The sequence below is a fragment of the Polynucleobacter sp. P1-05-14 genome (genome assembly GCF_018881675.1).
Taxonomy (GTDB): Bacteria; Pseudomonadota; Gammaproteobacteria; order Burkholderiales; family Burkholderiaceae; genus Polynucleobacter.
In genome coordinates this window covers 1-51,669 of sequence record NZ_JACVPV010000003.1, presented here as the reverse complement: position 1 = coordinate 51,669, position 51,669 = coordinate 1, and the positions used below count along the sequence as shown (strand labels likewise).

Annotated in this window: 50 protein-coding genes, 1 pseudogene and 1 riboswitch; of the genes and pseudogenes, 14 read left to right on the top strand and 37 right to left on the bottom strand. The window is 44.1% G+C overall.

Annotated elements, in window-relative coordinates:
* Window positions 1–208 precede the first annotated feature (208 nt).
* Genes ICN37_RS02710 through ICN37_RS02680 form a run of 7 tightly spaced genes read right to left on the bottom strand, consistent with a single transcriptional unit; the run spans window position 209 to window position 4,883 of the window.
* Entirely contained in the window at window positions 209–907 is a 699-nt protein-coding gene (locus ICN37_RS02710; protein ID WP_216154637.1) for a glutathione S-transferase N-terminal domain-containing protein, read from the bottom strand.
* A gap of 9 nt (window positions 908–916) precedes the next feature.
* On the bottom strand, window positions 917–1,600 hold the full coding sequence (locus ICN37_RS02705) for a glutathione S-transferase family protein (protein WP_216154635.1): 684 nt from the start codon (window positions 1,598–1,600) through the stop codon (window positions 917–919).
* 21 nt (window positions 1,601–1,621) lie between these two features.
* Complete coding sequence (locus tag ICN37_RS02700; RefSeq protein ID WP_216154633.1) at window positions 1,622–2,305, bottom strand: haloacid dehalogenase type II; 684 nt, start codon at window positions 2,303–2,305, stop codon at window positions 1,622–1,624.
* A 22-nt stretch (window positions 2,306–2,327) separates the two neighbouring features.
* Entirely contained in the window at window positions 2,328–2,996 is a 669-nt protein-coding gene (locus ICN37_RS02695) for an SDR family NAD(P)-dependent oxidoreductase (RefSeq protein ID WP_216154631.1), read from the bottom strand.
* 39 nt (window positions 2,997–3,035) lie between these two features.
* Window positions 3,036–3,653 (bottom strand): flavin reductase family protein, encoded by a 618-nt coding sequence (locus ICN37_RS02690; RefSeq protein WP_216154629.1) that lies wholly within the window; start codon window positions 3,651–3,653, stop codon window positions 3,036–3,038.
* Window positions 3,654–3,662: 9 nt separating this feature from the next.
* Window positions 3,663–4,301 (bottom strand): glutathione S-transferase family protein, encoded by a 639-nt coding sequence (locus ICN37_RS02685; protein ID WP_216154627.1) that lies wholly within the window; start codon window positions 4,299–4,301, stop codon window positions 3,663–3,665.
* Window positions 4,302–4,346: 45 nt separating this feature from the next.
* On the bottom strand, window positions 4,347–4,883 hold the full coding sequence (locus ICN37_RS02680) for a carboxymuconolactone decarboxylase family protein (RefSeq protein ID WP_216154624.1): 537 nt from the start codon (window positions 4,881–4,883) through the stop codon (window positions 4,347–4,349).
* A 108-nt stretch (window positions 4,884–4,991) separates the two neighbouring features.
* Here ICN37_RS02680 and ICN37_RS02675 point away from each other — a divergent pair, with 108 nt between their 5' ends.
* Together ICN37_RS02675 and ICN37_RS02670 are read left to right on the top strand one after the other, a co-directional pair.
* Window positions 4,992–5,834 carry an AraC family transcriptional regulator gene (locus tag ICN37_RS02675; RefSeq protein ID WP_216154622.1) on the top strand — a complete coding sequence of 281 codons (843 nt, stop codon included), beginning with the start codon at window positions 4,992–4,994 and terminating at the stop codon, window positions 5,832–5,834.
* A gap of 42 nt (window positions 5,835–5,876) precedes the next feature.
* Window positions 5,877–6,620, top strand: coding sequence for a GNAT family N-acetyltransferase (locus ICN37_RS02670; protein WP_216154620.1), 744 nt, complete (start codon window positions 5,877–5,879; stop codon window positions 6,618–6,620).
* Between the two features lie 892 nt (window positions 6,621–7,512).
* Here ICN37_RS02670 and ICN37_RS02665 read toward each other — a convergent pair.
* From ICN37_RS02665 to ICN37_RS02655, 3 genes are all read right to left on the bottom strand, one after another.
* Window positions 7,513–8,772, bottom strand: a complete 1,260-nt coding sequence (locus ICN37_RS02665) for a D-amino acid dehydrogenase (protein ID WP_215320783.1) — start codon at window positions 8,770–8,772, stop codon at window positions 7,513–7,515.
* Between the two features lie 149 nt (window positions 8,773–8,921).
* Window positions 8,922–9,010: riboswitch (glycine riboswitch) on the bottom strand.
* Between the two features lie 29 nt (window positions 9,011–9,039).
* Window positions 9,040–10,209, bottom strand: a complete 1,170-nt coding sequence (locus ICN37_RS02660) for a M20 aminoacylase family protein (RefSeq protein WP_215320786.1) — start codon at window positions 10,207–10,209, stop codon at window positions 9,040–9,042.
* Window positions 10,210–10,221: 12 nt separating this feature from the next.
* Window positions 10,222–11,208, bottom strand: a complete 987-nt coding sequence (locus ICN37_RS02655) for a tripartite tricarboxylate transporter substrate binding protein (protein WP_215320788.1) — start codon at window positions 11,206–11,208, stop codon at window positions 10,222–10,224.
* A gap of 112 nt (window positions 11,209–11,320) precedes the next feature.
* On the opposite strand from ICN37_RS02655, the gene ICN37_RS02650 reads away from it, so the two are divergent.
* On the top strand, window positions 11,321–12,232 hold the full coding sequence (locus ICN37_RS02650) for a LysR family transcriptional regulator (RefSeq protein WP_215320790.1): 912 nt from the start codon (window positions 11,321–11,323) through the stop codon (window positions 12,230–12,232).
* A 51-nt stretch (window positions 12,233–12,283) separates the two neighbouring features.
* Here the strand turns inward: ICN37_RS02650 and ICN37_RS02645 are convergent, their stop codons facing one another.
* The 15 genes from ICN37_RS02645 to ICN37_RS02575 form a co-directional block, all read right to left on the bottom strand.
* A complete protein-coding gene (locus ICN37_RS02645; protein ID WP_216154618.1) occupies window positions 12,284–13,525 on the bottom strand; it encodes a porin in 1,242 nt (413 codons plus the stop codon).
* A gap of 180 nt (window positions 13,526–13,705) precedes the next feature.
* Window positions 13,706–14,692 carry a tripartite tricarboxylate transporter substrate binding protein gene (locus ICN37_RS02640; RefSeq protein WP_216154641.1) on the bottom strand — a complete coding sequence of 329 codons (987 nt, stop codon included), beginning with the start codon at window positions 14,690–14,692 and terminating at the stop codon, window positions 13,706–13,708.
* Window positions 14,682–15,992 (bottom strand): aromatic acid/H+ symport family MFS transporter, encoded by a 1,311-nt coding sequence (locus ICN37_RS02635; RefSeq protein ID WP_215320794.1) that lies wholly within the window; start codon window positions 15,990–15,992, stop codon window positions 14,682–14,684. The genes ICN37_RS02640 and ICN37_RS02635 overlap by 11 nt, the downstream gene beginning before the upstream one ends.
* A 2-nt stretch (window positions 15,993–15,994) precedes the next feature.
* Window positions 15,995–16,798 (bottom strand): 3-oxoadipate enol-lactonase, encoded by an 804-nt coding sequence (gene pcaD / locus ICN37_RS02630; RefSeq protein WP_215320796.1) that lies wholly within the window; start codon window positions 16,796–16,798, stop codon window positions 15,995–15,997.
* Window positions 16,799–16,806: 8 nt separating this feature from the next.
* Window positions 16,807–18,015, bottom strand: coding sequence for a 3-oxoadipyl-CoA thiolase (pcaF, locus tag ICN37_RS02625; protein ID WP_215320798.1), 1,209 nt, complete (start codon window positions 18,013–18,015; stop codon window positions 16,807–16,809).
* Window positions 18,015–18,662, bottom strand: coding sequence for a 3-oxoacid CoA-transferase subunit B (locus tag ICN37_RS02620; RefSeq protein WP_215320799.1), 648 nt, complete (start codon window positions 18,660–18,662; stop codon window positions 18,015–18,017). The genes pcaF and ICN37_RS02620 overlap by 1 nt, the downstream gene beginning before the upstream one ends.
* A 2-nt stretch (window positions 18,663–18,664) precedes the next feature.
* Window positions 18,665–19,333, bottom strand: a complete 669-nt coding sequence (locus ICN37_RS02615) for a 3-oxoacid CoA-transferase subunit A (protein WP_216154616.1) — start codon at window positions 19,331–19,333, stop codon at window positions 18,665–18,667.
* Window positions 19,326–20,525 carry a benzoate/H(+) symporter BenE family transporter gene (locus ICN37_RS02610; protein WP_216154614.1) on the bottom strand — a complete coding sequence of 400 codons (1,200 nt, stop codon included), beginning with the start codon at window positions 20,523–20,525 and terminating at the stop codon, window positions 19,326–19,328. The genes ICN37_RS02615 and ICN37_RS02610 overlap by 8 nt, the downstream gene beginning before the upstream one ends.
* Window positions 20,525–21,310, bottom strand: a complete 786-nt coding sequence (locus ICN37_RS02605; RefSeq protein WP_215298572.1) for a 1,6-dihydroxycyclohexa-2,4-diene-1-carboxylate dehydrogenase — start codon at window positions 21,308–21,310, stop codon at window positions 20,525–20,527. Before ICN37_RS02605 ends, ICN37_RS02610 begins: the two co-directional genes overlap by 1 nt.
* A complete protein-coding gene (benC, locus tag ICN37_RS02600) occupies window positions 21,310–22,332 on the bottom strand; it encodes a benzoate 1,2-dioxygenase electron transfer component BenC (protein ID WP_215320805.1) in 1,023 nt (340 codons plus the stop codon). Before benC ends, ICN37_RS02605 begins: the two co-directional genes overlap by 1 nt.
* A gap of 17 nt (window positions 22,333–22,349) precedes the next feature.
* A complete protein-coding gene (gene benB, locus ICN37_RS02595; RefSeq protein ID WP_071466649.1) occupies window positions 22,350–22,841 on the bottom strand; it encodes a benzoate 1,2-dioxygenase small subunit in 492 nt (163 codons plus the stop codon).
* A complete protein-coding gene (gene benA / locus ICN37_RS02590; protein WP_216154612.1) occupies window positions 22,838–24,208 on the bottom strand; it encodes a benzoate 1,2-dioxygenase large subunit in 1,371 nt (456 codons plus the stop codon). The genes benB and benA overlap by 4 nt, the downstream gene beginning before the upstream one ends.
* 44 nt (window positions 24,209–24,252) lie before the next feature.
* On the bottom strand, window positions 24,253–25,173 hold the full coding sequence (catA, locus tag ICN37_RS02585; protein ID WP_216154610.1) for a catechol 1,2-dioxygenase: 921 nt from the start codon (window positions 25,171–25,173) through the stop codon (window positions 24,253–24,255).
* A gap of 66 nt (window positions 25,174–25,239) precedes the next feature.
* Window positions 25,240–25,530, bottom strand: a complete 291-nt coding sequence (catC, locus tag ICN37_RS02580; protein WP_215320811.1) for a muconolactone Delta-isomerase — start codon at window positions 25,528–25,530, stop codon at window positions 25,240–25,242.
* A gap of 12 nt (window positions 25,531–25,542) precedes the next feature.
* A complete protein-coding gene (locus ICN37_RS02575; RefSeq protein WP_216154608.1) occupies window positions 25,543–26,688 on the bottom strand; it encodes a muconate/chloromuconate family cycloisomerase in 1,146 nt (381 codons plus the stop codon).
* 100 nt (window positions 26,689–26,788) lie between these two features.
* Here ICN37_RS02575 and ICN37_RS02570 point away from each other — a divergent pair, with 100 nt between their 5' ends.
* The 3 genes from ICN37_RS02570 (at window position 26,789) to ICN37_RS02560 (ending at window position 29,162) form a co-directional block, all read left to right on the top strand.
* On the top strand, window positions 26,789–27,703 hold the full coding sequence (locus ICN37_RS02570) for a LysR family transcriptional regulator (protein WP_216154606.1): 915 nt from the start codon (window positions 26,789–26,791) through the stop codon (window positions 27,701–27,703).
* A 270-nt stretch (window positions 27,704–27,973) separates the two neighbouring features.
* Complete coding sequence (locus ICN37_RS02565; protein ID WP_216154604.1) at window positions 27,974–28,387, top strand: hypothetical protein; 414 nt, start codon at window positions 27,974–27,976, stop codon at window positions 28,385–28,387.
* A gap of 118 nt (window positions 28,388–28,505) precedes the next feature.
* Window positions 28,506–29,162 carry a putative quorum-sensing-regulated virulence factor gene (locus tag ICN37_RS02560; RefSeq protein ID WP_216154602.1) on the top strand — a complete coding sequence of 219 codons (657 nt, stop codon included), beginning with the start codon at window positions 28,506–28,508 and terminating at the stop codon, window positions 29,160–29,162.
* Window positions 29,163–29,421: 259 nt separating this feature from the next.
* Here the strand turns inward: ICN37_RS02560 and ICN37_RS02555 are convergent, their stop codons facing one another.
* On the bottom strand, window positions 29,422–30,138 hold the full coding sequence (locus ICN37_RS02555; RefSeq protein WP_216154639.1) for an IclR family transcriptional regulator: 717 nt from the start codon (window positions 30,136–30,138) through the stop codon (window positions 29,422–29,424).
* A gap of 177 nt (window positions 30,139–30,315) precedes the next feature.
* Here ICN37_RS02555 and ICN37_RS02550 point away from each other — a divergent pair, with 177 nt between their 5' ends.
* The 6 genes from ICN37_RS02550 to ICN37_RS02525 are packed head-to-tail and all read left to right on the top strand — an operon-like array spanning window position 30,316 to window position 35,876.
* Window positions 30,316–31,284, top strand: coding sequence for a tripartite tricarboxylate transporter substrate binding protein (locus ICN37_RS02550; RefSeq protein WP_216154600.1), 969 nt, complete (start codon window positions 30,316–30,318; stop codon window positions 31,282–31,284).
* A gap of 35 nt (window positions 31,285–31,319) precedes the next feature.
* Window positions 31,320–32,003: an RraA family protein gene (locus ICN37_RS02545; RefSeq protein ID WP_216154598.1), complete on the top strand. Its 684-nt coding sequence runs from the start codon at window positions 31,320–31,322 to the stop codon at window positions 32,001–32,003.
* Window positions 32,000–32,935 (top strand): NAD(P)-dependent oxidoreductase, encoded by a 936-nt coding sequence (locus ICN37_RS02540; RefSeq protein ID WP_216154596.1) that lies wholly within the window; start codon window positions 32,000–32,002, stop codon window positions 32,933–32,935. The genes ICN37_RS02545 and ICN37_RS02540 overlap by 4 nt, the downstream gene beginning before the upstream one ends.
* Before the next feature lie 18 nt (window positions 32,936–32,953).
* A complete protein-coding gene (locus ICN37_RS02535; protein ID WP_216154594.1) occupies window positions 32,954–33,937 on the top strand; it encodes a tripartite tricarboxylate transporter substrate binding protein in 984 nt (327 codons plus the stop codon).
* 20 nt (window positions 33,938–33,957) lie between these two features.
* Complete coding sequence (locus ICN37_RS02530; protein WP_216154592.1) at window positions 33,958–34,932, top strand: amidohydrolase family protein; 975 nt, start codon at window positions 33,958–33,960, stop codon at window positions 34,930–34,932.
* Between the two features lie 26 nt (window positions 34,933–34,958).
* A complete protein-coding gene (locus tag ICN37_RS02525; RefSeq protein ID WP_216154590.1) occupies window positions 34,959–35,876 on the top strand; it encodes an SMP-30/gluconolactonase/LRE family protein in 918 nt (305 codons plus the stop codon).
* 232 nt (window positions 35,877–36,108) lie between these two features.
* Here the strand turns inward: ICN37_RS02525 and ICN37_RS02520 are convergent, their stop codons facing one another.
* The 6 genes from ICN37_RS02520 to rpsU form a co-directional block, all read right to left on the bottom strand.
* A complete protein-coding gene (locus ICN37_RS02520; RefSeq protein WP_216154588.1) occupies window positions 36,109–37,455 on the bottom strand; it encodes a hypothetical protein in 1,347 nt (448 codons plus the stop codon).
* A 165-nt stretch (window positions 37,456–37,620) separates the two neighbouring features.
* Complete coding sequence (locus tag ICN37_RS02515) at window positions 37,621–38,895, bottom strand: hypothetical protein (protein ID WP_216154586.1); 1,275 nt, start codon at window positions 38,893–38,895, stop codon at window positions 37,621–37,623.
* 580 nt (window positions 38,896–39,475) lie between these two features.
* Entirely contained in the window at window positions 39,476–42,055 is a 2,580-nt protein-coding gene (gene rpoD / locus ICN37_RS02510; protein WP_216154584.1) for an RNA polymerase sigma factor RpoD, read from the bottom strand.
* A 234-nt stretch (window positions 42,056–42,289) separates the two neighbouring features.
* Window positions 42,290–44,266, bottom strand: a complete 1,977-nt coding sequence (gene dnaG / locus ICN37_RS02505; RefSeq protein ID WP_216154582.1) for a DNA primase — start codon at window positions 44,264–44,266, stop codon at window positions 42,290–42,292.
* Window positions 44,267–44,315: 49 nt separating this feature from the next.
* Window positions 44,316–44,762, bottom strand: coding sequence for a GatB/YqeY domain-containing protein (locus ICN37_RS02500; protein ID WP_215320821.1), 447 nt, complete (start codon window positions 44,760–44,762; stop codon window positions 44,316–44,318).
* Window positions 44,763–44,890: 128 nt separating this feature from the next.
* Window positions 44,891–45,103, bottom strand: a complete 213-nt coding sequence (gene rpsU / locus ICN37_RS02495; RefSeq protein WP_011903537.1) for a 30S ribosomal protein S21 — start codon at window positions 45,101–45,103, stop codon at window positions 44,891–44,893.
* Window positions 45,104–45,180: 77 nt separating this feature from the next.
* Between rpsU and tsaD the strand changes: the two genes are divergently transcribed.
* Complete coding sequence (tsaD, locus tag ICN37_RS02490; RefSeq protein WP_216154580.1) at window positions 45,181–46,254, top strand: tRNA (adenosine(37)-N6)-threonylcarbamoyltransferase complex transferase subunit TsaD; 1,074 nt, start codon at window positions 45,181–45,183, stop codon at window positions 46,252–46,254.
* A 12-nt stretch (window positions 46,255–46,266) separates the two neighbouring features.
* Here tsaD and folE2 read toward each other — a convergent pair whose 3' ends face one another.
* Genes folE2 through xseB form a run of 4 tightly spaced genes read right to left on the bottom strand, consistent with a single transcriptional unit; the run spans window position 46,267 to window position 50,205 of the window.
* Complete coding sequence (gene folE2 / locus ICN37_RS02485) at window positions 46,267–47,094, bottom strand: GTP cyclohydrolase FolE2 (protein ID WP_216154578.1); 828 nt, start codon at window positions 47,092–47,094, stop codon at window positions 46,267–46,269.
* Window positions 47,095–47,119: 25 nt separating this feature from the next.
* Window positions 47,120–49,021, bottom strand: coding sequence for a 1-deoxy-D-xylulose-5-phosphate synthase (dxs, locus tag ICN37_RS02480; protein WP_216154576.1), 1,902 nt, complete (start codon window positions 49,019–49,021; stop codon window positions 47,120–47,122).
* Between the two features lie 53 nt (window positions 49,022–49,074).
* On the bottom strand, window positions 49,075–49,971 hold the full coding sequence (locus ICN37_RS02475; protein ID WP_216154574.1) for a polyprenyl synthetase family protein: 897 nt from the start codon (window positions 49,969–49,971) through the stop codon (window positions 49,075–49,077).
* Window positions 49,972–50,205: an exodeoxyribonuclease VII small subunit gene (gene xseB, locus ICN37_RS02470; RefSeq protein WP_216154572.1), complete on the bottom strand. Its 234-nt coding sequence runs from the start codon at window positions 50,203–50,205 to the stop codon at window positions 49,972–49,974.
* A 162-nt stretch (window positions 50,206–50,367) separates the two neighbouring features.
* On the opposite strand from xseB, the gene ICN37_RS02465 reads away from it, so the two are divergent.
* Window positions 50,368–51,474, top strand: a complete 1,107-nt coding sequence (locus ICN37_RS02465) for an SRPBCC family protein (protein WP_216154570.1) — start codon at window positions 50,368–50,370, stop codon at window positions 51,472–51,474.
* 39 nt (window positions 51,475–51,513) lie between these two features.
* Here ICN37_RS02465 and ICN37_RS11660 read toward each other — a convergent pair.
* A pseudogene (locus ICN37_RS11660) lies at window positions 51,514–51,669 on the bottom strand (IS30 family transposase); the annotation flags it as partial.

Below are 51,669 nucleotides of genomic sequence, written 5' to 3'. Positions count from 1 at the left end.
ACCGATAAGGAGCTTAGAATGATCCAAGACCGTTTAAACAACCGACCTAGAAAACGATTAGGGTTTAAAACCCCCAATGAAGTATTTATGCAGTCCTTAAACCGTGTTGCACTTCGTGTTTGAATCTACGTATGCAGGATGATGAGGCATCTGTATAAATGCCTCATAGTTTTTTTCTAGAAAGTCATACAAGTACATGCAAGCGCCTTCAATTCACCGTCTTTGCATCTTGACCAAATAACAACTTCTTAGCCTCTTCGCTGACTGTAGGGGCCGTATTGATCGTATTTGCTATCTCATAAGCCTTGAGGGTTGCTGGCCTGTAGCGTATTCTTTCAAACCAAGAATAGAGAAATGGAAACTCTTTAATGTTTTGTTGTTGACGAACATGGGGAACCACCCATGGGTAGGATGCCATATCCGCGATGGAATAGTCGCCGGCAATATATTCTCTGCCATCTGATAGTTGCTTGTTAAGAACTCCATACAAACGAGATGTTTCTTTGACATAGCGATCCATAGCGTATTGAATCTTCTCAGGAGCATATTGAACGAAGTGATGATTCTGTCCTGCCATCGGACCCAAACCACCCATTTGCCAAAAGAGCCATTGAAGAGCTAAGTTACGACCCCTTAGATCCTGTGGAATAAATTGCTTGAGCTTATCTGCCAAATACAAAAGAATAGCGCCTGATTCAAATATGGCAATAGGGGCGCCACCATCGACTGGATCCTTATCTACGATTGCTGGAATACGATTGTTGGGAGCAATCGCTAAAAAACTGGGCTCAAACTGCTCACCCTTACTAATGTTGACTGGAAAAATCTCATAAGGCAGATTTGCCTCTTCCAAAAACATCGTAATCTTATGCCCATTAGGCGTAGTCCAGTAATAAAGATCAATCATGTCTTTGCCTTATTTCTTGAGTCGTTCATTACTTGGAAATAGATTCTTTCGGGAATCTTCGTCTACTTCAGTTTTAAAAGCATGTTTAGTCTTAATCGCCTCCACAGCCTGAGCACTTGGCTTAGTATTGATTTCATCTAACAGACGCTTAACACTAGGCAACTTTTCCCATGCCCCCTCTCCAAGCACGAAAGGAATGACTCTAGCCCAGCCCCATACAGACATATCTACAATGCCGTATTCACTGAGCATATAGGGCTGTTTGGATAGACGTTCTTCAATTAACAACCAGTGGCGCCATGCTTCAAAATCATAACGATTAACGGCATATTCTTTTGGCTCTGGAGCAAAGTGTTTGAAGTGAACGGCCTGTCCACAATAAGGGCCAATACCAGTCGCAACAAACATGAGCCACGAGTAAAGCTCGGCATGTGCCTGTGGCGTATTTGCTGGCATGAACTTGCCAATCTTCTCGCCTAAGTAGAGCATGATGGCATTGCTATCAAATACCTTAATATCGCCATCGACTAAAGCAGGCGTCTTTCCATTAGGATTGATTGCTCTAAATTCTGGTTTGTGCTGATCGCCCTTGCGAGTATCAGTCACAATAATTTCGTAAGGCGTATAGGTCTCTTCTAAATATAAAGCCACTTTTGCTGGATTGGGTGATGGGTGATAGTAGAGCTTAAGCATTTTTTATTCCTAGCTTTCTGATTAAATGACTTCTAAAACTTTAGTTAGTGAAGCGCCTTCATAGCTTGGCTTCTCGCCAATCTCTTCAAATGGATGCCCGAGTCGATTTACCCAAAAGACATCGAAGCCATACCACTTGGCCGCTAGAGCATCCCATGCGTTACTAGATACAAACAGAATTTCTTCTTTCTTGACGGGAAATGCTTTTAACAAAAGCCCATAGGCCTGAGGGTCAGTCTTAAATAAACGCACATCTTCAATCGTCACCACCTTATCTAGGTAAGGCTTTAAACCGTTGCTCTCCACTACAGTAGCGAGCATCTCTCTACTGCCGTTAGATAGGATGGCCGTTGATAAACCTTGTTCTTTAATGGTTTTGAGAACATTCAAACTATCCTCAAAACCAGTCAGTTTTGCGTACTGATCCATCAGTCGATTCTCATATTCTGCTGTGAGATTTAGACTCATTCGCTTACAGACATAGCGCAAAGAACGAATTGTCAGCTCCCAAAATGGCAGATAGTGTTTACTGCCCTTGGGGTTGGGATCGCACATAGTGACAAGGCGGATGTACTCGATTTGACGATCGCGCCACATTAAGGCAAAGCTTTGGCCATGCCCTGGAAATAACTCTTCTGCCAACTGCCCCATGGAATACACATCAAACAATGTGCCATAGGCATCAAAGGCTACGAGCTTATACATTTAGTCTCCAATATCTCTTGTTTTAGAAATGTTCATCCTTACTACGTATTTCAATTTCCCAAGTCCAGGCGGCTTTAGGTTGATTCAATATCGCCATATAGGTTTTTGCAATTGCATCTGCTGTCATTGAATCATTTGCAGGATCAGTCTTTACAGAACCATCAATCACAAAATGTGCCACATGAATACCTTGAGGAGCTAATTCGCGAGCCAAGCATTGGGCTAGGCCACGAACTGCAAATTTGCCCATCGCAAATCCAGATGAATTCGCAAACCCCTTTACGCTAGCAGTTGCTCCCGTAAAAAATATAGCGCCATTATTTCTGGGGATCATTCTTTTGGCGGCCTCTTGAGCTGCAGTAAAGGCGCCAATTGCAGTTGTATGGACGGCCTCCGATACTTTATTCGGATTTAAGGAAAGAATGTCGCCTTTAACCCTAGCACTAGGGTTGTATAAGACTACTTCGGGTTCACCCCAAGCATTCTCCACAAAATAAAATAGCTTTTGAATATCGTCTATAGAGTTGGCATCGACCTTAAAAGCATATGCTCCGATAGACTCAGCTAAAGGTTTGAGCTTTTCCATATCTCGCGATGCTAATGCAACGGTATAGCCCGCAGTAACGAGCTCCCTAGCAAAGGCAGCGCTGATACCAGGCCCTGCTCCAATGATCAAAGCTACTTTATTCATATTTATCAGCTCACTTAGTATCTGCAGGTCATTTAATAATTATTGTGGTCTATACAGCTTAAAGAGCTGCTCTTTACCAATAGTGAAGTAATCGCCTGGGCCGCCGCCTCTAAGGACATGACCAGCCTCTGAGGTTTCGTAGATTCCTTCTTTTAATAAAGACTTGTCAATATGAATTTCTACAACTTCACCAAGCACCAACCATGTCTGCGCCTTTTCACCTGAGATACCCTTGAGCTGAATGATCTCAGTACATTTACATTCAAATGCGACCTTGGCTTTAGCAACCCTTGGGGGAACGACTAATGTTGATTTAGCTTGCTCAAGCCCTGTAGCATCAAACTCACTGACTTCAGGAGGGTATGGGGCGCATGATTGATTCATCGCCTCTACTAAATCGGATGTCACCAAGTTCCATACAAACTCACCAGTCTCTTCAATATTTCTTAAAGTATCTTTATAGCCAACACTAGAAAAACCAATAATTGGCGGGATATAGTTAAAGGCATTAAAAAAACTATAGGGGGCTAGATTAACTATGCCAGCTTTACTTTGGGTCGAGATCCAGCCAATCGGCCTTGGACCAACAATGGCATTAAATGGGTCATGCGGTAAGCCATGACCATTCTTCGGCTCATATGAATACATGTCAGCCATCACAATTCCTTAAGTGGTTGGAGGCACTAAAGCCTCTAATTTTGAAATCGCTACTTTGACTGCTGGACGACCAGCAACTTGATCATACCAACGCTTTACATGTGGATAATCCACTAAATCAATACCAGCAAAAGCACTGCGCCACATCCAACCAAAGTGAGCCATATCAGCAATGGTGTATTCATTGCCGGCTACATATTCTTTATTTGCCAAAATAGTATCTAACAATCCAGTTAAGCGTTTAGCCTCTTCATGAAAGCGATCAATTGCAATGGGAACTTTTTCAGAAGCTAATTTCTGAAAGAAGCCTGAATTGCCAAATGCAGGGCTTATGCCCGAAGCATGAAAGAACAGTTGCTCAAATACACGAGCCTTTTCTTCAACAGTTGCCGGCATGAACTTGCCATACTTTTCTGCTAAGTACACCAAGATTGCGGCCGACTCTGTTAATACAAATTCTTTACTTCTGCCCTCAGGATCAACAAGCACAGGAACCTTGGCATTAGGATTGAGCTTTTGAAAAGCATCAGCCTTTTGTTCGCCTTGACGAATATTGACTGAATGTAATTCATACTCCAACCCAAGCTCTTCCATCATGATGACTGGCTTCAGGTTGTTTGGTGTGGCAAACGCATATAACTTCAACATGAGATCCCCTGTACTGTTGCTACCCTCTTAAGGGGTAAATTCAAATTAAACTAATGCTGGCGCTGCTGGAAAATCTACCGGCACTTTAGTTGTGCCGTGCAAATAATTGCTAATAATCTTGTCGCCAATGACAACAATAGCATCTACTAAATTCGCTTCAGTCCATCCAACATCAAAGAAAGCTTGAACTAGCGCTTGATTGGGATGACCGCGCTCAACAGTAATACTTTTTACCAACTTGGCTAGAGCATCTAGCTTTGGATTAAATGAAGCAGCCCCCTTACGTAACCCCATAATTTCTTCAGGAGCGAACCCGACCATCTTACCTAGGGCCGTATGGGCGGCTAAACAATATTCGCAATCATTGACCTGACTAACAACTAAATTAATGACTTCGCGATCTTTTGAAGATAAAGAACTCTTTGCATTCTGCAAAGCTAGATAAGTACCTAGCGCTGTTTCTGAATGAGCAAAAGTAGCATATAGATTTGGAACAAAAGATAAGCCCTTCTTTAGTTGATCAAATATGGCTTTATTTGGCTCGCCAACTTCTTCATACGTTGGCACTTGTATTGCTTTCATTTGCATTCCTTATTGGGTTGGCAAATATCAATTGCACTGTTTCGCTAATTTCTATAATATGGTATTAATAGTAATTTAAAATCCAATTATTAATACAATTAGTCCCAAATGGATCGACTTTCAGCCCTTCTTAGCAACTTCCAAATTAAGACCAAGGTCTTTGGTCATGGCACCCTATGTGGCCAGCATGCTTTTGATATTTCTGAAAAAGTAGGGCACATCCATATTATTAAAAAGGCGCCCCTTGAAATCATCCTTAGCGATAGATCCATTGGCATATCCGAACCCAGCCTAGTCTTTTTCTCTATGCCAACCCCACATACATTTAAGTCGATTGATGAGGATGGCGTGGATATGGTTTGTGCAACTGTTGCTATTGGTAATGGATTAAATAACCCCCTTACCTTGGGCTTACCAGCCTGCCTGGTCATACCACTATCTCAAATGGCAGAGTTTAATAAGCTGCTCGAATTACTCTACTTTGAGGCATTTGATAACCGCTGCGGGAAAGCGGAGGCTCTCAACCATTTGATGGACTACTTAGTCATCAGGATGTATCGATATGCTATTCAGGAAAATTTGATTGAGAACAGTGTGATCTCAGGTTTGGCAGATCCGAAGATTTCAAAAGCCGTCCAAGCGATTCACGACCATCCAAGTCAAAACTGGTCATTAGAGACCTTAGCAAACGAAGCGAATATGTCACGCTCTAGATTTGCGCAGTACTTTAAAGAAAAAGTGGGTGTTCCACCAATGAACTACTTAACAGAGTGGCGCATAAACCTGGCTACTAAGTATCTTTTAGATGGAAAACCAATCAAAACCCTGCATAAAAACTTGGGATACTCATCTGCCACCTCATTAGCAAGAAGCTTTCAGCAACGTCTGGGCCTTACACCAAAAGAATGGTTAGTTAAGCAAGCTCAACTAAGTAATTACAATGCCAACTAAATTGCGTTTAAATCTACTTTCATTGGCTAGTTGGTTTATAAATTGCAGAATATTGCAGAACTAATTCGAGGCGATTATTTGCTTAGAGGCGTTACAAGCGCTAAAGACTTATCTTTAGCTCAGCGTTTACGTTTTGAAGTTTTTAATTTAGAACTTCGCGAAGGTCTTACCAGTTCACTTGAGAGTGGGCTGGATGTAGATTCTTTTGACCCCATCTGCACACATTTAATTGTTGAACATACTCCCAGTAAATCCATTGTTGGAACCTATCGAATGCAAACAGGTCAAGTTGCATTGTTGAACTTAGGTTACTACTCTGCAAAAGAATTTAATCTTAAGGGTCTCGAGACTTTACGGCCTGAAATTCTTGAGCTGGGAAGAGCTTGTGTTGCCAAAGAACATAGAAATTATTTTGTACTATCGTTGCTGTGGCAAGGAATTGCTCAATATGCGAAGCAAAATAACGCTCGATATTTACTTGGATGCAGCTCAATAAACACGCAGAATCCCAAAGAGGCAGCTGCTGCATATACTGTAATGCGAAAGCACTTGGCACCTGAAAAATTTTATACTCTTCCAAATTCTGGGTTTGAATGCCTTTTAAGTATTCAGCCTGAGTATTCAGACTACAAATTACCAAAACTACTGTCAGCCTATCTTTCAATAGGGGCTTGGATTTGCGGTCCCCCAGCAATTGATCGTGAATTTAAAACAATTGATTTTTTAACCATGCTTGATTTAGAGGTTGCAAATACACAAAATAAGCTCCAACGTTTTTTTCAGTAATAGGCTTAAATACATACAAATAGAAATGAGTAGCAATCTAGGAATAGTCCATTGCTCCAATGGCAGATGTATATGTTTATTGGGGTTACCACGGAAAATGTATAGAGATTGCTTACACACTTTGTTGCACAGAAAGAAAAACGACTTAGGAATTTCTCCCTAAGTCGTTGATTTCATTGGTGGGCCCACCAGGACTTGAACCTGGGACCAAAGGATTCCGGTTTGTGTAATTTTCATTACTCCCTGGACTATGCCTTCATCATATTGATTGCTCAACTTAGATGGGTGCCGTCTAGTCTCTACACCTTCAACAGCACTTTCACGCTGAAGCTTGGCTCGGCGTTAGCGTATTCATTGCTGAACTTAGCTTTCTCCGAATTTGACACCATCCCTTATGCAGTTTCCACGCATAAGGCACAACTTTCGCTATGAGTCCTCTGCTCTAACCAACTGAGCTATGGGCCCTAAAACTGTTTTTACTACACACCTTGCTGCTGGTGCTTACCGCTTCAAAACCACACTAAAACCGCATTTACTACACACCTCGGTTTTTGCTCCGGTGTGTAAGCGGTGTGTAAGCAATTTTGACCGCCTAATTCACCACTAACCTCTTGAATCTATTGAGGTCTTAACTACAAGACCCCTAGGGCTTCTTTCTTATGAGAGCAGAAGCCCATGATAGAGCCATATAAACAGGGGGTCTGCGGGTGGTCAGTGTCGGTGTGTAAGCAAATGTGTAAGCAAATTCATGGATTTAAAAGAAGTGGCCCCTCACCCTTTGGTTTTCAAAACCAAAGGAATTTTGGAACAACCATCTAGCACTTCGTTGCTCCAAAGTTATTTTTTGAAGATTGATAAGCGTTACTTTAAGTAACGCTTATCAATTACTTACTCAAGAAAACTTTAGGCTTGCTGGCGAACTAACCTTTTTAGTGGTTTCGCCATACTGGATCACATCACCAATCATTTCAGCAGTACAGGCAGATAAGGTCCAACCTAAATGGCCATGACCAGTGTTGTAATACACATTAGGTTTACTACCCAAGCCTACTTTTGGCATCATTGTTGGCATCATTGGACGTAATCCAGCCCAAGGCACTACCGAGCGAGTGCTAACTTCAGGGAAGCATTGGTTAACCCAATCAATCAAAGGCTTAATACGATCCGCGCGGATATCTCGATTGATACCGTTAAATTCTGCAGTCCCTGCAACGCGGAATCGATCTACCCCAAGACGACTAGTAACGAGCTTAGTTTCATCATCAAGCAGGCTCACATTCGGGGCACCCTCTTGGCTAGCTTTATCAGTCAAATTCACCGTTATTGAATAGCCCTTAACCGGATAGACATTGACGCGATCACCTAACTGCGAAGCAAGATCACGACTTCCAACCCCAGCACACACAACGACATTATCAAAAACAAGCTGACTCGCTTGCCCATCTTTGCTCAGGGTTAAGTTCACACGATTGCCATCGGACTGAACAGAAAGCACTTCATGCTCATAAATGGTTTTAACACCCAAGTTTGCAGCAGCCTCTGACAACCCATGAGTGAACTTATGAATATCACCTGTGGAATCGCTTTCGGTGTAATAACCACCATAATATTTACCGGCTAGCGTAGGCTCAATTTCTTTCATCTCTTGGGGTGTAACGGCAGTACGCCCTAGCCCGCCCTCAGCAAGCATCTTAGAGACTTTGCCTGCATGCTCAAAGCCAGCCTGATCACGATAGATATGCAAGATACCTTCGCGCTTTAAATCAAAATCAATACCCTCTTGCTTTGCCCAAGCAAATAGATGCTTTCTGGCTTCAATCGCCATATGTGCGGTCTGAACGGTATTGCTCTTGTAATTCGGAATCGAGGCAATGAACTCTGCGAACCATGAAATCTTATGCCAGTCAGGCTTTAAGTTAATTAATAGTGGGGCATCTCTTTTAAATACCCACTTCATGCCCTTCATGATCGTTGACCAGTGGTTCCAGACCTCTGCATTAGATGCAGAAAGTTGGCCGCCATTGGCAAAGGATGTTTCCATGCCAGCATAACGATGGCGCTCAATTAAAGTGACATCGTAGCCACGCTTTGCTAAAACATAAGCGGTTGTAACGCCTGTGATACCGCCACCAATAATTACAAATGATTTCATTTTTAGATCCTTCAAACGTCAGGGTTACCCATTGCAGATGCTCAAGGGGCCCCCTCTGTTCTGGACCTGAGAGATTCGCAAATATTCAATATTTGCTTGCTCCTTCGGTGTTATTGGATGACGAATACCCAATATCTCTTCAGAGTTTAAAGATCATTTCGGTTCTTTTGCCTGAGAGTTTCCGGGGCGGTTGCTCCTTCGGCGTTGCTGTAAAAGCAATCTCTCCCGAGAATGATTTAAATACTTTTAATACTATACCTTCAAATACTAAGTCTTCAAATATTGCTTCACCAGCTCAGACCAAAATGTTGCGCCAATAGCAATATTTCCATCATTAAAGTCGTAGGCAGGGTTATGCACCATACAAGTTCCTGGTGTATCCCCATTGCCAATAAAAAGATAGGAGCCAGGGATCTTCTCCAGCATAAATGCAAAATCTTCGCTACCAGATAATGCGGGGCCTTGCCTTGTAACTGCGGCTTCCCCAAAAAAGTCAACCGCAACATTTCTGGCAAATTCAGTTTCTGCAGATGAATTTACTAATACTGCATATCCCTTTTTCCAAATAATATTTGCGGTTAAACCAAAGCTTTCAGCCTGGGCATGAACGAGAGATTTTATTCGCGCCTCAATATCAATTCTTACTTGCGGATCTAAAGCGCGAATACTCAACTCTAATTTTGCATGAGCTGGGATAACATTATTGGCATGGCCCGCATTAAAGGCACCCACTGTAATTACGGCCGATTGCTGTGGATCAACATTTCGAGAAACAATGGTCTGTAGCGCCATGACTATGGAAGATGCTGCAACTATTGGATCCGATGCCTTATGTGGCATACCACCATGCCCACCTACGCCGTTAATCTCAATGGTTACATAATCGCTAGATGACATTGCTGGTCCATCTCGAAATATCAGATGACCTACCGGATAGCCTGGCATATTGTGTATAGCAAATATTGAATCACATGAAAAGCGTTCAAATAAACCATCTGCCATCATTCGCAATGCGCCACCGCCACCCTCTTCTGCCGGCTGGAATATTAAATTCACCGTTCCCGAAAAGTCTTTTTTAGCAGCCAACTCTTTTGCTGCTGCAAGTAACATGGCCGTGTGTCCATCATGGCCGCAGGCATGCATAACTCCATGATTGCAGCTCGACCACTCCGCTCCGGTTTGCTCATGGATTGGCAGGGCATCCATATCTGCACGCAAACCGATAGACATCTCGCCATTGCCATTTTTTAAAACGCCAACAACACCGGTACCGCCAATGCCTTCGTGCACCTCATAACCCCAAGACTTCAGTTTTTGTGCAACTAAAGTAGCGGTTCTATGTTCTTCGAAGGCCAGCTCTGGATGCTGATGAATATCTCTCCGCAGAGAAATAAACTCTTCAACCTCAATAGAAGCCAATTCATGTGCTTGGTTCATTAGATAAGTTGCTTATTGTGGCTGCAGATTAATAGATTTTGCGATAGCCCTAAATTGCGCTGTGCCGTCACCATAAACCTTATTTAACTCATTCAATGTTAATGGTTTGGCGATCAATAGACTGTTAGCGTCCAGACCAGACTTCACAGCTGGATCTTCGAGCACTTCACCCAAAGCTTTATTTAAAGTCTGGACGATTGGCTCAGGCGTATCTTTCTTAACAAAGTAACCTGTCCAGATTGAATACGTAAACCCTTTTAATCCTTTGCTCTCGGTGATCGCCGGATAATCCTTAACGCTATCTAGACGTTTAGCATTGAGCATCGCAAGCAACTTAATTCTGCCTTGCTTAGCAAGTTCATCATGAGACTTTCCGTAGGGCGCCAAGAAGAAATCAATCTGACCGCCAATTAAGTCTTGCAATGCTGGGCCAGCACCCTTGTAAGGGACATGGGTCATTGGGATCTTGGTCTCTTTTGAGAGCTGCTCACCTAACAAATGATAGAAAGAGCCGGGGCCAACACTTGCGTAAGATAAAGGCTTGCCTTCTTGAGCGGATTTTTTTGCATACGCTAAAAATGAATCCACATCTTTCACCGGCATATCACCTCTAACTAAGAATGCAATTTGTGCGGAACCAATCATCTGTACCAGGCGAAAGTCTTCACTCTTAAACTTAATTGCTGAATTTGCCAGCGGCCCCAAGATTAATTCATTAGGAGAACCCTGCATCACCAAATAACCGTCTGGTGGGCTATTGAGTACTTTCTGAGCAGCGATACCACCGCTTGCTCCGCCAATGTTTTCAACAATGACTGCTTCGCCTAATTTTTTAGAAAGCGCAGGGCTCACAATGCGTGCGATGACATCGGATACACCGCCGGCCGGATAAGGCACAACCAAACTCACTGGTTTACTAGGGTAAGTTTGAGCCCCCGCCCCAGAGGCAATCGTCAAAGTACATAAAACTGAGGATAAAAACCTGGTCAATTTCATCATGAAGCCCTTCTTCTTTAATGTAGAGCCTATTCTAGGTACCCCAAATTGGAATGTCTAATGCATTCTGATACGATTTAATATAACTTAATGTAATGGCAAATTGGGAGGCAATATGACGCTGACACAACTAAGGCATATGAGTGAGCTAGCAAAAACAGGCTCATTTATAAAATCATCTGAAAACCTCTTTGTAACGCAGCCCGCACTCAGCAGAAGCATCAAATCTCTTGAGGACGAACTTGGGGCAAAACTATTTGACCGCCAAGGTAGACAAACTACACTCACTGCATTCGGCGAAGAAATACTACGACGCTCACAAATATTGCTTGACCTAGCAAAAGATATAAAAGAAACCAATCGAAATTTCAAAAATGGCTTGAGCGGCCAAATTAGAATTGGTATGGGGTCTGGGCCAGGCGCCTTACTGATGACTCGGCTACTAAAGCACATTGCCGTTCACTACCCCCATCTTCATATCGAAATTGCCAGAGGCAAAACAGGCATGCTGATTGAATCATTAAGAGCAAGAAAATTAGATGCGCTAATTATCAATGCTCGATCCATGAAGCCATCTCAAGATTTAAAGATGGAAATTATTCATGAGACGCCAGGTGCATTTATGGTTCGCAAAGGCCATCCACTAAGGAAGATGAAGAAGATCGCCATGGATGATCTTAGGAAGTATCCGATTGCATCTACTGCTTTAAGTGAAGCAACAGAAAAAACTATTATTGACCGGTATGGCAAGGATGCAAACCTTGAGAACCTTGTAAACATCAAGTGCAGCGAGATATCTAGCTTAGTTGAAGTGGCAGAGCAAAGCAATACAGTACTACTAGCCATTCGAAATTCAGCACTAGATCTGGAAGAGATTATCCTTACGCCACCATTAAATGCCACTGCTCGATTTGGATTTGTCACCATTGAGAACAGAACTGAGTCACCCCTCATGCGTCACGTAAGAGACTTTATTGAAAAGGACTTAAGCGAACGACCAAATCAGATGACAATTCAAAAAGAATAAAAAAACCCGCCTCTAGAGGCGGGTCAAACTTTTAATAATGGAGATTTAAGTTTAAAAGGTGTGGCGCATACCAATTGCATAATTATTAATACTGGCACTTGCTGTTACTCCAGACGCTGTTGTTGCATTTGATACTACTGTCTGTCCATACATAGCATAAAGATTGGTACGCTTACTAAACCAATAGTTTGAACCAACCTGCCAGCCATTGAAATTTGCTGTTGGTGAGTTCAAGCCCATAGCCGTGTAACGACCTAGCCCTGCAGAACCCCATGCTTCAATATTTGAAGTGACATATCCACGAACACCAAGTTGCTCAGCGGAGCGGCCGAGATAATAGTTAGGGGTAATAGTTGATGTTGCTTTACGCGTCAAATATTGGGCATAGGTCTTTACAATCCCAAAATCATAGGTTGCACCAGCATAAAACTGGTTATCCTGCACATTTAAGGCGTTACCGCCAGGAAGCGCAGATGCCGTAGTTCCACCATTTGCTTGGGCATTTGTCCACTCATGAGAATTTGTAGTAGAAGGAGTTAATAGAGAATCTGCTGTTGTAAATTGCTTTAACGCTTGATAAGCGGCTGCAATATAAAACTTATTGTAGGTGTAATCTAAACCAAGACCCCAGCCACTAGCATTGGTATTTCCGCCAGAAATCGTGCTGCCTGTTTGGCTTTGAGACTCATTCTTATTGCTCAAAGTGTAAATACCGCTTGCTGTAACCCCAGCAAACGAAGCCGTCTTAAATGAGAGAGTGTTGGCAGTACGGGCTGTAAATCCAATATATGTTTGACCAGCACTGACACTAGCAATGCCTTTGGTGCTTGCGTATATCACGTTACCCGCTAGGTTATTAAAAGCACCTGGATCAGTAGCAAGACCTGCATTAAAAATAGGAGTGTATTGCAGCCCAACCGCCGCTTGACCTAAATCATTCTTCTTCAAGCCAACAAAAGCCTGCCGATTAAAAAGTCCGTTATTAGAATTACCAGAAAGTGTTTGATCTTGTGGCTCTAATTGAAACTCGGTTGTAAAAAATGCTGTCATACCGCCACCCAAGTCCTCAACTCCTTTAAGACCAATACGACTTGAACTCTCTGCATTGCTACCAAATTGATTAACAGTAGTCTTTGTTTGACCGCCGTTAGTTGTAATGGCTGAAGAACTAATCCTAGAATTCCCGCCAACATATCCAGCATCAATAATTCCGTAAACAATAACGCTTGATTGCGCCTGTGCTGCACCTGCGCATGCAGCCACTAAGCCAACCGCTGTCATAACTTTTTTCATTCTTAACTCCCTTTTCCCTTATGTAAGGTTCAATTTATTTTGTTCACCCGAATGTAATTACTGCAGTCGGACTCAGTCTATGTAAACTACTTAATGATGTCTAATGCATTCTTATGCGATTTAACATAATTAAAAGTAATGGTTTTAAATAACGCCATCCCAAGCATGAAATTCCAACCTTTAATCAGATTTAATATTGTTGGTAGTGATCACCTTGCCCCAGCGATCAATTTCTTTATTGAGATAAATTGCGAGCTCTTCTGGACTAGAGCCTATTGGCTCAGCACCAATGGCCTCAAACTTTTCCCTAATTTCTGGACTAGCCATACTAGAAAGTAAGGCGGCATTGAGTTTTTTGACGGTGGCCTTTGGGGTCTTGGCGGGCACAAAAACAGCAAACCATGGTGTGACGTCATACCCAGGCAACCCAGACTCGGCAATAGTAGGAATGCCCGGCAAAGATTTAGAGCGCTTAGTTGTTGTAAGGCCTATAGCTCGCAGTTTCCCTGATGCAATATGGGGCTTAGCTGATGTGATGCTATCAAACATGTAATTAACCTGCCCACCCAGTAGATCTGTTAGTGCGGGTCCGCTTCCTTTATAGGGAATGTGTTGCATATCAATTTTGGCCATTGAGGTAAATACCTCTCCCGCCAAATGAATCGACGTACCATTACCCGCAGAAGCATAGGTGAGCTTTCCTGGTTGAGCTTTTGCATTGGCAATAACATCAGTTACCGTTTTTACGTTTGGCTGAGTAGCATTGGCAACCAATACATTAGGCACAATAGCAACCAAACTAACGGGTGAAAAATCTTTTACGGGGTCATAGGGTAGCTTTGGATAGAGATATTTATTAGTCGCCATACCAATTGATGTAATCAACATGGTGTATCCATCAGCATCAGAGCGTGCCACAAGCTCTGATCCAATATTTCCTCCTGCGCCAGGCTTGTTTTCCACAATAATCGACTGACCCAATGTCTTTGAAGACCTATCAGCTAAGGCGCGCGCGATGACATCCATCGCACCGCCAGGAGGAAATGGCACAATCCAACGAATTGACTTTGCAGGCCACTCTTGAGCGAATGCAGGCTCGCAATGAATCAATACTGCACCCAAGCCAATTATGAAGAATGCAAAAAGGCGCATCACTTTATTTCGCATCATGACCAGATCTACCAGCCAAGGAAATAGCCACACATGCAATTGCACCAGGAATTGCAAATGCATAGAAGTTAAATTCCAGTGGCAGACCTAAGCTTAACAAAGTACCCCCTAGCACTGGGCCCAAGATTGCGCCGACACGACCGACACCAGAAGCCCAACCAATACCAGTGGAACGTATTTTTAGTGGGTAATATTGAGCGACATAGGCATATAGCAAGATTTGAGAACCAATTGTCGTTGCACCTGCAATAGCAACCAATAAGTTCAGCACTAAAAATGGACTCTTAACACCTAAGAGACTGATTGAAGCTGCCGCACAAATGAAGAAAATGGTAAGCACCTTACGTGGGTGGAACTTATCAGCCAACCAACCACCACCAACCGCTCCAAAGATAGCGCCAATATTTAGAACCATCAAGAACATTAGGCTTGAACCCATTTCATACCCAGCTTTGTTCATGAGCTTTGGTAACCAAGATCCTAATGCGTACACCATCAAGAGGCACATAAAGAATGAAGTCCAGAACATTAAAGTACTAAAAAAGCGACCATCCTTAAATAGTGATACCAAAGGCACAGAACTAGAGGCATTCCCAAGCGGATATACATACTCACTTGAGCTTACAGATGCATATTCAGGGGCAATTTTCTTTAAAACTTTGGCCGCATCTGCATTGCGATTAGATTTAATGAGAAATCCTGGAGACTCTGGCAAGAAATAAAGAATGATCGGTAGCAGTAGCAACGGAATGATGGCGACGAAGAAAACTGATGACCAGCCATAAATTGGAATCAAAAAGATTCCGACGCCAGCGGATAACATTCCCCCTACTGAGTAGCCGCTAAACATAATAGTGACCAAGAGACTGCGAATTTTCTTGGGTGAGTATTCAGTCATCAAGGCAACAACATTTGGCATCACCCCGCCAATACCCAGGCCCGCTATAAATCGGCAGATGCCAAATTGGGTGAGGCTCTCTGCAAACCCGTTGATAAATGTAAAGAAGCTAAACAATGTAACGCACATTGCAATGGTTTTCTTTCTGCCAATCTTGTCTGATAGGGGGCCAAAGAACATGGCACCAAACATCATGCCAAATAGTGCATAACTTCCTAAAGTACCGGCCTGCATTGGTGAAAGCTGCCACTCAGTCATCAATTTTGGAAGTACTACACCATAGATAACCAGGTCGTAACCATCAAAAATAATGACCAGACCACACCAAAACAGGAGGCCCCAGTGGAACTTACTAAACTTCGCCTCGTCTATTAACTTATGTACATCAATTTGACTCATGATTACGTCTCCAATTCTTGTTTTACTTGGCTTGCAAAAAAATGCTTTATTGCCTGATTAAATTCAACTTCTGCTTCAATGTTTGAAATATGTGATGCTGGTATTGCTAAGATTGTGGAGCCCTTAATTTGTGCTTGGATATGTTGAGCATCATCAAGAGTGGTAACTGGATCTTTATCCCCGCCAATAATCAATGTAGGAATCCCAATTTTTGAAATACTCCCTCTCAGATCCTCGCTAGCCAGGGCATCGCAACAACTTGCATAGCCTTCAGGGTTCATATTTTTTAAGTTAATCAGTAATTCGTTAACTGCTTTAGGGCTTGAACCATAAAACTCTGGTGTAAACCATCTTGAAGGAGCGGATTCTGCAATAGTATTGAGTCCTTCTTTTCTAACGAGCGCTGCACGCTCTTTCCATGCCTGTTCCGTACCAATCTTTGGCGCAGTATTAGCAATCACCAAGGCTTCAATTCTTTCTGGCGCATTAACTGCTAGCCATTGACCAATAAGCCCGCCCATCGAAATTCCACAGAAGAAAGCCTTATCAATACTGAGGTAATCAAGAAGACCTAAAACATCATTTGCTAGCTGTGCAATGGTGTACGGACCCTTTGGAGAATGAGTTAATCCATGACCTCTAGTGTCGTATCTGATTAAGTAGAAATCTCTTCTTAATATTTCAAGCTGACCATCCCACATGGAATGATCTGTTCCAAGGGAATTAGAAAAAATAATCGCTGGTTTGTGAGGGTCTCCATCTGTAAGATAAAAAACGTCAATACCATTAATGTGCGCAATACTCATTACTACTCCTAAACTCGTTCAATAATCATGGCTATACCCTGCCCAACGCCAATACACATAGTGCACAGTGCATACCTGCCTTTGGTACGTATGAGTTGGTACATTGCCGTTGTGACCAGTCTTGCGCCTGATGCGCCCAAGGGATGCCCCAGAGAAATAGCGCCACCATTTGGATTAACGTGCGCCGTATTGTCTGGAAGACCAAGATCACGAGTGACCGCCAAGGCTTGAGAAGCAAAGGCCTCATTTAACTCAATCACATCCATTTGGCTTAGCTTTAAACCCGACTTCTCTAATACTTTCTTGACTGCGGGTGATGGACCAAATCCCATAATTCGTGGAGCAACACCTGCTGCAGCAACTGCAACTACACGCGCTTTTGGAGCTAGAGAATGCTGCTTAATACCCACATCTGATGCCATGAGCAAAGCGCAAGCGCCATCATTAACGCCTGAAGCGTTTCCGGCCGTAACAGTACCGCCCTGCTTCACAATACTTTTCAAAGAGGCTAGCGTTTCTAATGTTGTTAAACGTGGATGCTCATCTTTTGCAAATACAACTGGGTCACCCTTTTTCTGAGGGATATTGACGGGGATGATTTCATCATCAAAAATTCCCGCTTCTTGCGCTTTAGCGGTACGTTGCTGACTGGTGAACGCAAACAGATCTTGATCAGCACGGGAAATCCTAAAATCTTCAGCTACATTTTCAGCTGTCTCTGGCATTGAATCCACGCCATGATGTGCTTTCATGAGCGGGTTAATAAAGCGCCAACCAATGGTTGTATCTTCAATCCTTGCAGTACGCGAGTATGCGGAATCAGCCTTACCCATCACGAATGGAGCACGCGACATACTTTCTACGCCACCAGCGATCATCAAGTGATTGCCGCCCCCTTTAATAGCATTTGCAGCAATACCAATTGCATCAAGGCTAGATCCACATAACCTATTAACGGTAGAACCAGGAACTTCGACAGGCAGACGAGCTAACAATGCAGCCATTCTTGCGACGTTGCGGTTATCTTCACCAGCTTGGTTCGCACAACCCAGAATGACATCGTCTAGCGCAGACCAATCCACAATATTGCGCATCATCAATGCTTGAATTGGGAGGGCAGCTAGATCATCTGCCCTTAAAGTAGCCAGTGAGCCACCATATCTACCAAAAGGGGTTCTGATAGCGTCACAAATATATGCGTTTACAGTATTTTTCATTATTCAGCCATTGATAAAGGTGCGTCGGTGAGCTTCTGCAACTCATCCAAGGTAAGTCCAGGAACCATTTCACTCACAATCAAACCGTTTGGCGTTACATCAATAACGGCAAGATCTGTGTAGATACGGTTTACACAAGCCATCCCAGTGAGCGGATAAGAACATTGCTCCACAATCTTAGCTTCACCATTCTTAGTTACGTGCTCCATAGTGACAAACACGTTTCTAGCGCCAATTGCCAAATCCATTGCTCCACCTACGGCTGGAATGGCGTCTGGTGAACCTGTATGCCAATTTGCTAAATCGCCATTTTGAGCAACTTGGAATGCTCCCAACACACAAATATCAATATGCCCACCCCGCATCATCGTGAACGAATCGCCATGATGGAAATAGGAGCCGCCCTTTAATAGGGTGATAAATTCTTTCCCTGCGTTGATCAAATCAGAATCTTCATCCCCCTTAGCTGGAGCTGGACCCATGCCAAGAACACCATTCTCGCTTTGTAAAAATATTTCTTTATCGGCATCAAGGTAATTAGCGATCTTGGTAGGCAACCCAATACCTAAATTAACGTAAGAGCCCTCCGGAATATCTTGGGCCACTCTTTGTACAATTTGCTCTCTAGTTAAACGTTGGTATGCCATTTTTATTTCCCTTTCACAGCAACAACGTGCTTCACAAAAATGCCTGGTGTAATAACATGCTCGGGATCAATATCCCCCAATGGCACCACTTTATTTACCTGCGCGATGGTGCATTTAGCTGCGGTCGCCATAATGGGACCGAAATTTCTAGCACTCATTCGATAAGTAAGATTGCCCCAACGATCACCTTTGAAAGCTTTAATAAGAGCGAAATCAGCATGAATCGGATACTCAAGAACATAGCCTTTGCCATTAATCACTTTGCTTTCTTTGCCTTCAGCCAAGAGGGTGCCAAATCCTGTTGGGGTATAGATAGCACCAAGACCAGCCCCTGCCGCTTGAACGCGGGCTGCTAAGTTACCTTGCGGGACTAATTCGAGTTCAATTTTTTTGGCGTAGTACAACTTATCAAACTCATAAGAGTCAGATTGCCTTGGAAATGAACAGATAATCTTCTTTACTTGCCCCGCTTTTAATAAGGCAGCTAAGCCAAGATCACCATTTCCAGCATTGTTATTTACTACTGTTAGCTCTTTGGCTCCATGCTCAATCAAAGCATCAATTAACTGCGCAGGCTGACCAGCCGTCCCAAAGCCCCCAATCATGACGGTTGAGCCATCTTTGATTTGTTTTATAGCTTCATATATTGAAGCCGATGTTTTATCAATCATTCTTTTCTTTACTCTTTAAATTCAATAAATCTTTATCAAAAACAACATATGCAATAGATCCAATCACAATTCCCCAGAATGCTGATCCGAGACCTAAAAAAGTCATGCCAGATGCAGTTGCTAAAAATGTAATTGCGGCAGCCTCACGATGATCAGGCTCCTCTAAAGTGCTCATGAGGCTAGTGACGATTGCGCCAAGTAAAGCCAAGCCAGCCAAAAGCGCGATAAGCTCTTTTGGAAGACTGGTAAAAATGAGAACGATTGAACCTGCTAAGGAACCGCCAATTAAAAAGAAAACGCCGCTGAAAATGCCTGCAACATATCGCTTGTTTGGATCTTCGTTAGCTTCTTTGCCTGTACATAGGGTTGCCGTAATCGCTGCAGTCGTAGTAGTAATGCCACCAAAGAATGCGGTTACCAGTGACATGAAGCTTGTAAAAGTAATAATGGGCTTAGCGGGCACGTGATAGTTCGATAACTTGAGGATTGCCATTCCCGGCAAGTATTGACCAGTCAAACTTACTAGAACTAACGGTATTGCAAAGCTGAATGTGGATTCCCATGTCCACACAGGAGCTATGAATGTTGGATGCGCCAAAGCTAGCCTGAAATTATCTGGATTAACATCACCAATGAGATATGCCAGCCCGATTCCTGAAAATAAAACAACTAAGATCGCGAATTTTGGTGTCAGCCTTTTGAATATCAGATAAATTCCAATCATCGATAAAGCCAAGGCAGGCATGGTTGATACAGATTTAAATATATTGATACCAAACTGAAACAGAATGCCCGCCATCATTCCAGCTGCTATTCCCTTGGGTATATGCTTTATTAGCTTGTCAAAGGTACCCGTAATGCCAATCAATAGAATGATCATTGCGGCAGTTATATAAGAAGAAATTGCCTCATTGACCGACATATGCGGAAATAAGGTGATTAAGAGAGCAGCGCCAGGAGCGGACCAAGCAGTAATGATCGGCATCTTATATTTCCAACTGAGATAAATCCCGGAAATGCCACCACCAAACGATACCGCCCATACCCAAGAAGATAGAACTTCATTAGATACCTGAGCTAGAGATGCGGCCTGAAAAAATATCAGCATCGGCCCAGCATATGAAATCAATACAACTAGAAATCCAGCCGTAATTGAAGAGGGTGAAATATCTTCGAAAAAGGCGCGCTTCATTAGCCCAAATCTCCGCCACCAACCGGTAATACTGTGCCAGTGATATAAGATGACTCATCAGAAGCCAGGAACAAAATCGCCCTTACCTGCTCCTCAATTGTTCCATACCGATGCATCAAACTGGAATCAATCGTTTGGTCAATGATCCCTTGATACCAAACCTCTTCTTGCTTGGATAATTTATTCTTGTTTCGGGGAATTTTTCTCGGAGGAGCTTCAGTTCCACCAGTGGCGACGGCATTAAAGCGAATACCATCTTTAGCATGCTCAAATGCTAAGCTAGCAGTCATCGCATTTACTCCGCCTTTTGCTGCGGCATATGGAATGCGGTGAATACTGCGAGTGGCAATAGAAGAAATATTTACGACAACGCCATGCTGTTGCTTAATCATCACTGGTAATACAGCCCTACAACACCATAAGGTTGGAAACAAGGAGCGACGAATCTCTGCTTCTATTTGATCTTCATCATAGTTCTCGTAAGGCTTTGCCCAAATAGTGCCACCGACGTTATTAACAATAATGTCGATCTTTTTAAATGCCTTTACTGCCTCGGAAATTAGTTTGGTAGCACCAGCATAGGTCTCTAAATCAACTTTAACCGTCAAAGACTTTGCTTTTAGCTTACCTAGCTTCTTTGCTACCTCATCAACTAGATCAGAGCGGTCAGCCAAAACAACCTTTGCGCCCTCTTTGGCTAAGGCAATTGCTACACCTTCGCCAATCCCCTGAGCAGCACCCGTGACAATAGCAACTTTATTCTTAAATCTTAGCGCCTGAGTCATCATGCACCTACAGCACTTGGAGAGAATTTCTCAAACAGGAAATTTGCTGGGGTAACACCCGCTCCAGCCAACCAATTTCTTACAGCATCCACCATGGCTACAGGACCACATAAGTAGACATCCACGTCGCCCTGATTTAGCCATTCGCTTTCAATATGCTCTGTGACATAGCCCTTGCGATCATGAGCACTTTCAGGAGAAGCTACTACTGTTCGGTACTCAAAACCAGGCAGCTTTGTTTTCATGGCTTCGAGCTGATCTAGGGCTACTAAGTCCATATCATTTGTCACACCGAAGACCATCTTGATTGGATGCGCAGATCCCGATGCAGCCAAAGAGTCCAGCATCGATAAAAATGGTGCAATACCTGTTCCACCAGCGAGAAATAACACCGGACGCTTAACTTCGCGCAGATAGAAACTACCATTTGGTCCGGCAAATGAAATCGCATCGCCTGACTTACCAATGTCTGCTAGATACTGACTCATACGACCATCAGGGACATTACGCACTACAAAAGATGCAATGGATGCGCCTGGCGGAGAGCTAAAAGAATAGGCCCGCGTTAAGTCTGTTCCTGGAATTTGCACATTGACATATTGGCCAGGTAGGAACGTTAAAGAAGCAGGATCATCAAGCTCAATTGAGAACCCAATTGTTGAGTTCGATAGTTTTTCAATCTGTGCAATCTTGCCTGGGAATGATGAAGATCCAGTCTTACATGCGGCAGATGATGCGGGAATCTTCACCACACAATCCGACTTGGGCTTCATCTGACAAGCCAGGATCTGACGCTGAGCAGCTTCTTCCGGAGTAAGTGCATCCTCTATATAACTAGACTCAGGTAGATCGTAATCACCAGATTCACATAAACCACGGCAGGTACCACAAGCCCCATCCCTGCAATCAAGCGGAATATTCACTTTCTGACGATATGCAGCATCAGAAAGTTTTTCGCCTTCGTTGCAGGAGATAAAGCGAGTTACCCCGTCTTCAAACTGTAGTGCGATGTTATAGCTCATAGCATTCCGCCGATGTATTAAATGTGATAGATATCAATGACTTGACTGATGTAATCATTTTTAAGAACGATGTATTTGTTCAAAATGATTGGCTTATCGCCAGAGAAGTCGATTACATAACGAGACATACCAAAGTAGCTGTAGTTGGTTTTGTATCGATGACTTAGGGTGTGCCAATTAAAGCGAACCGTACAAATATCACCATCACGCTTCTCTAACTCAACATTAGTAATGTTGTGACAGGTTCTGGTATCAGGCATGGTTGCGCTTGAGCGTTCAGTCTTAATACGGAATACACGATCCTCAAGGCCTTGACGATTTGGGTAATAAATCAAAGAAATTTCTTCTTGTGGATTTGTTACCAACTCATCGTTATCGTCCCAGGAAGGCATCCAAAATTCAGCGTCTGGGCTATAGCAATTAAGCCACTCATCCCACTGCTCATCGTCCAATAGGCGACTCTCGTAATACAAAAATGCATTGATATCTAATATGGAGATCGTTTTCATGCGCTCACCTGCTCTTGCTCAACTGCTTTTTTCATTGTTTCAAGCCAATAGCGATGCTGAACTGTGTACAGGCCCTCATCTTCAGTTTTTAGACCGCTCAATACGGGCTTTAGTCCAATTTCTTTAGCCGCATCGTCAGCGCCGTCAATCCAATGCTCTGAACCACGACACATATCGTTCCACTCGATCGTCTTTGCAGCAAAGCCTTCCTGGCAAGCTCTAAACTCTTCTAAGTCATCTGGAGTAGCCATACCGCTCACGTTAAAGAAGTCTTCGTATTGACGGATTCTTCTAGAGCGTGCTTCTGCTGATTCGCCTTTAGGAGCAATACAGTAGATAGTGACTTCAGTTTTATCAACAGCCAATGGGCGCAGCACGCGAATTTGGGAGCCAAACTGATCCATTAGGTACACGTTTGGATATAAACAAAGATTTCTAGAGCGTTCAATCATCCAGTCAGCAATTGGTTTGCCAAACTTATCGGAAAATTCCTGGTGCCTCGGGAAATTTGGCCGGTCCTGTGGATTAGCCCACTTTGTCCAGAGGAGCATATGGCCGTGATCAAATGAATAGAAGCCACCACCCTGCTTACCCCACTTACCAGCATCCATCGCCTTGATGTTGTCCTCGCGAATTGCTTCTTGCTCTTTACGATGGTTGGTAGTTGCAGCGTAATTCCAATGAACAGCAGATACGTGATAACCATCAGCACCGTTTTCTGCCTGAAGCTTCCAATTACCGTTAAAGGTATAAGTTGAAGCGCCCTTCAATACTTCGAGTCCATCAGCAGATTGATCCACAATCATGTCAATGATCTTGGCGGCTTCACCCAAAAAGTCCTTTAAAGGGGCAACATCATCATTCAAGCTACCAAATAAGAAGCCGCGATAGCTTTCAAACTTAGGCACCTTCTTGAGATCGTGTGAGCCTTCCTTGTTAAAGCACTCTGGGTAGCCGGCCTCCTCTGGATCTTTTACCTTCAAGAGCTTTCCGCTGTTATTAAATGTCCAGCCGTGGAATGGGCAAGTGAAAGTAGCCTTGTTGCCGCGCTTATGACGACACAACTGAGCGCCACGATGGCTACAAGCATTCATCATGGCATTCAGTTCACCCTGACGATTACGAGAAATGAAGATTGGCTGACTACCAATATAGGTAGAGTAGTAATCATTGATGTTTGGGATTTGACTTTCGTGCGCCAAATAAATCCAATTACCCTCAAAGATGTGCTTCATCTCTAATTCAAATAAGTCTTTATCGGTAAATGCACTACGGTGGAGGCGATAGTCGCCCTTCTCTTTATCCTCGACTAGAAATTCATCAAGGCTTTTGAGTTTTGGACTGTTATCTACATGAATTGGAATCACTTTTTTATCCTTTATGAAGGGGGTGCAAGCACCCCAAATTCAAATTACGCAGCGAAGTGGGCTCTATCAACAATTCCTGAAGCAGCTCCAGGCTTCTCAACCACTAAAAGAAGATCAAAATCAATGGATACATAAGGCTTACTCACACCTTTTGCCTTCATTTCAGCTGGATCACTTACACGAACTAGTGGCGGTACCAAACCTTCACGACTAGCAAAAGCGAAGTCATCCCAGAGGTACTTGTCACCATCAATATTGATTTGAGTAGTTAACTTTCTATGACCAGGTGCCGTCACAAAATAGTGCACGTGCGCCGGACGCTGGCCATGGCGACCCAATAGATTCAATAATGCTTGGGTAGACCCATCCGGAGGGCATCCGTAACCATTTGGCACGATGCTTTGCATGGCATAACGACCATTCTCATCAGTGATGATCGTGCGACGTAAGTTATACGCAGGCTGAGTCTTGTCAAAGAATGAATAGCCACCCAATGTATTGGCATGCCACATTTCCACCTTTGCATTAGCTAATGGCTTACCATCCGCGCCAAAAACTGTGCCCTGCATAAACAGTGGATCAGCTTTATCCACTTCAGAGCCATCATCCATTCGAGCAAAACCTTTAGACTCTGGAGCGCCGGCAACATACAAAGGGCCTTCAATTGTGCGGGGAGTTCCGCCTGCCAGGCCAGCCTTCTCATCAGCCTCATCGGAACGTATATCTAAGAAGCGCTCTAGACCAATACCGGGGGCTAAAAGACCCAATTCATTACGGGCACCGGCTTCTGAGAAATACTCTAAACCTTTCCAAAACTCTGTTGGGGTGATATCTAAGTCTTCAATCGCTTTGCATAAATCAGTCACCAGGCGAAGAGTAATTGCCTGAACTCGCGGATTGGCAGGAGAATCCGCTGCATCTACGATCCATTCTTTTGCTAATTTTTCAATTTCTGTATGTTTCATTTTGTATCCTTAATAATTAATTTGATTTACTAAATTTCAATGTTGTTGAGTTGAGTTTTCAATGGATTAACTGTCATCTCCTCTTATAGAAGATGGATGTCTACATAAAGGCATTACTTCAATTTGCATATATGGGAAGAGTGGCAGTGTGGAAATTGCTGTATGCAACTCATCTACGCTCTCAACATCAAAAATGCTGATATTTGCGTACTGACCTGCAATACGCCATAAGTGACGCCACTTGCCAGATGATTGCAAGCCTTGTGCAATCTCTTTTTCTTTTGTCTTTAAGGCTGTCGCTTCTGCTACCGGCATGTCCGGTGGCAAATTTACATTCATACGTACGTGAAATAACATGCTGTCTCCTATTTAGGCAGTTATCAAATCAACTTGATCGGAATGACCTTGTTGACGCTTTAAATAATTTATTTTTTCTATATCGAGCTGGATACCAAGGCCTGGGCCAGTTGGTACTTGCAAGCTGAAATCCTTGTAGACCAGTGGCTCAACCAAGATTTCCTCAGTAAGCAATAAGGGTCCAAATAACTCTGTGCCGAAGGCAAGGTCATTGAATGTTGAAAATACGTGGGCAGAGGCAGCAGTTCCTACTGCACCCTCAAGCATGGTTCCACCATACAAGCTGATACCAGACAGCTCAGCAATAGTTGCTACTTGAAGCGCTGGAAACAAGCCGCCGGATTGATTAATCTTCACAGCGAATACATCTGCTGCATATTTATTGGCAAGCTCTAATGCATCACTAGGACCATGCAATGCCTCATCGGCCATGATGGCAACATCAAATTGATTGGTCAGGCGAGCCATGCTGGCTTTATGAATTGCTTTAACTGGCTGTTCAATTAAATCAATGCCGCCAGCTTGCAGTGCTGCAATACCTTTAACTGCATTTAACTCGCTCCAAGCCTGGTTTACGTCTACACGAACACTAATATCTGGGCCCAGTGCTTTTTTGATTGCCAAGACATGCTCTACGTCAGCTTGGACTGAACGTAAGCCAATCTTTAATTTGAAGATATTGTGACGGCGCAGTGCAATCATCTTCTCCGCTTCAGCGATATCTTTATCAGTACTACCGCTTGCTAGAGTCCAAGCTACAGGCAACTGATCGCGAACTCGACCGCCAAGCAATTCACTAACTGGAATGCCTAAACGCTTGCCTTGTGCATCCAATAACGCAGTTTCAATTGCGCATTTTGCAAAACGGTTACCTTGAATAGTGGTACGCAACTTATGCATGACCTTAGCAACCTGGTCAGCCTTCATCCCAATAATGAGCGGAGCAAAATAGGTATCAATGTTTATCTTGATACTCTCAGGACTTTCTTCACCGTAGTTCAAGCCACCAATAGTGGTAGCCTCACCCCATCCCTCAATACCGTCATTACAAAGAATGCGCACCAAAACAAGAGCCTGGGCATTCATCGTGGCCACAGATAACCTGTGTGGGCGGATAGTCGGCACATCAACTATTAGGGTTTCTACTGATTTGATCATATCTATTTCGTATAGTTTTTCGATAAATGAACTCTAAACAGGTCTTTTTGACGAGTCCAAGACTGATTTGGTATCCTTTTGATACTTAAAAGGTATACATATGGAATTAAGACACCTACGCTACTTTGTTGCTGTTGCAGAAGAAAAGAACTTCACTAGAGCTTCTGAAAAACTGTTCATTGCACAGCCGCCCTTGAGCAGACAGATCCAACAACTCGAAGAAGAGTTGGGCGTAACTCTGTTTGTTAGGAACTCTCGACCCCTCAAGCTGACAGACGCGGGCAACTTTTTCTATGAGCATGCCAAACAGGTTTTAGTTAGAACTGGCGAGCTCAAGGCCATGACTCAACGGGTTGGCAATATCAACCGAATTCTGAATGTCGGTTTTGTTGCATCAACGCTCTACGGAAAACTTCCGAAAATTATTCGAAAATATCGAGCCAAATTTAATTCCATTGAATTGCGGATGTATGAAATGACAACAATGGAACAGCTCAAAGCTTTGAAAGATGGAAAGATTGATATCGGCTTTGGACGAGTACGTCATGAAGACGCCAATATCAGACGGATTGTATTGAGGGAGGAAAAACTCATTGCTGCAGTTCCTTATGAGCACCCACTATCAAAATCAAACAAGCCCATCAACTTAAAAGACTTAGCCGATGAAAATCTCATTGTCTTTCCAAAAAATCCCCGTCCTAGTTACGCAGACCAAGTATTAAATGGTTTCAAAGAAAGGGATGTTCATCCCAAAAAGATTATTGAAGTTCGAGAATTACAAATAGCCATTGGCCTTGTTGCTGCAGGCGAAGGTGTATCCATTGTTCCATTTAGCTTGCAGGGCATGAAACGTGATGACGTTGTATATCTAGAATTAAATGAAAAGCATGCCTACTCCCCCATCATCATGAGCACTAGATCAATGGATAAGTCTGAAGAAATTAAGGCAATGCTTGATTTAATTTATTGCATCTATGACGAAGAGGGTATTTCTTATACGCGAGAAGAGTTATAAATTTGCCGCACACTACAACCCCAATATATTTTTGTAGGTAGATTATTTAAAGTATCGCCATTGAAAAATGTATAGTATTTGACTACACACTTTTTTAGCATGCTCAGCGTTACTTAAAGTAACGCTCAAATGACCAAATCTCACCTTTAGTCTCAAAAGCTGGCTTTTTGTGACGTTTAGGTCCTGTTTAGGTTCTCTGGTTATGAGAACATCGTGCGCATATATGAAATTACTAACCCAGAAGAGCAACTGGCTTTACTAAAATTGATCATGGATAACACTTGGGCAGCAATTAGTAGGCAACCTAAAACTAAAGTCCCAATGATCAAAACTGCTCCAGCGACTCGCCTTAAAAAGGGCGTAAAGCCTCAGGCTATTTCAAAGCCAAAAAAGGCACCCTATGCTGCTGCTCCAAAGCCCTTACCAAAACCAAATCCGATATACCAAACTCCAATGCAAATGCATCATCAACAACTAAAGACTAAGCAGGATTATGCACAGGAGGTTAAAAAGACTTTTGATAAGGATGCCGTAAAAATGCCTAAGTCATTACAGCCATTACCAGGTAATATCATCAGCCCTATTGGTGGTGGCGATCCTGAATTGAATAAAAAGTTTGATCAAGCTCGTAGGCAAGGCGAGCAAAACCGCGCTAGCGGCTCAGAATCGCATTCATATTACTGAAATTGAGAATTCATATTCATCAGACAAACGCACTATGCGAGGCGCAATACTGATACTTTCTAAGCGTTACTTAAAGTAACGCTCATAATTACACCTATAACTACTAACCCTATTACCCATGTCCAAAACCATTATTTTCGATACCGAAGCTACAGGCATTAAAGAACCTGTATTAATAGAAGCTGCTTGGGTTGAGTTTGAATCCATTGAGCCCTTTACTGTTACCAACCCATTTGTGCAGCGATATAACCCTAGCAAACTTATTACCCTTGGTGCACTAGCTACCCATCACATCATGGATGAGGAATTAGTTGATTGTCCTCCTGCAGCTAGCTTTACCCTACCCGGACATGTGGACTACATCATTGGGCATAACGTGGACTTTGACTGGGAAGTCATTGGCAAGCCCGAAGTCAAGCGTATCTGTACTCTGGCGCTTGCTCGCAAACTTTGGCCTAATTTAGATAGCCACAATCAAAGCGCTCTCATGTATTACTTGGAACGGGCTACAGCACGTGAGCAATTACGCAATGCCCACTCAGCTATTGCAGATGTGGGTGTTTGCGCTGTGATCCTAGATCATATTTGTCAGCAGCTAGGTATCAAAACTGTTGAAGATTTATATGCTGAGTCGGAGAAAGCCAGAACTCCAACTACTATGCCCTTTGGTAAACATAAGGGATTGTTATTAGCGGATGTTCCTAGCGACTACAAGCAGTGGCTGCTTACTCAAGGGGATATTGATCCGTATTTGCGGAAGGCTTTGGGGGCGTGAGGATAGATCCTAGAACACGCTCACGAAATCTCGCCCGACCCACCAGTTATACAAAGGAATCACAGCAATGTGCTCCTTTTTTTGGTTGAATGAAATGTGGATGACTGTTTGGAACAATGCGGAATTTTGTGGATGTTTCAGGCGCGGATGATCTACGCCAGGTGACCGACGGGACTATGAGCGTCTCTTTATGGGACGGTTATACATACTTGTCAGGTTAACAAACATCCTTTTATTAAATGGCCGTTAAAGAGATTAGTCATGGATGCCATGTGGCTATTGAATCGGGAAGGTCTATTTTTGCCTGCTTTGCACTTCCAGCCAATGAGTAGGAAAGTTGATTGGCCGCCTGTATCACTGTTTGTGCAAGACCTAAGAGCCTTGTCTTTGATAGTCTAGAAGTTGGCCCAGATATACATATAGACCCTAGTAGCTTCCATTCAACACCAAAAATTGGTGCAGATACACTAGATACTTCTGGCTCTCGCTCGCCTAGAGAGAGGTGATAGCCTTTTTTTCTAATAGATTCATAAGGCTCACCTTGCTCTCCAGAAAACGCTAGTATTACCCTACCTGGCGCTCCTAAATTTAAAGGCAACCCAATACCAACAAGCACATGATGACGAATAGTTTGGGGACCATCAACACGCGCCAAGCATGTGCGTTGACTTCCTTCTCGTACATAAAAAGAAGCGCTTTCTCCAGTTTCGATAGTGAGCTCTCTTAATACTGGCTCCACTATGTCATGCACATCAAAGGTAGCCTGATAACAAGCGCCCAACCAACCTGCAGACCGACCTAAGCGCCAACTACCATTCTCCTTTTGCACCAAGTAATTCTTTTCAGCTAACGTTCTAGCTAATCGCAATACAGTTGTCTTATGCATTCCCGTTCTTTTACTTAATTCAGTCAAAAAAAGGGACTGATCTACCCCGCCGAACGCTTCCAATAAGTTGAGCGCCTTGGTGACTGACATCACGGTTCCAGTTGAAGGCTCTTCGCCCTGTAATGGGAGGTCAGGTGGAAGCGAGGATTTACTTGAATTTTGTTTCACTAAATGGACCTTATTTCGCCTGTTGAAACACTATTGTAAATATTGAAACAACATCATAAAGTCTGCGGAGGTTCATTTCAACCCCAAATGAGGCGCTAAATGCAAAATCTCAAATCATTACTGTTGACTCTGATGTGCTCATTAGTTAGCGCAACTGCACTTGCACAACCCTATCCCAACAAGCCAATTAAATTAGTTGTTCCCTTTCCCGTAGGGGGCGGTACAGATATTTTTGCCAGAACAGTTGGTCAAGCTCTAACCGACACATTTAAATGGACTGTAGTACCAGATAACAAGCCCGGTGCCGGAGGAAATTTAGGAATTGATTCTGTTGCCAAATCACCGCCGGACGGCTATACCATTGGCTTAGGCCAAACCAGTAATTTGGCAATTAACCCGACTTTATATGCGAAGCTTCCTTACAGTCCCGTAAGAGATTTAACACCTGTAGTGCTTTTGGCATCTGCACCCTTAGTCATAGTGGTACCTGAAAATTCTCCATACAAAACTTTTGCAGATATTTCAGCATCAGCAAAATCTAAACCCGGGCAAGTGACTTATGGCTCGCCAGGAAATGGAACTGTTGCACACCTAGCAATGGAGCTTTTACAAAAGTCAGCAGGCATCAAGCTTCAACATATTCCTTACAAGGGTTCATCGCAAGCGCTTACAGATTTAATGGGCGGTCAAATTCAGGTTTACGCATCATCAATCCCCACTGCACTGAGTCAAATTAAAGATGGGCGTCTACGTGCTATAGCTGTTACATCACTTACTCGCTCTCCCTCACTTCCTAATATCCCAACCATTGCTGAGTCGGGAGTTAAGGGCTTTGAAGCGATTTCCTGGTTTGGCTTTGTGGTACCTGCCGGAACGCCAAGCAATATCGTGCAAGAGCTCAATAAAAATATTAATCAAATACTCAAGCAACCCGAAGTCAAAGCCAAACTTATGGGCGATGGTGGGGATGTGCTCGGTGGCACATCTGAGCAATTTGCAAATCTCTTATCTAAAGATTTGGTTCGCTGGGGAAAGGTTGTTAAAGATTCCGGTACCAAACTTGATTAATCGTATTTACTCAATTAACCAATAAAGAAAAAATTATGTCAAACCTAAATATTAAAACTGATTTTGTACGCACTTCTCCTGAATTGGTAGCAAAAGGATCTAAATTTGCCCCTTCTATTTTTTCCGATGTGAACGATCGTCGCGGCGCCCTGCATGGCCGTATTAGTGCGCTTCGCCCCTCAATGAAACTAGCTGGCCCAGCGCTCACTGTTGAAGTTCGTCCTGGTGACAACCTCATGATTCATGCTGCAATGTCTCTTGCAAAACCTGGTGATATCTTGGTGATTGATGGCAAAGGAGATCAAACTGCCGCGCTCATGGGAACTATCATGATTACAGCCTGCCAACAACTAGGCATTGCTGGTGTAGTAATTGATGGAGCAGTACGTGACAGCAATGAATTGGCTGAAATGAATTACCCAGTATTTTCTGTGGGTACCAATCCGAATGGCCCCACGAAAAATGTACCAGGCCGCATCGGTCACCCAATTTCTATTGGTGGAGTAACTGTGCATGCTGGAGATTTCATCGTAGCTGACTGTGATGGCGTAGTTGCGATTGAAAAAGATAAGTTGGATTCTTTATTACCACTCGCTCAAAAGAAGGTAGACGACGAAGCCAGTCGAATCGCTGCTATTAAGACTGGAAAAACTGCTGCAGCTTGGCTTAATCCGGCATTGGTTGCTGCAGGGGTACTCAAAGCAGGAGAAAGCCTATGAGCCAAAAGCCAGCGATTCTAATTACAGGCGCAGATCTTGCTGCTCCGGCGGTTGAATTACTGAAAGATTTTGAATTGATCTACGCCGGAAAATCACCTCAACCTGAGGAGGTTCTGGCCTTATGCAAAAAGCATAATCCGCTTGCTATTCTGTTGCGTTACGGAAAAGTTACCGCTGAAATGATGGATGCAGCCCCTGCCCTAAAAGTTATCTCCAAACATGGCAGCGGAACTGACACCATTGATAAGGAGGCCGCTACTCGAACAGGTATTAAGGTAGTTGCAGCTGCTGGTGCAAATGCTGCCGCAGTTGCCGAACATGCACTAGCCTCACTATTGGCCTGCGCAAAATCTACAGTTCATCTAAATGAGCGCATGCACTCTGGCCACTGGGATAAGGCTACATTTAAAACTTTAGAGTTGAATGGAAAAACCCTTGGCCTCATTGGTCTTGGAGCTATTGGCCTACGTTTTGCTAAGATGTGCAATGCCATCGGCTTGCGGGTTATAGGATTTGATCCTTATGCAAAAAATCTTCCAGACTATATTCAAGAAGTAGATTTAAAGACAATTTGGCAACAGTCTGATGCAATCTCACTTCATTGCCCGCTAACTACAGAAAATAAAGATCTTCTTAATAAAAATACCTTAAGTCTTTGCAAGGATGGGGTCATTATTGTTAATACCGCTCGTGGTGGACTGATTAATGAAGCGGATCTACTAAATGCAATCCAATCTAACAAAGTAAGCATGGCTGCGCTCGATAGCTTTGCAGCAGAGCCAATGATTGCTGGACATGCCTTTCAGGGGAACAAGCGCATTATCTTAAGCCCGCATATTGGCGGTGTGACTTCAGATGCCTATATCAATATGGGCGTTGGAGCAGCAAAAAATATCCTTAGTGTTTTATTACCAGTAGCTACCAGTATTTAATGAACCCGAAAGCTCAAAATGACATTTAGCAAAAAGATTTTCATTGCAGTGCTATTTCCTTTGTCTTTAGGCATTCTTTCTAATCCAGTTGTGAATGCACAAACAAACTACCCAGCTAGACCTGTCAAAATCATCGTCCCTTTTGCTCCTGGCGGTGCGGTAGATGTAGTCACTCGAAAAATTGCCCAAAAACTAACCGAGCAAACCGGCCAAACATTTTTTGTAGAAAACAAAGCTGGAGCTACTGGCACTATTGGCGTTAACCAAGTTGCAAAGTCTGATCCTGACGGATATAACTTGGTGGCCAATGATACGACCTACTCACTAATTCCCCATATCTTTAAAAAATTACCTTTTGACCATAGCTCAGATTTGATGCCTGTCAGTGCATTTGTATTTGTCCCGATGGGACTAGTTGTGAGCTCTGAATCCAAATACAAGACATTAAATGAATTAATCGTTGATGCTAAAAAAGAACCTAATAAAGTCACTTATGGAACGGGTGGCGCTGGAACAACGCCTCATTTTGTCGGCGAAGCATTTGGTATCGCGGTGGGCGCTAACTTTATGGCCATCCCTTTTAAAGGTGCAGCTGAAGCAACCCAAGCAGTTTTATCTAATAGCGTTGACTTTCAGTTCGCCTCGACAACAGGACTCATGGGTAATGTAAAAGCAGACAAATTACGCATGTTAGGGATTAGCGGCGAAAAGCGTATTCCAGCATTACCCGATGTCCCTACTTTTGCCGAGTCCGGGGTCAAGTGGAACGGGCTCATAAATTGGACTGGCTTATGGGCACCTAAGGGCACGCCTCAATTAGTGCTCACTAAATTGCAAAAAGAAATTGCTATAGCCATGAATACCCCCGATATGAAATCCTTTTCCGAGGGAATGGGCGCAGAACCAAAGCAAATTGGCAGTGAAGCCTTCGCAAAAATACTCAAAGAGAGTACTGACAACTGGGGAAGAATTGCGGCCAATACGGCATTTGAAAAACAATAATCATATAAAGGTAAAGCTTTATGAACAATGTTCCATCTCACACAAGACGAGATTTACTTATGGGTTTGGGCGCTGCAGCAGCATTGGGCGCCATAAGTGGCTGCACCTCAAATCCGTACAAATCTACCTACACAACCCCAATTCCAACCTCTGTTCCATTTTCAACAGGAACTGAAGTGCCCAACTTTCCAATACCCGGCCTAGCATGCGATTGCCATCACCATATCTATAACAATAAATACCCAGCCGATAAGACCGCAACCCTTTTGCCGCCCAATGCGAGTGTTGCTGACTACCGTTTATTGCAAAGAAGGTTAGGTTTACAGCGTAATGTGATTGTTCAGCCATCAACTTATGGAACTAATAATTCACTATTGGTGGATTCATTAAGAGAGATGGGAAATAATTCTCGGGGCGTTTGTGTAGTTGATGCCAATGTAACCGATAAAGAGCTTGAAAGACTTCATGCCGCTGGTGTGAGAGGCATTCGATTTAACCTCAGCTTTTTAGTGGGCGTCACACCTGAGATGATGCTGCCTCTTTCCCAGCGAATAGCGCCTCTAGGGTGGAATATACAGATCAATGGTACTGGGGATAAAAATCTGGCCTACATGGATATTTTTAAAAAGATGCCAAGCAGAATTGTCTTTGATCATCTCGGACAACCCCCTCAGCCCAATGGAATTAATCACCCATCATTCAAAATGTACGCAGATCTTTTAAATGCAGGCAATACATGGATCAAATTGACTGGAGCTTACATTACCAGCAAGCAGAATGACTTTGGTGATACCAATTTGATTGCCAGAAAATACATTGAAATAGCGCCCGATAGATTAATCTGGGGAACGGATTGGCCGCATCCGACCAAAAAAGCCAATGAAAAACCAGATGACGCAAAAATGATGGATCAAATTGCTATTTGGACATCTAGTGCAGCACTGCAAGAAAAAATATTGGTAAGCAATCCTGCAGTATTGTATGGTTTTAACTAGATTGCATTTTTATCTCATTTATCTTTATGTTCATTAGCAGTCCACCAAAAGTTACAACATTGGAAGTCTGGTCAAGGCTTCCTGATCGCTTTCGCAAACCCAAACTGACAGAGTGGAGCAAAGTTAATCAAGGCGGGCGAGCGAGTGACTCATTTCTGGAAGGTCCAGTATTTGATGAAGTGGGTAACTTATTTGTAACCGACATTCCTCATGGGAGAGTATTTCGCATTGACCAAAAGAGCGAATGGGATCTAGTTGCTCAATGGGACGGGCAACCTAATGGAATGAAGTTCATGAATGCTACTGAACTATTAATCACCGATTATGCAAATGGCTTAATGGCTTTAGATACAAAATCAGGTGTTGTTCGCCCTTACCTCACATCAAAAAATTCTGAGCAATTTAAAGGATTAAATGATCTGACTTTTGATTCCAATGGAAATCTGTACTTTACGGATCAGGGTCAGACCGGCCTGCATGACCCTACCGGAAGGGTATATCGCCTATCTCCAGCTGGAAAACTAGAACAGTTGCTATCGAATGTGCCCAGCCCCAATGGGATTACCTTATCTAAAGATGAGAGGTTTCTGTTCGTTGCGGCCACTCGTGGCAACTGCGTATGGAGAATGCCTCTTCTTTTGGATGGCTCCATCTCAAAAACGGGGCAGTTCTTTACATCTTACGGCCCTAGTGGGCCTGATGGATTAGCAATAAATGATGAAGGGCATTTACTGATAGCAAACCCTGGGCTTGCTTATATTTGGATATTGAATCACCTTGCTGAACCCATTGAAATCCTTAAAGGCATATCGGGAACATCGCTTACTAATCTTGCATTTGGTGGAAAAGAAAATAAAATCATTTACTGCACTGATTCAACTAATGGCCAAATTATGATTGCGAAATTAGACATACCTGGAATAACAATTCATAGGCCAACCTAAATATAGCAACACAACCGACAAACCACCGTCCCGTAACTAGACGCTCCTGTCGACAAAATTCGACGTCCATCTCATGCCAATCCGATCCAAATAACCACCCGTCAATACCGCGGCACTTTCTTGGCAGGTTTAAGCTAATGTTTTAGCTACTGTTCGACACAATTCTTAAGTCTTTTAATCCGTTGGTCGCGAGAGTTCTCAATCGTAAGCGCTACTTAAAGTAACGCTTATATCAAACTGCCCGCAGTTCACGCTCTGCCCGCTTCTTGCTTGGATAGTTATCAGCAGCCCGACTATCTGCCTCAATCAGCTTTCTCGTATTAGCCCCACGCAATTGCTCAATAGCTTGTATTACCTGTAAATGGCTATAGTGACGCTCAATCATGACAACACTAGTACCCATCTGTTTAGCTAGCGTATGTATTGGCACCATATCGTGAGTAAGTGCTAAGGTGGCATAGGTATGGCGCAAGCTATAGAACACACGCTTTTGATTGGTCTTGGGATCTATCAGCAATCCGTGATCTGCTAAGAAGCCGTCGAACATATGGTTAAGTACATCACTTAAATCCCTACCTTCTTTGGTTCTAAAGATGTAGTCATCATTAGTGGGTTTAATCAACTCAGCCAAGGGATCTTTAATTGAGCTAGCTACTTCATAGTTTCTCAAAGCAATACGCTCTAAGACTCTAATACTAGGCAAGCGTCCAATGATCTGCCTTTGCCCTGTTTTTCCTTTAACGGTCATTTCACAACTGCGGTTTAGGCTATGCACTTCAATAACTTCACCCTCCTCGTCCAATTGATCTGTGACTGTACTAATAGGGTTCATCATGAAACGGATTTGCTTCCATTTCATATCTAAGAGTTCAATGCCTGGTCTTGCGCCTGTATCAACCAGCATCTCTACATAATCTCGTAGGATTTCATGACGCTCGCGCACATCCTTAGTTCTGCCTGAATCTATGTATGGGCCCAGTAGTTTTAATAACGCTCGCAATTCATGCAGCTCAAAAGCTGGCCGACGAACGCTCTCTTTAGTCTTGCCATCTAACTTGGGACGATTACTTTCGGTTAAGTAACCTCTAACAATGGCTTCATCAAAAACTCGATTAAATGCTGCGTTTTGGGTTTTACGATTGCTATTTGATAGCGCCAATCCATACTTAGCTTCTCGGTCATCGTAGTACTGCTGCAGGGCATCGTAGTCGATATTGGTAATGAGTCTTTGTCCAAGACTGGGTATGAAATGCTCATTAATAATGCGGATGTAGTCTTTGTAGATTGACTTACCCAAACCACCCTTTAAGTCTCGCTCCATACGATCAATTGCCAACATGGCGATATCTTTAAAGCGTTTGGTTACCACTGGTATGCCAGAGCGTTTACGTATTTCTGCTTCTACTAATAGTTCTTTAGCCTTATTAACCGCTAAATCAAGCTGGGTCTCTTTGGTAGTAGCTCTAATCCACTTGTTATCTACTTTATATCGACATTGCCATACGGCACTATGCTCGCGCTGATAGAGGGTTAGGTTACGGTGTATGAGTTGATGTGTACTTTCTTTTTTAATTGCCATACACATAATTTAGCTTCAGACACCAGGCTAGGACAACCTCTTTGGATGAATTACTGGGGTCCATTTAGCCAAAAGAGTTAATGGCTAAGAGTGGGGATTATTGGATGGTTTGCGGGGATAAATGGGGGGAGCGTTACTTTAAGTAACGCTTGTTACCAACGCCCTTTACTCTTGTCGAGTAATTCCATATAAATTTGGATCTCTTCTAAAGCCAGTAGCATCAATCAATAAATCAAAAAAGCTTAAAAAAGTGTTGTGCGCTTCTTTGGAGTGAATTGAATGCACAAATGATCTCACGCTTATTTCATTAGTTTTAATAGGTCCCCAGGATTCATTCTGATTCATAGCTAAACGTACATTTTTACATCCAGAAACACCAATCTCAAGTTGATATGCGCCGTCCAATTTTTGAGTATCAAAGTATTCGCATAGTCGTTTGTAAGCCATCATGAATGTCTGCTCAAATAATACGTGAGGTATAAATGGTAAACGCACCTCACGAGGCACATCACTTCCATGCTCCAGCTTAATCAATGTATTGTTAATCAACCAAAATTCGCCATTCGCAAAAAGTTGGGTTGACGCCTGTATGCCTGCACGAGTTTCTAATCCAGATTGTCTTGGAATAAATCCTACAACCCCATATTCATTGATGTCAATAAATGGTCTAAATCCGTTTTTTAACAATACAGGGACATTTACCGCTAGATCTTTTAAATCGGCAAGCGTGATTGGGGCACTCATTCTTTCGGCAGGAATTATTCGCACATAGGCAAGCGAATCATTTGGATAAAAATAGTCAACCTCATCTACTCCAGGCAGGCCATTTCTCCCCAATACTTCACCCCTATCAAAATACGCTGCCTTAATATAGGTACTAGATGTCTCAAGGAAATCGACTTTTTTTGAGATATCACCAACAATATAGTTTGAAAGGGCCTTTAGGAAAACTCCTTTCAATCTTTTAAATTCACTCTTAATCTGATCTTTTGTAGCTTCAGGAGTTAAATGGAATTCAATAATTCCACCCTTGTGCCGCAAATCAAAAGGTAAATTTTCATGCGTACCAAAGTATGTATTCATTACCAGTAGCACGTTTCTAGATGAAAGCCCCTTCAGTGCATATCCCAATTCAATCGCCACATTCGAATTAATAAATTTCTTCTCTTGATCGATTGCATTTCCAACTAGAGTGATATCAGCTACCAAGACCGAAGCAGCATCAATTTTTTCAAAAATTAAATTTGCCAGGTCTGGGCTTCCAACTACATTTTTAATATCGTGATCAAGATGTAAGTTTTCTACATTTTCCCTGGACTGCGGCTCATCAATATCAGTTGAAGACTGAATTTCTGCAATAACCTCATTAAGCACATCTCTAATAAAATGTCTGCCAATTTTTCCAGCGGTATCAGATTGCCACGACCAAAATATTTTCATATGTACATTGTAAAAAATACCAACCCGAAGGTTGGTATTTTCATTTCTGGTGGGCCCACCAGGACTTGAACCTGGGACCAAAGGATTCCGGTTTGTGTAGCTTTCACTACTCCCTGGACTATGCCTTCATCATATCGATTGCTCAACTTAGATGGGTGCCGTCTAGTCTCTACACGTTCAAAGTATTTCTACTAAGCTTCGCTCGGCGTTAGCTTGTGCAGCTTTTGGCTGCATTTAGCTTTCTCCGAATTTGACACCATCCCTTATGCAGTTTCCACGCATAAGGCACAACTTTCGCTATGAGTCCTCTGCTCTAACCAACTGAGCTATGGGCCCTAAATCGTTACATTTACTACACACCTTACTGCTGGTGTTTTTACTGCAAAACCACACTAAAACCGCATTTACTACACACCATGAAAAATGCCTTGGTGTGTAAGCGGTGTGTAAGCAATTTTATATGTCTTAACCACCACTAAGCTCTTGAATCTATTGAGGTCTTTGCTACAAGACCCCTAGGGCTTCTTTCTTATGAGTCCTCTGCTCTAACCAACTGAGCTATGGGCCCGTTAGTCTTGGATCAATCTTCCTCGAGGAAGGTCTTGAGTTTATCGCTACGGCTTGGGTGACGCATTTTTCTCAGGGCCTTAGCTTCGATCTGACGGATACGCTCACGAGTCACGTCAAACTGCTTGCCGACTTCTTCGAGAGTGTGGTCAGTGCTCATCTCAACACCAAAGCGCATACGCAATACTTTTGCTTCGCGTGGTGTCAATGAATCGAGAACGTCTTTCACCACATCACGCATAGAGTCATGCAATGCTGCTTCTGCTGGAGCCAAGGTATTGCCGTCTTCAATGAAGTCGCCCAAATGAGAATCTTCATCGTCACCAATTGGTGTCTCCATAGAGATAGGCTCTTTAGCAATCTTCATGATCTTGCGAATCTTGTCTTCAGGAATCTCCATCTTCAGCGCCAAAGTTGCTGCATCTGGCTCATGACCAGTTTCTTGCAAGATCTGACGGCTGATACGGTTCATCTTGTTGATCGTCTCGATCATGTGAACAGGGATACGGATCGTACGTGCCTGGTCAGCGATAGAGCGAGTAATCGCCTGACGAATCCACCATGTTGCATAGGTGGAGAACTTATAGCCACGACGGTATTCAAACTTATCTACCGCTTTCATCAAGCCGATGTTGCCTTCTTGAATCAAGTCCAAGAACTGCAGGCCACGGTTGGTGTATTTCTTAGCGATGGAGATTACCAAGCGTAAGTTGGCTACTGTCATCTCACGTTTCGCTTCACGGGCACGCTTCTCGCCAGCGATCATCTGCTTGTTTACTTCTTTTAATTCTGGAAGTGGAATAACGACATTCTTCTGAATATCAATCAACTTCTGTTGCAATTCTTGAATTGCAGGGACGTTACGCTCCAAGAGCGCGCTGTAAGGCTTGTTCTCTTTAAGTAACTTCTCAGTCCAAGTCAAATTCATAGACATCTTAGGGAAGTCTTTTAATACTTCGCTACGATTAACGCCGACTTTGTCCACCAACAGGCTAACGATGCCACGCTCAAGTTTCCATACCTGGTCCACTTGGGAACGCATGGTGTCGCATAACTTCTCAACACTCTTCGCTGTCAAACGGAAACCAAGCAACTCAGCGCGAATTGCTTCTTGTGCCTTCAGATATGCAGGACAGTTATAACCATCCTTATCAAACGCACGGCGCATCTTGTCAGCTTGTGTACGAACGATGGCAAACTTCTCTAAAGAAATCTGCTTTAACTCTTCTAATTGCTTGGCATTCGCTGTTGCAGCACCGCCACCACCGCCGCCGCCTTCGTCTTCGCCGCCCTCTTCATCGCCTTCTTCAGCATCCGGATCAATTTCTGGCTCTTCAGGTCCAAGCTTAATATCTTCTGCGTTTGGATCAACCAAGCCATCAACAAACTGGTCAATCTCCATCTCGCCACTAGCAATCTTGTCAACGTTGCTCAGAATCTCCGCAATCGTTACAGGGCAAGCAGCCAAAGCCATCACCATATCTTTGAGACCGGCTTCAATCTTCTTCGCAATGACGATCTCGCCTTCGCGAGTTAGCAAATCGACTGTACCCATCTCACGCATATACATACGTACTGGATCGGTAGTGCGTCCGAATTCTGAATCAACTGTAGATAAAGCAGCTTCAGCCTTTTCTTCAGCCTCTTCTTCGGAAGCTGCAGCTTCTGTGTTGTCAGACAGGATTAAGGTTTCGGCATCGGGCGCTTGTTCGTAAACAGTAATACCGATGTCATTGAGCAGGCTGATTAAAGTCTCTAATGCATCCGCATCAGACAACTCGTCAGACATTACATCATTCATCTCACCATGGGTTAAGTAGCCCTTGGACATACCCATCTTGATCAAAGTCTTCAAACGAGCACGACGTAACTCTTGCTGCTCTTCAGTACCCAATTGCTGTGCTGCGAATTCCTTTAAAAGCGCCTTCTCTTTAGCCTTACGCTCACGCGCTTTTTGACGATCCGTTAATACTGGCTCTGCATTTTCTGCAGGGGCATCCGCCTTGGCTTTACGGCCACGCTTCTTCTCCTCCTCAACTGCCGGCACCTCAACTTCAGCAACTGTGGCTTTTTTAACTTTGGTTTCTTTTACTTCTTTTACCTCTTTAACTTCCCTCGCCGCTTTAACTGGTTCAGGTTTAGATACGGGCGCAGCTTTCCCTTTTTTTACTGGCTCAACTTTGACTTCTGCCTTTACAACCCTTACGGGGGCTTTAGCAACTGGCTTTGTTGGGGCTTTTGCTGCTGGCTTTACAGCGGCTTTTACTGGTTTAGCTGGAGCTTTCGCTGGCGCTTTTGGGGCTGGCTTCGCAGCAGCCTTTACTGGCTTGGCAGGTGCTTTAGCTTTTGGAGCTGTCTTAGCTGGAGCTTTAGCTTTAGTAGCCGGCTTAGCAGCAGCCTTTAGTGGTTTAGCAGGCGCCTTCGCTTTTGGAGCAGGCTTGGCTGGTGCTTTAGCTTTAGAAACTGGTTTTGCGGCAGCCTTTACTGGCTTAGCTGGGGTTTTTGCTTTGGCCACAGGTTTTGCAGCGGCTTTTATTGGTTTAGCTGGAGCTTTCGCTTTTGGAGCTGGTTTTTTGGTCTTGGTATTCGGCATTTATTAGCACTTACTCACATTACTGTTATTGATATCGACTGATGAAACACAGCCCCGTAGTAATTCACTTACCCACTTACCCCAAATTTCATCAAAATAAAGCGCAAGTGGCTGAATTAAATCGGTTTTTTCTTGGGAACAGAGGATTATAGTCGATTGCAACTTTTTTACCCCCGTAACACTTAAAAATATGGGGTAATTTCAGTGGATTTCTAGGGGTGCTTAGGGAAATTCTTAGGAGAATTTCAGCTTTTCGCCCAATTCTCGATAACGGGCTTTGTCTTGCTCAGAAGCAGTGCTTCCGGAGATCTTTTGGGCGATTTCGGTCATTTCTTGCTTGAGATGGGTTAATTCCAGTTTTTTGAATGCCCCCTCAAGATCTGCAGCTGCACCCTCTAACTCCAAATCAGAGCCCATTACGCGGTTTCTCAAGACTTCATACAAAGGAGCCAACTCGCTACGAGAGAGTTGATCTTGGAACATCGCAAATGCACCGGCACCTGCGATCGCTGGTTTATTACCTTCACCTGGAATGAGCTCAATCAAATCACACTGCGATAAAAGATCTTGCATCAATGCATGGGCTTTTGCTGATCTTTGCTCTGCTGCCTTCAATGCAAGCGCGCGCTTGTTTGGATCCAAAGCTTTCCCTAAATGCGGAAACTGAATCATGACTCGCAACATTTGCTCGGCTAAATCGGTTGGCGCTTTAGGTGGTTCAATATTTTGAGCAGCTACTCTTTTTGCAGAACCTTTAGATGCTTGCCAAGGGGCGCCCTGACGATTGCCATTATTAGAAAAATTATTTTGGCTATTTAGGTTGCTTTGATTACCTTGGCCACCTTGATAGCGCGCCTGTACTGGCTGATACGTAGTTTGACGAACTGGTGCAGGCGCTACTGTTAAACCACAAAATGCTTCTAGTTCCGCAGGGGTGGTATTGGTACGAATAGCAAGCTCACGCAAAATTTGCGTACGTAAGGCAATGGGGGGCATCGACAGTAAAAGCGGCTTAGCAGCATGATGGGTATAGGCTCGACCCTCTGGGGTAGTTTGCTCATGACCTTCACTGACAACCTTAAAGAAGAAGCTAGAGATAGACATCGCCTCTTTAATGATCTTCTCAAAAGCAGGTGCGCCATAAGCACGAACATAACTATCAGGGTCATGCTCCGTCGGCAAGAATAAGAAACGAATTTCTTTATCGTCAGACATGAGCGGCAAACATGCTTCAAGTGCACGTTGCGCAGCACGTTGACCGGCGGAGTCACCATCAAATGAGAAAACCACTTTATCGGTTTGTCTGAGTAGTATGCGCACATGGTTTGCAGTACAAGCTGTACCTAAAGTAGCAACCGCATTAGGGAATCCCAATTGCGCTAAAGCAACGACATCCATATAACCTTCGCACACCAAAACATATTCTTGCGCACGAATCGCTTGTCTGGCCTCAAACAAGCCATAGAGCGTATTGCCTTTAGAAAACAATGGCGTTTCAGGAGAATTTAAATACTTTGGTTCACCTTGATCCAGAATGCGCCCACCAAAGCCAATGGTTTGACCTTTGGGATTACGAATAGGAAACATAATGCGGTCACGGAAACGGTCGTAACGCTTTACATTCGCGCCTTCGGACTGCTCACCCTGAATAAGCAAGCCGCCTTCCACCAAGGTCTTCGCTATCTCATCGTTGGAGTAAGCGCCAAACACCGCCTCAAGACCCTGCCAGCCGTCAGGCGCGTAACCCAAGGCATAACGCTTAGCAATCTCACCGGTAAGTCCGCGACCTTTTAAATACTCAACTGCCCTAGTGTTGCCCTTCAGCTGTTGGCGATACCAATCGGCAGCAGCGCTCATCACCTCACTCAATGCCATTGCTTGCTGCTGTCTTGCTACATCATTTGCAGTGCGCTCTTCGCGAGGCACATCCAAGCCTGCGGAACGCGCAAGATCTTCAATAGCATCCACATATCCAAGCCCGGAATATTCCATTAAGAAACTAATGGCAGAGCCATGAGCGCCACAACCAAAGCAGTGATAAAACTGTTTAGTAGGCGATACCGAAAAAGAGGGGGATTTCTCTGAATGAAAGGGGCACAAACCCTGAAAGTTCGCGCCCGCTTTTTTTAACTTAACGTGCTGCCCAACCACATCAACGATATCAACCCGATTTAAAAGATCGGCAATGAAGGATTGTGGAATGAGCGCCATGTAGCCAGTATGAAAGGATTTTGCTTTCTTGACTAGCTACTGAGTTTGCTTACTTCGCCAATGCGGCTTTTACCAAGCCAGATACTTTTCCCATATCTGCTTTGCCAGCCAATTGACCTTTGAGTACGCCAATGACCTTACCCATATCCTGTGGGCCTACAGCGCCAGTCGAAGCAACGGCAGCAGCTATTGCAGCCTCTACTTCAGCATCGGATAACTGCGCAGGCAAGTAGGTTTGCAAAATCACCATCTCAGCAGTTTCAATCGCAACCAAATCGTCGCGATTGGCTTTTTCAAACTGAGAGATCGAATCTTTGCGTTGCTTAATCATTTTTTCGACAGTCGCAATCACACCAGCATCGTCAACCACAATGCGCTCATCGACTTCGCGTTGCTTAATCGCCGCCAACAAAAGACGAATCGCTCCTAGGCGCTCAACTTCTTTAGCGCGCATAGCATTTTTCATATCTTCGGTGATTTGATCTTTTAGACTCATGGCTTTATTCCTGGTGTTGAATATAAAACGTCGAACATTTAATAATGGTGATTAAAAAGCAAAAACCCGCTGCGTTTCACCGTCAGCGGGTTTCAAAGCCTCTCGGTGAGGAGAGCTTTTAAATTCTATTAGTAAAGCTTCTTAGGCAACATTTGGCTGCGAATACGCTTGTAATGGCGTTTAGCAGCTGCAGCTTTCTTGCGCTTACGTTCAGCCGTTGGCTTCTCGTAGAACTCGCGTGCTCGCAAGTCTGTCAAAAGGCCATTCTTTTCAATGGTGCGCTTAAAACGGCGCAATGCCACTTCAAATGGTTCGTTTTCGCGGAGGCGGACTGTAGTCATACTTATTTAACTCGTATATGCTCGATAGATATCGAAAAATTAACTGAATTGCGATTCTACCACGGCTAAGTAAAAAAATGATTGTTTTAGGAATAGAAACTTCTTGTGATGAGACCGGGGTGGCTTTATACAACACCACGCCTTGGGAAGAGGGTAAACCGGCCTTCCAGGGCATATTAGGCCAGGGCTTGCACTCCCAGATCGCCATGCACCGGGACTATGGGGGTGTTGTCCCCGAATTAGCCTCCCGCGACCATATTCGTCGTGTTTTACCCCTCTTAGACCAATCCTTAGCCCAATCTGGTCTCAAATTGGCCGATATTGACGCCGTGGCATTCACTCAGGGCCCCGGATTGGCTGGCGCCCTCCTGGTAGGAAGCGCTTTTGCTAAATCCCTAGCCCAAGGCCTCAATTTACCGTCTATAGGGGTACATCACCTCGAAGGACACCTACTTTCCCCGCTTTTGGGCCAAACCGCCCCTCAATTCCCCTTTATTGCCCTACTGGTATCGGGTGGTCACACACAACTCATGAAGGTCTCCGGAATTGGTCAATACGAGCTCCTTGGCGAAACCTTGGATGACGCAGCTGGAGAAGCCTTTGATAAGACGGCCAAATTACTCGGCTTAGATTACCCGGGTGGAGCAGCCATTTCTAAATTGGCAGAACAAGGTCGTCCGGGCATTTTTGATTTACCCAAACCAATGCTGTATTCAGGTGATTTAGATTTTTCTTTCTCGGGATTAAAGACGGCCGTCCTCAATCAAGTGAAAAAGTTTGCAGAAAAAAATATTGCGAATCCTTCAGAGGTCGCACAATTTCATGCGGATCTTGCGAGAAGTTTTGTTGACTCCATCGTGGCAGTTCTTGTCAGCAAGTCCGAGAAAGCGCTCAAGCAAACGGGTTGTAAACATTTAGTGCTCGCAGGTGGCGTTGGCGCTAATTTGCAACTACGCGCCGCACTCAATGACAAAGCAAAACGCAATGGCTTTGAGGTACATTACCCACCGCTTGAGCTATGCACCGATAACGGCGTGATGATTGCTTTTGCTGGGGCACTGCGGATGATCGAAAAAAATAATGGCTCCACAACTTCTGGAGCCTTTGACATCAAACCCCGCTGGGATTTACAAAGCAACAATCTGAAATAGATTTATTGCTTGTTATTTCTGATGGCTGATTCTGGCAAATGCACTGTGGTTGTGAATAGATTCAAAATTCTCAGCCTCCACTACAAAAGAGCGAATACGCTGATCAGCCTTGAGATTGCCGGCCACATCACGCACTAAGTCTTCTACGAACTTCGGGTTGCTATAAGAATGCTCAGTAACCCATTTCTCATCAGGACGCTTCAGCAATCCCCACAATTCGCTAGATGCTTCACTCTCAGCAGCGGCAACTAAATCCTCCACCGTCATCTGCGTTTTGGAATCCAATGCCACAGTCATGGTGACGTGCGAACGTTGATTATGGGCGCCGAACTCAGAAATCTCTTTTGAGCAAGGGCACAAACTCATTACTGGAACTTGTGCACGCAAACCCAATTCAACATCAGAACCGCCTGTTGCATTTTGCTTGGCTGTTGCCATCCAAGTGACTTCGTAATCCATCAAGCTTTCTACGCCAGAGACCGGTGCCGCTTTTTTAACGAAGTGCGTATAAGTAAATTGCACGTGACCTTCTTTAGCGTCGAGCAAAGGCAACATATCGCGTACCAAGGTAACAATGGTCGTGCTATCCACAGCCGCATCTTGTTTTTGGAGAAGCGCCATGAATCGTGACATGTGCGTACCCTTTATATGCGCGGGTAATGCCACATCCATCTCAAAAGTTCCAACCGATGGAAAGCTACCTGTCTTGCTACGAATGGTCAGTGGATGACGTACGCCACGAATGCCAACTTGCTCAATAGGTAGTGCGCGCTCATCCAAGGTGGATTGCACGTCAGGCATTGCGCTGGCTTTCAGAAATGCGGGATTCAAGTCATTCATAGCTCTATTTTCAGGCAAAACGGGCTTATTTGCCGACCAGCGCAGAATTTACGGTCAATATTGCTGGAAAACGTTGTTTGATAGAGTTGGCAATACCCTCAACGTCCAAGCCACACTTGGTCATTAGCAGACTGTAGTCACCATGCTCGATAAATTGATCAGGAAGACCTAATTGCAAGAGGGGTTTCTGAATACCAAGGTTCGAGAGCGCTTCTAAACAAGCACTGCCAGCACCTCCAGCAATAGCCCCATCCTCAATCGTCACAAAATAATCATGATCGGCTGCTAACGATTGGATGAGATCCATATCGAGCGGCTTCACAAATCGCATATTGGCCACCGTTGCATTAACCCCTTCGGCCACTTCAAGCACTGGGTAGAGCAAAGTGCCAAACGCCAATATCGCCACACGTTGACCAGCAGGCGCAGTGGATTTACGACGAATCTCACCCTTACCAAATGGCAGAGTGCGTAATTCTTTAGACGGGATAGTGCCAACACCTGCACCACGCGGATAGCGCACCGCGCTTGGATGTGGCTGATGAAAGGCAGTGGTCAACAAGTCGCGGCATTCCGATTCATCTGCCGGCGTCATCACCAGCATATTTGGAATACAACGTAAAAATGGAATGTCATAAGCGCCAGCATGAGTAGCACCATCAGCACCAACGAGACCAGCGCGATCCAATGCAAACAACACCGGCAAATCCTGTATCGCCACATCATGAATCAATTGGTCATACGCGCGCTGCAAGAAAGTAGAGTAAATCGCCACCACTGGCTTCATACCTTCGCATGCCATACCGGCTGCAAAAGTGACCGCGTGCTGCTCGGCAATACCGACGTCGTAATAACGCCTAGGGAAGCTCTTCTCAAACTCAACCAAGCCGGAACCCTCTCGCATTGCTGGAGTAATGCCAACCAATAAAGGATCTGAATGCGCCATATCGCATAACCACTCACCAAATACTTGAGTAAACGTTTTTTTGCTGGCAGCTGATTTTTTAACGCCCTCTTCAGGATTAAATTTACTAGGACCGTGATACAGCACAGGATCGGCCTCAGCTAACTCATAGCCCTGACCTTTTTTAGTAACTACATGCAAGAACTGCGGACCACGACCTTCTAAAGCTAAGCGACGCACGTTCTGCAGCATCGGGATCAAGGCGTCTAAATCATGGCCATCAATCGGGCCGAAATAATTAAAGCCAAACTCTTGGAAGATTGTTGATGGAGAAACCATCCCCTTGGCATGATCCTCAAGGCGTTTTGCAAATTCACGCAAAGGGGGTGCAATTGATAAAACACTATCAATGCCTTTTTTAGTCGCCGAATAAATATTGCCACTAAGTAATCTAGCCAGATGGCGATTGAGGGCGCCCACGGCAGGGGAAATCGACATGTCGTTGTCATTCAGAATCACTACGAGCGGTAAGTCGTCATACACACCAGCATTGTTCATGGCTTCGAAAGCCATACCACCGGTCATGGCACTATCGCCAATCACTGCTACAGCCACATGTCGTTCACCCTTGGTTTGAAACGCACGCGCCATACCCATGGCCGCAGAAATACTAGTGGATGAATGGCCGGTACCAAAAGCATCAAACTCACTTTCAGAGCGATGCGGAAAGCCTGATAAGCCCTTGTGCTGACGCAAGCTACCCATACGTTCACGACGTCCAGTCAGAATCTTATGTGGGTAACTTTGATGTCCAACATCCCAAACGATACGATCGTGCGGGGTATCAAATACGTAGTGCAAGGCAATAGAGAGCTCTACCGTTCCCAAGTTGGACGACAGATGTCCGCCCGTCTTGGATACAGAATCCAAGACAAACTCGCGCAACTCATCCGCTAAAGCCGGTAGCTCTTCGCGGGAGAGTTTTTTGAGATCGTCGGGGGAGTTAATGGAATGTAAAGTCATTGAACCTAAATAATCTGTACTGATGAATTTCTCTTATTTCTCTTATTGCTCTCTTACTTGCCGCGATTGACAACCAAGAGAGCTAAATCTTTTAATGCTTGTGCAGATGCACCAAAGCTATCTAAGCTAGCGATTGCGGTTTCTTGTAACTCTTTAGCCTGCTTCTGTGCATAGTCTAAACCCATCAAGGTCACGTAGGTCGGCTTATTGGCAGCGGCATCCTTGCCAGCTGTCTTACCCAAGGTGTGACTATCCGCAGTGGCGTCCAGCACGTCATCCACAATCTGAAACGCCAATCCCAGGGACTTTGAGTAATTTCCCAAATGCGCCATTTGCGTTGGCTTTAGGCGGGCAGCAATACCGCCTAATTCCACGGCGCATGACAACAAAGCGCCTGTTTTCATAGCATGCATTTGGTTTAGACCATTCAAGTCTAATTTCTTGCCAACACTTTCTAAATCAATTGCCTGACCGCCGGCCATGCCGCGGGAGCCTGAGGCAGCCGCTAATGCAGAAATCATACTGAGGCGAACTTGCGCATCACAATTTGCATTAGCCACTATTTCAAAAGCGCGTGTTTGTAATGCATCCCCAACGAGTAATGCTGTTGCTTCATCAAAAGCTTTGTGCACTGTCAGACGACCGCGACGTAAGTCATCATCATCCATGCATGGCAAATCATCGTGCACCAATGAATAAGCATGAATACATTCAATTGCTACAGCCGCAGCATCCAATGATTCGCTACGTTCGGCATTATTGCCAAGTTGACCTGCGGCATAAACCAATAAGGGGCGAATACGCTTGCCACCACCTTGCGCTGCGTAACGCATAGCCTCATGTAAACGATGCGGCGTAGTTTGGGCGGAATCGAGCAAGCGATCTAACGCCAACTCAGCTCGCTCGGAGTGAGAAGTAATCCACTCCTGAAATTGAAAAGCAGTGCCCAATTAAGCCTCGAACACTCGAACCTGTTGCTCAACCAGGGCCAACATCCCCTGACAGTGCTTTAGCAAGGCTGCGCCGCGTTGATAGGCTAACAGGGTTTCTTCTAGGGAAAATTTGCCAGATTCCATATCGGAAATGAGCTTTTCAAGCTCTTTAACGGCTTGCTCATAGCGCAACTCGGGGTCAATTAGGACCTCAAGACCGGGTTTTTGACTCTCTGACTTCTTGGCTGGCATAAGCTGGATTCCTTCGTATTTCCCACACGGATAGCCCTATATATTAAAGCGAGAAGCCGTTTGGATGGGTATAATCCACCCCTTCCTTTCCAATATCGATCCGTCGATGGTTGGATTGGTTATTCCGCTTAGCTTCGGCTGACGTTTTCGGGGGTGGGGAGAATGACTAATCTGGCTACCGCGCAGAAGCTTGCGCCGTCCAATTTGCAATTGCCGGTTTCGGCATATTTTGACGCTGACCTGTATCAGCGGGAAATTGAACTGCTTTTTAAGCAGGGCCCCGGCTATGTTGGTCACGAACTGATGGTTCCTGAAATGGGGTCATATCAAACTTTAAGCGCAGAAAACGAAGGTCGCATACTTGTTCGCAATGAGTCTGGCGTAGAACTGCTTTCCAATGTTTGTCGCCATCGTCAAGCATTGATGCTCAATGGTCGCGGTAAAGCTGACAATATTGTTTGTCCATTACATCGCTGGACCTATGACTTAGGCGGCAATTTATTAGGCGCCCCTCACTTTGAGGATAAGCCCTGTTTAAATCTTGGTAAGTACCCGCTACAAAATTGGCAAGGCTTGTTATTCGAAGGTCCTCGCGATGTGCGCACCGATCTTGCCAAGCTGGGTGTTGCCGATGACCTCAAGTTTGAAGGTTATGTTCTTGACCATGTTGAAGTACATGAATGCAACTACAACTGGAAAACATTCATCGAGGTCTATCTCGAGGACTATCACGTTGTGCCATTTCATCCGGGTCTTGGAAAGTTTGTTTCTTGCGAAGATCTGCACTGGGAGTTCGGCGATTGGCATAGCGTTCAAACCGTGGGCATTCACAAAGATTTACAAATTCCAGGCTCACCAACCTATCGCAACTGGCATGAAGCTGTACTTCGTCAGTTTGACGGCAAAGCCCCACGCCATGGTGCCATTTGGCTTACTTACTATCCCAATGTCATGGTGGAATGGTACCCAGGCGTTCTGTGTGTATCAACACTGCACCCAATGGGTCCCGGTAAAACGCGCAATATTGTTGAGTTCTACTATCCAGAAGAAATCGCTTTGTTTGAGCGTGAATTCGTGGAAGCAGAACGTGCTGCCTATATGGAGACTTGCATCGAAGATGATGAAATTGCTGAGCGCATGGATCAAGGGCGTGCAGCACTACTAGCTCGCGGCATTAATGAGTTCGGCCCCTATCAAAGTCCAATGGAAGATGGTATGCAACATTTTCATGAGTGGTATCGCCGAGTCATGAACTTCGAAGGTGCATAATTAAAATAAGCTTCACGGTTACATTAATACCCCGTAGATTCAAACACAAAGTGCAACACGGTTTGAGGACTGCATAAATACTTCATTGGGGGTTTTAAATCCTAATCGTTTTCTAGGTCGGTTGTTTAAACGGTCTTGGATCATTCTAAGCTCCTTATCGGTCACAGTAGATAGCGGTCTCTTTTTGGGGATGTA

What these genes read in the sequence shown, in the direction of transcription:
- ICN37_RS02710 (WP_216154637.1), bottom strand. Translation starts at nt 907, where the DNA reads ATGATTGATCTTTATTACTGGACTACGCCTAATGGGCATAAGATTACG.
- ICN37_RS02705 (WP_216154635.1), bottom strand. Translation starts at nt 1,600, where the DNA reads ATGCTTAAGCTCTACTATCACCCATCACCCAATCCAGCAAAAGTGGCT.
- ICN37_RS02700 (WP_216154633.1), bottom strand. Translation starts at nt 2,305, where the DNA reads ATGTATAAGCTCGTAGCCTTTGATGCCTATGGCACATTGTTTGATGTG.
- ICN37_RS02695 (WP_216154631.1), bottom strand. Translation starts at nt 2,996, where the DNA reads ATGAATAAAGTAGCTTTGATCATTGGAGCAGGGCCTGGTATCAGCGCT.
- ICN37_RS02690 (WP_216154629.1), bottom strand. Translation starts at nt 3,653, where the DNA reads ATGGCTGACATGTATTCATATGAGCCGAAGAATGGTCATGGCTTACCG.
- ICN37_RS02685 (WP_216154627.1), bottom strand. Translation starts at nt 4,301, where the DNA reads ATGTTGAAGTTATATGCGTTTGCCACACCAAACAACCTGAAGCCAGTC.
- ICN37_RS02680 (WP_216154624.1), bottom strand. Translation starts at nt 4,883, where the DNA reads ATGAAAGCAATACAAGTGCCAACGTATGAAGAAGTTGGCGAGCCAAAT.
- ICN37_RS02675 (WP_216154622.1), top strand. Translation starts at nt 4,992, where the DNA reads ATGGATCGACTTTCAGCCCTTCTTAGCAACTTCCAAATTAAGACCAAG.
- ICN37_RS02665 (WP_215320783.1), bottom strand. Translation starts at nt 8,772, where the DNA reads ATGAAATCATTTGTAATTATTGGTGGCGGTATCACAGGCGTTACAACC.
- ICN37_RS02660 (WP_215320786.1), bottom strand. Translation starts at nt 10,209, where the DNA reads ATGAACCAAGCACATGAATTGGCTTCTATTGAGGTTGAAGAGTTTATT.
- ICN37_RS02655 (WP_215320788.1), bottom strand. Translation starts at nt 11,208, where the DNA reads ATGATGAAATTGACCAGGTTTTTATCCTCAGTTTTATGTACTTTGACG.
- ICN37_RS02650 (WP_215320790.1), top strand. Translation starts at nt 11,321, where the DNA reads ATGACGCTGACACAACTAAGGCATATGAGTGAGCTAGCAAAAACAGGC.
- ICN37_RS02645 (WP_216154618.1), bottom strand. Translation starts at nt 13,525, where the DNA reads ATGAAAAAAGTTATGACAGCGGTTGGCTTAGTGGCTGCATGCGCAGGT.
- ICN37_RS02640 (WP_216154641.1), bottom strand. Translation starts at nt 14,692, where the DNA reads ATGCGAAATAAAGTGATGCGCCTTTTTGCATTCTTCATAATTGGCTTG.
- ICN37_RS02635 (WP_215320794.1), bottom strand. Translation starts at nt 15,992, where the DNA reads ATGAGTCAAATTGATGTACATAAGTTAATAGACGAGGCGAAGTTTAGT.
- pcaD (WP_215320796.1), bottom strand. Translation starts at nt 16,798, where the DNA reads ATGAGTATTGCGCACATTAATGGTATTGACGTTTTTTATCTTACAGAT.
- pcaF (WP_215320798.1), bottom strand. Translation starts at nt 18,015, where the DNA reads ATGAAAAATACTGTAAACGCATATATTTGTGACGCTATCAGAACCCCT.
- ICN37_RS02620 (WP_215320799.1), bottom strand. Translation starts at nt 18,662, where the DNA reads ATGGCATACCAACGTTTAACTAGAGAGCAAATTGTACAAAGAGTGGCC.
- ICN37_RS02615 (WP_216154616.1), bottom strand. Translation starts at nt 19,333, where the DNA reads ATGATTGATAAAACATCGGCTTCAATATATGAAGCTATAAAACAAATC.
- ICN37_RS02610 (WP_216154614.1), bottom strand. Translation starts at nt 20,525, where the DNA reads ATGAAGCGCGCCTTTTTCGAAGATATTTCACCCTCTTCAATTACGGCT.
- ICN37_RS02605 (WP_215298572.1), bottom strand. Translation starts at nt 21,310, where the DNA reads ATGACTCAGGCGCTAAGATTTAAGAATAAAGTTGCTATTGTCACGGGT.
- benC (WP_215320805.1), bottom strand. Translation starts at nt 22,332, where the DNA reads ATGAGCTATAACATCGCACTACAGTTTGAAGACGGGGTAACTCGCTTT.
- benB (WP_071466649.1), bottom strand. Translation starts at nt 22,841, where the DNA reads ATGAAAACGATCTCCATATTAGATATCAATGCATTTTTGTATTACGAG.
- catA (WP_216154610.1), bottom strand. Translation starts at nt 25,173, where the DNA reads ATGAAACATACAGAAATTGAAAAATTAGCAAAAGAATGGATCGTAGAT.
- catC (WP_215320811.1), bottom strand. Translation starts at nt 25,530, where the DNA reads ATGTTATTTCACGTACGTATGAATGTAAATTTGCCACCGGACATGCCG.
- ICN37_RS02575 (WP_216154608.1), bottom strand. Translation starts at nt 26,688, where the DNA reads ATGATCAAATCAGTAGAAACCCTAATAGTTGATGTGCCGACTATCCGC.
- ICN37_RS02570 (WP_216154606.1), top strand. Translation starts at nt 26,789, where the DNA reads ATGGAATTAAGACACCTACGCTACTTTGTTGCTGTTGCAGAAGAAAAG.
- ICN37_RS02565 (WP_216154604.1), top strand. Translation starts at nt 27,974, where the DNA reads ATGGATAACACTTGGGCAGCAATTAGTAGGCAACCTAAAACTAAAGTC.
- ICN37_RS02560 (WP_216154602.1), top strand. Translation starts at nt 28,506, where the DNA reads ATGTCCAAAACCATTATTTTCGATACCGAAGCTACAGGCATTAAAGAA.
- ICN37_RS02555 (WP_216154639.1), bottom strand. Translation starts at nt 30,138, where the DNA reads ATGTCAGTCACCAAGGCGCTCAACTTATTGGAAGCGTTCGGCGGGGTA.
- ICN37_RS02550 (WP_216154600.1), top strand. Translation starts at nt 30,316, where the DNA reads ATGCAAAATCTCAAATCATTACTGTTGACTCTGATGTGCTCATTAGTT.
- ICN37_RS02545 (WP_216154598.1), top strand. Translation starts at nt 31,320, where the DNA reads ATGTCAAACCTAAATATTAAAACTGATTTTGTACGCACTTCTCCTGAA.
- ICN37_RS02540 (WP_216154596.1), top strand. Translation starts at nt 32,000, where the DNA reads ATGAGCCAAAAGCCAGCGATTCTAATTACAGGCGCAGATCTTGCTGCT.
- ICN37_RS02535 (WP_216154594.1), top strand. Translation starts at nt 32,954, where the DNA reads ATGACATTTAGCAAAAAGATTTTCATTGCAGTGCTATTTCCTTTGTCT.
- ICN37_RS02530 (WP_216154592.1), top strand. Translation starts at nt 33,958, where the DNA reads ATGAACAATGTTCCATCTCACACAAGACGAGATTTACTTATGGGTTTG.
- ICN37_RS02525 (WP_216154590.1), top strand. Translation starts at nt 34,959, where the DNA reads ATGTTCATTAGCAGTCCACCAAAAGTTACAACATTGGAAGTCTGGTCA.
- ICN37_RS02520 (WP_216154588.1), bottom strand. Translation starts at nt 37,455, where the DNA reads ATGGCAATTAAAAAAGAAAGTACACATCAACTCATACACCGTAACCTA.
- ICN37_RS02515 (WP_216154586.1), bottom strand. Translation starts at nt 38,895, where the DNA reads ATGAAAATATTTTGGTCGTGGCAATCTGATACCGCTGGAAAAATTGGC.
- rpoD (WP_216154584.1), bottom strand. Translation starts at nt 42,055, where the DNA reads ATGCCGAATACCAAGACCAAAAAACCAGCTCCAAAAGCGAAAGCTCCA.
- dnaG (WP_216154582.1), bottom strand. Translation starts at nt 44,266, where the DNA reads ATGGCGCTCATTCCACAATCCTTCATTGCCGATCTTTTAAATCGGGTT.
- ICN37_RS02500 (WP_215320821.1), bottom strand. Translation starts at nt 44,762, where the DNA reads ATGAGTCTAAAAGATCAAATCACCGAAGATATGAAAAATGCTATGCGC.
- rpsU (WP_011903537.1), bottom strand. Translation starts at nt 45,103, where the DNA reads ATGACTACAGTCCGCCTCCGCGAAAACGAACCATTTGAAGTGGCATTG.
- tsaD (WP_216154580.1), top strand. Translation starts at nt 45,181, where the DNA reads ATGATTGTTTTAGGAATAGAAACTTCTTGTGATGAGACCGGGGTGGCT.
- folE2 (WP_216154578.1), bottom strand. Translation starts at nt 47,094, where the DNA reads ATGAATGACTTGAATCCCGCATTTCTGAAAGCCAGCGCAATGCCTGAC.
- dxs (WP_216154576.1), bottom strand. Translation starts at nt 49,021, where the DNA reads ATGACTTTACATTCCATTAACTCCCCCGACGATCTCAAAAAACTCTCC.
- xseB (WP_216154572.1), bottom strand. Translation starts at nt 50,205, where the DNA reads ATGCCAGCCAAGAAGTCAGAGAGTCAAAAACCCGGTCTTGAGGTCCTA.
- ICN37_RS02465 (WP_216154570.1), top strand. Translation starts at nt 50,368, where the DNA reads ATGACTAATCTGGCTACCGCGCAGAAGCTTGCGCCGTCCAATTTGCAA.